Origin of the sequence: Maribacter antarcticus DSM 21422 (assembly GCF_000621125.1) — a bacterium.
Taxonomy (GTDB): Bacteria; Bacteroidota; Bacteroidia; order Flavobacteriales; family Flavobacteriaceae; genus Maribacter; species Maribacter antarcticus.
In genome coordinates, this window is the sequence record NZ_KK211214.1 from 498145 (window position 1) to 555815 (window position 57671).

46 protein-coding genes, 2 tRNA genes and 1 pseudogene (2 of these 49 only partly in view) are annotated in these 57671 nt (G+C 37.8%); 27 read left to right on the forward strand and 22 right to left on the reverse strand.

What is annotated here, in order from left to right:
- Both Q360_RS23915 and Q360_RS0118690 read left to right on the forward strand, forming a co-directional pair.
- Positions 1-1047, forward strand: the 3' portion of a protein-coding gene (locus tag Q360_RS23915) for an OmpA family protein (protein ID WP_245603295.1). 75 nt of this gene lie to the left of the window's left edge; only the last 1047 of its 1122 coding nucleotides appear in the window; its start codon lies beyond the left edge, outside the window; its stop codon occupies positions 1045-1047.
- A gap of 79 nt (positions 1048-1126) precedes the next feature.
- A complete protein-coding gene (locus tag Q360_RS0118690; protein ID WP_027078438.1) occupies positions 1127-2431 on the forward strand; it encodes an MFS transporter in 1305 nt (434 codons plus the stop codon).
- 60 nt (positions 2432-2491) lie between these two features.
- On the opposite strand, the gene Q360_RS0118695 is transcribed toward Q360_RS0118690, so the two are convergent.
- On the reverse strand, positions 2492-3277 hold the full coding sequence (locus Q360_RS0118695; protein ID WP_027078439.1) for an NIPSNAP family protein: 786 nt from the start codon (positions 3275-3277) through the stop codon (positions 2492-2494).
- A 131-nt stretch (positions 3278-3408) separates the two neighbouring features.
- On the opposite strand from Q360_RS0118695, the gene Q360_RS0118700 reads away from it, so the two are divergent.
- Entirely contained in the window at positions 3409-4173 is a 765-nt protein-coding gene (locus Q360_RS0118700; protein ID WP_027078440.1) for an NYN domain-containing protein, read from the forward strand.
- Positions 4174-4312: 139 nt separating this feature from the next.
- Positions 4313-4738 carry a hypothetical protein gene (locus Q360_RS0118705; protein WP_027078441.1) on the forward strand — a complete coding sequence of 142 codons (426 nt, stop codon included), beginning with the start codon at positions 4313-4315 and terminating at the stop codon, positions 4736-4738.
- A 657-nt stretch (positions 4739-5395) separates the two neighbouring features.
- Here the strand turns inward: Q360_RS0118705 and Q360_RS0118710 are convergent.
- Both Q360_RS0118710 and Q360_RS0118715 read right to left on the reverse strand, forming a co-directional pair.
- Positions 5396-6814: a hypothetical protein gene (locus Q360_RS0118710; protein ID WP_027078442.1), complete on the reverse strand. Its 1419-nt coding sequence runs from the start codon at positions 6812-6814 to the stop codon at positions 5396-5398.
- Positions 6815-6828: 14 nt separating this feature from the next.
- Positions 6829-9642: a TonB-dependent receptor plug domain-containing protein gene (locus Q360_RS0118715; protein WP_169734672.1), complete on the reverse strand. Its 2814-nt coding sequence runs from the start codon at positions 9640-9642 to the stop codon at positions 6829-6831.
- Positions 9643-10078: 436 nt separating this feature from the next.
- On the opposite strand from Q360_RS0118715, the gene Q360_RS25950 reads away from it, so the two are divergent.
- Together Q360_RS25950 and Q360_RS27515 are read left to right on the forward strand one after the other, a co-directional pair.
- Positions 10079-10387, forward strand: coding sequence for an IS5 family transposase (locus Q360_RS25950; protein WP_027078444.1), 309 nt, complete (start codon positions 10079-10081; stop codon positions 10385-10387).
- Positions 10388-10426: 39 nt separating this feature from the next.
- A pseudogene (locus Q360_RS27515) lies at positions 10427-11037 on the forward strand (transposase).
- A 216-nt stretch (positions 11038-11253) separates the two neighbouring features.
- Here the strand turns inward: Q360_RS27515 and Q360_RS0118730 are convergent.
- Together Q360_RS0118730 and Q360_RS0118735 are read right to left on the reverse strand one after the other, a co-directional pair.
- Positions 11254-12447 (reverse strand): helix-turn-helix domain-containing protein, encoded by a 1194-nt coding sequence (locus Q360_RS0118730; protein WP_027078446.1) that lies wholly within the window; start codon positions 12445-12447, stop codon positions 11254-11256.
- 419 nt (positions 12448-12866) lie between these two features.
- Entirely contained in the window at positions 12867-13403 is a 537-nt protein-coding gene (locus tag Q360_RS0118735; RefSeq protein ID WP_027078447.1) for a DUF2911 domain-containing protein, read from the reverse strand.
- A gap of 246 nt (positions 13404-13649) precedes the next feature.
- Here Q360_RS0118735 and asnB point away from each other — a divergent pair, with 246 nt between their 5' ends.
- The 4 genes from asnB to Q360_RS0118755 all read left to right on the forward strand — a co-directional run bounded on the left by asnB (position 13650) and on the right by Q360_RS0118755 (position 20522).
- Positions 13650-15320 (forward strand): asparagine synthase B, encoded by a 1671-nt coding sequence (gene asnB, locus Q360_RS0118740; RefSeq protein ID WP_027078448.1) that lies wholly within the window; start codon positions 13650-13652, stop codon positions 15318-15320.
- Between the two features lie 190 nt (positions 15321-15510).
- Complete coding sequence (locus Q360_RS0118745; RefSeq protein ID WP_156950175.1) at positions 15511-17091, forward strand: sulfatase family protein; 1581 nt, start codon at positions 15511-15513, stop codon at positions 17089-17091.
- A 250-nt stretch (positions 17092-17341) separates the two neighbouring features.
- Positions 17342-19342 carry a DNA topoisomerase (ATP-hydrolyzing) subunit B gene (gene gyrB, locus Q360_RS0118750; RefSeq protein ID WP_084273503.1) on the forward strand — a complete coding sequence of 667 codons (2001 nt, stop codon included), beginning with the start codon at positions 17342-17344 and terminating at the stop codon, positions 19340-19342.
- A 163-nt stretch (positions 19343-19505) separates the two neighbouring features.
- On the forward strand, positions 19506-20522 hold the full coding sequence (locus Q360_RS0118755; RefSeq protein ID WP_027078451.1) for a DUF6588 family protein: 1017 nt from the start codon (positions 19506-19508) through the stop codon (positions 20520-20522).
- A 632-nt stretch (positions 20523-21154) separates the two neighbouring features.
- On the opposite strand, the gene Q360_RS0118760 is transcribed toward Q360_RS0118755, so the two are convergent.
- Entirely contained in the window at positions 21155-21532 is a 378-nt protein-coding gene (locus tag Q360_RS0118760) for a hypothetical protein (RefSeq protein ID WP_245603296.1), read from the reverse strand.
- 288 nt (positions 21533-21820) lie between these two features.
- On the opposite strand from Q360_RS0118760, the gene Q360_RS0118765 reads away from it, so the two are divergent.
- Together Q360_RS0118765 and secDF are read left to right on the forward strand one after the other, a co-directional pair.
- Positions 21821-22747 (forward strand): malate dehydrogenase, encoded by a 927-nt coding sequence (locus Q360_RS0118765; protein ID WP_027078453.1) that lies wholly within the window; start codon positions 21821-21823, stop codon positions 22745-22747.
- Positions 22748-22906: 159 nt separating this feature from the next.
- Entirely contained in the window at positions 22907-25882 is a 2976-nt protein-coding gene (secDF, locus tag Q360_RS0118770; RefSeq protein WP_027078454.1) for a protein translocase subunit SecDF, read from the forward strand.
- A 317-nt stretch (positions 25883-26199) separates the two neighbouring features.
- On the opposite strand, the gene Q360_RS0118775 is transcribed toward secDF, so the two are convergent.
- From Q360_RS0118775 to folE, 7 genes are all read right to left on the reverse strand, one after another.
- On the reverse strand, positions 26200-27426 hold the full coding sequence (locus Q360_RS0118775) for an ATP-binding cassette domain-containing protein (RefSeq protein ID WP_051554867.1): 1227 nt from the start codon (positions 27424-27426) through the stop codon (positions 26200-26202).
- Positions 27427-27549: 123 nt separating this feature from the next.
- Positions 27550-27831 carry a hypothetical protein gene (locus Q360_RS24920; protein WP_027078456.1) on the reverse strand — a complete coding sequence of 94 codons (282 nt, stop codon included), beginning with the start codon at positions 27829-27831 and terminating at the stop codon, positions 27550-27552.
- Positions 27832-27948: 117 nt separating this feature from the next.
- Complete coding sequence (locus Q360_RS0118785; RefSeq protein ID WP_036196308.1) at positions 27949-28434, reverse strand: DUF192 domain-containing protein; 486 nt, start codon at positions 28432-28434, stop codon at positions 27949-27951.
- Positions 28435-28448: 14 nt separating this feature from the next.
- Positions 28449-29414, reverse strand: a complete 966-nt coding sequence (lgt, locus tag Q360_RS0118790; RefSeq protein ID WP_027078458.1) for a prolipoprotein diacylglyceryl transferase — start codon at positions 29412-29414, stop codon at positions 28449-28451.
- 170 nt (positions 29415-29584) lie between these two features.
- The gene (yidD, locus tag Q360_RS0118795; protein ID WP_027078459.1) at positions 29585-29806 is read right to left on the reverse strand and encodes a membrane protein insertion efficiency factor YidD; all 222 of its coding nucleotides are present in this window, start codon (positions 29804-29806) and stop codon (positions 29585-29587) included.
- 75 nt (positions 29807-29881) lie between these two features.
- Positions 29882-31363 carry a cysteine--tRNA ligase gene (gene cysS / locus Q360_RS0118800; RefSeq protein WP_027078460.1) on the reverse strand — a complete coding sequence of 494 codons (1482 nt, stop codon included), beginning with the start codon at positions 31361-31363 and terminating at the stop codon, positions 29882-29884.
- 15 nt (positions 31364-31378) lie between these two features.
- Complete coding sequence (gene folE, locus Q360_RS0118805; protein WP_027078461.1) at positions 31379-32059, reverse strand: GTP cyclohydrolase I FolE; 681 nt, start codon at positions 32057-32059, stop codon at positions 31379-31381.
- Positions 32060-32437: 378 nt separating this feature from the next.
- Between folE and Q360_RS0118810 the strand changes: the two genes are divergently transcribed.
- Positions 32438-33904 (forward strand): T9SS type B sorting domain-containing protein, encoded by a 1467-nt coding sequence (locus Q360_RS0118810; RefSeq protein WP_027078462.1) that lies wholly within the window; start codon positions 32438-32440, stop codon positions 33902-33904.
- Between the two features lie 259 nt (positions 33905-34163).
- Here Q360_RS0118810 and Q360_RS0118820 read toward each other — a convergent pair whose 3' ends face one another.
- On the reverse strand, positions 34164-35672 hold the full coding sequence (locus Q360_RS0118820; RefSeq protein ID WP_027078464.1) for an OmpP1/FadL family transporter: 1509 nt from the start codon (positions 35670-35672) through the stop codon (positions 34164-34166).
- Positions 35673-35709: 37 nt separating this feature from the next.
- Positions 35710-37077: a hypothetical protein gene (locus Q360_RS25465; RefSeq protein ID WP_211251605.1), complete on the reverse strand. Its 1368-nt coding sequence runs from the start codon at positions 37075-37077 to the stop codon at positions 35710-35712.
- 94 nt (positions 37078-37171) lie between these two features.
- Between Q360_RS25465 and proS the strand changes: the two genes are divergently transcribed.
- From proS to rpsT, 4 genes are all read left to right on the forward strand, one after another.
- Positions 37172-38647 carry a proline--tRNA ligase gene (gene proS, locus Q360_RS0118840; RefSeq protein WP_027078467.1) on the forward strand — a complete coding sequence of 492 codons (1476 nt, stop codon included), beginning with the start codon at positions 37172-37174 and terminating at the stop codon, positions 38645-38647.
- Positions 38648-38726: 79 nt separating this feature from the next.
- A tRNA-Glu gene (locus Q360_RS0118845) sits at positions 38727-38798 on the forward strand.
- Positions 38799-38881: 83 nt separating this feature from the next.
- A tRNA-Glu gene (locus tag Q360_RS0118850) sits at positions 38882-38953 on the forward strand.
- Positions 38954-39002: 49 nt separating this feature from the next.
- Complete coding sequence (gene rpsT / locus Q360_RS0118855; protein ID WP_027078468.1) at positions 39003-39254, forward strand: 30S ribosomal protein S20; 252 nt, start codon at positions 39003-39005, stop codon at positions 39252-39254.
- Between the two features lie 852 nt (positions 39255-40106).
- Here rpsT and Q360_RS0118865 read toward each other — a convergent pair.
- The 3 genes from Q360_RS0118865 to rho form a co-directional block, all read right to left on the reverse strand.
- A complete protein-coding gene (locus Q360_RS0118865) occupies positions 40107-40646 on the reverse strand; it encodes a hypothetical protein (protein ID WP_156950176.1) in 540 nt (179 codons plus the stop codon).
- Positions 40647-40795: 149 nt separating this feature from the next.
- Positions 40796-41476 carry a hypothetical protein gene (locus tag Q360_RS0118870; protein WP_027078471.1) on the reverse strand — a complete coding sequence of 227 codons (681 nt, stop codon included), beginning with the start codon at positions 41474-41476 and terminating at the stop codon, positions 40796-40798.
- 181 nt (positions 41477-41657) lie between these two features.
- Positions 41658-43316 (reverse strand): transcription termination factor Rho, encoded by a 1659-nt coding sequence (rho, locus tag Q360_RS0118875; RefSeq protein ID WP_027078472.1) that lies wholly within the window; start codon positions 43314-43316, stop codon positions 41658-41660.
- 192 nt (positions 43317-43508) lie between these two features.
- On the opposite strand from rho, the gene Q360_RS0118885 reads away from it, so the two are divergent.
- A complete protein-coding gene (locus tag Q360_RS0118885; protein ID WP_027078474.1) occupies positions 43509-43919 on the forward strand; it encodes a DUF4293 domain-containing protein in 411 nt (136 codons plus the stop codon).
- A gap of 54 nt (positions 43920-43973) precedes the next feature.
- Here Q360_RS0118885 and Q360_RS0118890 read toward each other — a convergent pair whose 3' ends face one another.
- Positions 43974-44543 carry a PepSY-associated TM helix domain-containing protein gene (locus tag Q360_RS0118890; protein ID WP_027078475.1) on the reverse strand — a complete coding sequence of 190 codons (570 nt, stop codon included), beginning with the start codon at positions 44541-44543 and terminating at the stop codon, positions 43974-43976.
- A gap of 132 nt (positions 44544-44675) precedes the next feature.
- The gene (locus tag Q360_RS0118895; RefSeq protein ID WP_027078476.1) at positions 44676-45170 is read right to left on the reverse strand and encodes a metallophosphoesterase family protein; all 495 of its coding nucleotides are present in this window, start codon (positions 45168-45170) and stop codon (positions 44676-44678) included.
- A gap of 229 nt (positions 45171-45399) precedes the next feature.
- Between Q360_RS0118895 and truA the strand changes: the two genes are divergently transcribed.
- Together truA and Q360_RS0118905 are read left to right on the forward strand one after the other, a co-directional pair.
- On the forward strand, positions 45400-46146 hold the full coding sequence (gene truA / locus Q360_RS0118900) for a tRNA pseudouridine(38-40) synthase TruA (protein ID WP_027078477.1): 747 nt from the start codon (positions 45400-45402) through the stop codon (positions 46144-46146).
- Positions 46143-47909 (forward strand): ABC transporter ATP-binding protein, encoded by a 1767-nt coding sequence (locus Q360_RS0118905; protein ID WP_027078478.1) that lies wholly within the window; start codon positions 46143-46145, stop codon positions 47907-47909. Before truA ends, Q360_RS0118905 begins: the two co-directional genes overlap by 4 nt.
- A gap of 221 nt (positions 47910-48130) precedes the next feature.
- Here Q360_RS0118905 and cdaA read toward each other — a convergent pair whose 3' ends face one another.
- Positions 48131-48916: a diadenylate cyclase CdaA gene (gene cdaA / locus Q360_RS0118910; protein WP_027078479.1), complete on the reverse strand. Its 786-nt coding sequence runs from the start codon at positions 48914-48916 to the stop codon at positions 48131-48133.
- 57 nt (positions 48917-48973) lie between these two features.
- Entirely contained in the window at positions 48974-49798 is an 825-nt protein-coding gene (gene folP, locus Q360_RS0118915) for a dihydropteroate synthase (RefSeq protein WP_027078480.1), read from the reverse strand.
- A 101-nt stretch (positions 49799-49899) separates the two neighbouring features.
- Here folP and Q360_RS0118920 point away from each other — a divergent pair, with 101 nt between their 5' ends.
- From Q360_RS0118920 to Q360_RS0118950, 7 genes are all read left to right on the forward strand, one after another.
- The gene (locus Q360_RS0118920; protein WP_036196312.1) at positions 49900-50451 is read left to right on the forward strand and encodes a DUF1599 domain-containing protein; all 552 of its coding nucleotides are present in this window, start codon (positions 49900-49902) and stop codon (positions 50449-50451) included.
- Between the two features lie 4 nt (positions 50452-50455).
- Positions 50456-51553 (forward strand): BT_3928 family protein, encoded by a 1098-nt coding sequence (locus tag Q360_RS0118925; protein WP_027078482.1) that lies wholly within the window; start codon positions 50456-50458, stop codon positions 51551-51553.
- A 55-nt stretch (positions 51554-51608) separates the two neighbouring features.
- Entirely contained in the window at positions 51609-52358 is a 750-nt protein-coding gene (tpiA, locus tag Q360_RS0118930) for a triose-phosphate isomerase (RefSeq protein WP_027078483.1), read from the forward strand.
- Between the two features lie 164 nt (positions 52359-52522).
- On the forward strand, positions 52523-53359 hold the full coding sequence (gene prmA / locus Q360_RS0118935; protein ID WP_027078484.1) for a 50S ribosomal protein L11 methyltransferase: 837 nt from the start codon (positions 52523-52525) through the stop codon (positions 53357-53359).
- Positions 53360-53379: 20 nt separating this feature from the next.
- Positions 53380-53655 (forward strand): ATP-dependent Clp protease adaptor ClpS, encoded by a 276-nt coding sequence (locus Q360_RS0118940; protein ID WP_027078485.1) that lies wholly within the window; start codon positions 53380-53382, stop codon positions 53653-53655.
- A gap of 74 nt (positions 53656-53729) precedes the next feature.
- A complete protein-coding gene (locus Q360_RS0118945) occupies positions 53730-56531 on the forward strand; it encodes a helix-turn-helix and ligand-binding sensor domain-containing protein (RefSeq protein ID WP_036196313.1) in 2802 nt (933 codons plus the stop codon).
- A gap of 239 nt (positions 56532-56770) precedes the next feature.
- On the forward strand, positions 56771-57671 hold the start of the coding sequence (locus Q360_RS0118950) for a SusC/RagA family TonB-linked outer membrane protein (protein WP_027078487.1). 2135 nt of this gene lie beyond the right edge of the window; the window shows 901 of its 3036 coding nt (coding positions 1-901); the start codon lies at positions 56771-56773; its stop codon lies off the right edge, out of view.

A 57671-nucleotide genomic window follows, 5' to 3' on the forward strand; every position in this document is an offset into this window, starting at 1 on the left:
AATCTAGTAAAAAACCCCAGCTTTGAACGTTTCGTCAACTGCCCCCAAAAATTAGGAAATCTACACGATGATGTGGTAGATTGGGTAACGCCCACCAAAGGGTCTACAGATTATTTTAACGGTTGTAGTCAGGCAATGGGAACCCCAAAAAATTTTAACGGCGAGCAACCTGCCAATTTTGGGGTAGGGTATGTGGGGTTTTACTTTTACGCACCAGAAGATTATAGGGAGTATATACAGGCTCCGCTAAGTCAAAAGCTAATAAAGGAGGAGGTATATACGGTTTCTTTTTATGTAAGCTTAGCGGAGCGCTCGGATTTTGCTATTAAGGAATTTGGGATACAGTTCACGGAAAACCCCGTCATGGTACCCACTCGAAAAACCTTATCAAGAATGCACCTTTCCAAAATCTCTGGGGACATCTCCAATTATTTCGAGATAAAATATTCTGATTTCTATTCTGATAAAAAAGATTGGGTAAGGGTAGAAATGGAATTTGTGGCAAAAGGAACGGAGAACTATATCATTATTGGTAATTTTAAAAATAATAGAAGTACCCAAAAATTTAGAACTAAGCGTAACGTCACAAAGGGCTCGTATTACTATGTTGATATGGTATCCGTAGTGCCGCTAAACCTTAAGATTCCTCTTGGAGCAGGTAATCTTACCGATGGAAATTCTTTTCAGCGGGATAGCATCCATACATTTAAAAATTTGCTCTTTCGATTTGACACCTTCGAGTTGTTACCTAATTCGAAAACAGAGTTGGATGAAATAGAAGCCTATTTGTCTCTTCACAAAAACCTAAAGATTCAAATATCTGGCCATACGGATGTTATAGGTAATAGTGCATACAACAAACAGCTATCCGAAAACAGGGCTAAAGCCGTAGCGGGCTACTTGACGAAAAAGGGAATTGACAGTACACGGATATTCTATCACGGATTTGGTAGTGAAAAACCGGTAATGCAAAACGCTACATGTAACGGTCGCCAAGGCAATAGGCGGGTGGAATTTCGAATTACGGATAAGGTATCGCTATTCTGAAATACCATAATCACAGACTAAACCAGTATAACAAACGCTAATTCCAATCAAAGATTTACTTTTGCAGGGAAATTAAAGCATGTCTACCAAACGAAATCTCCTAAGTATTAATCCTGCTAAAAGTCCATTTTTTTATGGCTACGTTATTTTGGCTATTGCCACTGTGGGTGTTTTTTTTAGTATACCAGGGCAAACCATAGGGGTTTCTGTTTTTACGGATCCGGTAAAGGATGCCTTGGGCCTTTCTAGAAATCAGTTTAGTAACGCTTATATGATTGGAACTATTGCAAGTTCTCTTTTGATTGGGCGTGCAGGAGTTTGGTTTGATCGGTTTGGGGCTAGGAAAGTTGCTTCTTTGGCGGCATTGGGTCTAGCATTGACCTTGTTCCTTTGTTCTTGGTCAGCCTCTATGAGCAACCTAGTCAAGGAAATACTAGACCAAGATACCTGGGTTATCCCTTTTATTTTAATGACTATTTTGTTTTTTATGCTGCGTTTTTCTGGTCAGGGAATTTTGACAATGGCATCACGTAACGTAATAATGATTTGGTTCGATAAGAATCGTGGGAAAGTAAATGCTGTTAGCAGTGTGGCCGTTTCCTTGGGTTTTTCTTCTTCACCTTTGTGGGTAAGTGCATTGATTGATTCTAATGGATGGGAACATGCGTGGCGTTATTTGGGCGCTGCCGTATTTCTCTTCAGTATACTAGCATATCTCTTGTATAAAGACGCGCCAGAGGTTTACGGACTTGTTCCAGATGGCGGTAAAATTATTGAAACAGAAGGCTCACAGCCAAAAGCGGTGAAAAAGCAGTACACTTTAAAGGAAGCCAAGTCTACACGTGCCTTTTGGATGTACGGACTTGCGTTGTCCTTCAATAGTTTTTTTATTACGGGACTTACCTTTCATATCGTTTCTATTTTTGAAAATGACGGGTTTGTAAAAGCCGATGCCATCAGCATATTTTTACCGGCCTCTATTGTGGCTGTAACCATCTCAACCATTTTTAATTTTCTAAGTGATTATATTGCATTGCAGCTTTATCTATATTTGTTGCTTTTTGGTGGGGTACTTTCTTCATTAGGGTTTTTGTTACTTTCTACTTCTATAGGCGTTCCGTTTTTAATTGCTGGTTTTGGTATTATGGGTGGATTTTTTGCTGTACTAAATGCCGTGGCATGGCCACGTTTTTATGGAAGGACATACTTAGGAAGTATTACTGGAAAAGTAATGAGTTTTTTGATTTTGGCCAGTGCCTTGGCGCCGAGTATATTTAGTCTAAGTCTGTCTACTTTTGGCTCGTACCATCTGGTCGGTTATTTAGGACTGGTGTTTTTGGCGTTCCTTCTTATTGCTTCGGTAAAGGCGAAAAATCCGCAGTAAATTATCTCTAATTTATACTTGTCTTTCTTTTTTTGAGCTAAAAAGCGATTACCTATATTTTTAATAATCAGAATATTCAGTAGGATAGAGCAGCATAATGTCTGCTTTATTCATATTGTTTTTATAATAGTCATCTTCTTTTAAGGCCTTCCATTTATCAGAAGAAAAGAACCCTTTCCATAGTTCATCCCGTTTGTCCATATTGGAAAATGTTGTCATATACATGAGATTGGGCATCGCATTGCCAGAAATTACTTCGGCATAGAAAACGGCATTAAAACCTAGGCTATTAAAAAGTGCCACCTCGCCGCCTTGGTTAAACATGTGTACCTTGTTTTTGTAAGTTACCTCTGTGGGTGATTCATAACTTCTAAGTTCGTAAACCCTCATTGCCCTTGGTCCTTCTATTTTTACGGGTATCATTTTAGGCATTCCAGTAAACGCCCGCATTAGGACAGAGTTGATGCGTTCATACGGTGCTTTGTTATGTGCTGCTTGTAAATACGGTTCGCCATCGGTAAGATGCGCTTTGTCCTTTAGTAAAAAGTCTTCCAGTGCTTCAAACTGTAGTAAAGATGTAAAGGGGATGAAAACGTAGATTTTATCTGCCTTAACAAACGCGTCATTATGTAGCTTAAACACACCAACACTATTTAGTCCATATCTTTTTAAGGTAGGCAAGAAGGCTTTTTCAAGATAGGTGTCCACCAGCTGCTCTTGCATTTTATTTTTTACCGTATAGGTTTTGAGCTGATAGTACTCTTTTTTGTCTTGAGCATTTATGTATGCACATACAAGTAGTATAAGCAATAGTAACGGAGTTGTTTTAATCCAAGAAAATAACATAGTAGATTTTGTATTGCGATTTTATAGGTTTAAAGTTACTAAATACTTGTATACGAATCGATTATTATAAAACAAGAGAGGCAATTCTCTATCGAGGCACAAAACATCCTACCTTTACAAAAAGCAATTAAATGGATAAGAATTTAGCGGTGCTTATCGATGGGGACAATATACCATCGGCATATATAAAGGAAATGATGGAGGAAATTGCTAAGTATGGCAATCCTACCATTAAACGTATTTATGGCGATTGGACAAACCCGCGATTGGGTAAATGGAAGAATGTGCTACTTGAAAATGCCATTACACCCATTCAGCAATACGGTTATACGCAAGGAAAGAACGCTACGGATTCTGCCATGATTATCGATGCTATGGATGTCCTATATTCTGGTAAAGTAGATGGCTTCTGTATTGTAAGTAGTGATAGTGATTTCACTCGTTTGGCTACTCGGTTGCGAGAGGCAGGAATGCAAGTGTACGGGATAGGTGAGCGTAAAACGCCAAATCCTTTTATCGTGGCTTGTGATAAGTTTATTTATCTAGAAATCCTAAAAAGTCAAGGAGAGGAAGAACCTACGGAAACCGATAAATCCAAACCAAAAACGGAAAGTAAAGTAGATAAGATAACTCCAAAAGCGCTGCGTTTTATGGCTAATACCATAGAGGATGTGGCAGATGACGAGGGCTGGGCTTTTATGGGCGATGTAGGTAGCCTGTTACAAAAGAAACAGCCTAATTTTGATGCCAGAAACTATGGTTTTCAAAAACTGACGCCCTTGATAAATAGTATACCACATTTTGAAATAGAGCGAAGGGAAGATTCCAAGGGTCGCAAGAAGCTTATTTATGTTCGTATTAAAGAGAAAAAGAATACCCGTTCTTCAAAATCTTGATTTTGCTGTAGCAGAGGGTACTGGTAAATAAAAGGAGTGATGCTTTATCAAAATCCATCAGTTTCTATTAAATTATAAATGGCAACGGAATAATTTTACAAATTCTACGTTGTAAGTTCAGATCTAATACACATTTAAAATGATAAAACGATTTCAGTTTTTAGCCGGACTTTTAGTTTTTGTTTTAACAACAAACTACGGAGTATGTGCTGCACCAATTAATCTAATACCAATAACGGAGTCCTTGACTACGATTGTGGATAAAGGAGTTCTTGGTGTTTGGGATTATGAGGTAGAAGGAACGGAGGATGTATATAGAAAAGGAGTCTTGTTTGTTCGTATGGAAAAAGGAATAGCTGTTGTTGAGGTGCATTTAGGTAATGGAGTTTTAACAGGGCAGGATGTAAAAATAGTAGGCGACACCTTGAAATTTATAGTAAACTTAGATGGGGTGGAGCGGGTAGCTATAGTTTTGAACGCCAAAGGCGACAAGATGTTGGGTGAAGCAAGTTCCAATCAGGGAAGTTTTATCATAAAAGGTACTAGGAAACTTGCTCCGAAGTAATGAGACCTAAGTGACAACTCACCATGCATATAAATTTGTAAAAAAGCCGATTACTAAAAACTGGAGGTTTTTGTTTTTAGGTGCTATTTAGAAATGACCTGGTCTTTCAGCTTAGTTTACCACAGCTGGTTTATGCTTTATGGACTAGGTGAAAAAACTATCTTGGGCAATTTATAAACCTAAGATTTAGGGTAAACTGTAAGACTCTTTCAATAATTATATTGACTATAAAGTAAAACTTATTCACACTGCAATCCCCGTCCGGAAAAAATGTCTACGAAAAGAAATTAAAGCCGAGCGAAGGGACATAGTTAGTACAAAACTTATAATACCGACTTTATTGCTTGGAAATAAGAACAGGATTGACTGCGATTGTTCATATATGAAGCATGAAGGTTTAAGTGGTTGTTTTAACTCAGTTGCATTATTTGCAACTTTTCAATGACGATTATTAACGATATTTGTTCTTTATAATTTCTCTGACGCTGTAGCGCATTTTATGAAAATGAACTGATTTTTAATAATCAAAAAACAACTTTTCTATATGTATTTATATTGTTGACCTTAATTTATTCTTTTGCCATCCTTACAAAGAGGAATTTTGAGTATAAAAATCCCCAACTAAAACTTGGGGATTTTTATAAGATTAAAGTAGACTTATTCAAAAGGAACAACCTGATTGGAACTTTTATTTGTTATCAGGACCTCATTCAAATCTATAACCGTTGAGGCTACTGTTCCGCCTGGTTCATAAACTATGGCGTCTAAATCGTTTACTACCGAAAGAATAAAAGATGGGATAACCCCTACAGTACCTGGGTCGCCTTCATTGATATTTTCGTTCAACAATATTTCGTTTTCGTCTATGACCAACTTCACACCCATATCTACGAATCGGAGACCTTCCGCTATAAATACTTCTTGTCTTGTTCTATACAATAATGCCAAACCTGAGTCATCATCTTGCATTGTGGCTATATCCGCTAAAGTTAGTGATGTTCCTGATACTGCTGGAACACTAACTTCGCCCGACTTCCTATCTAGGACGAGTCCTTCTATACCGTTTACAACAATACCAGAGCTGTTAGGCCTAGAATTAGCAACAACCTGTGTTCTATCTTCAATGTCGTCATTAAAAGTGCGAACTGTGCGTGTAGCTATTAAATCCAATAAATTGGTTAAATTTAATCTTGCCGAATCGATATCGTTATCTGAAAGGTCTGCTTCAGCTAAAATAAGCATAGCTTCCTCAGCTTTTAGATAATGCACAGGAGCGTCCGATTCAGGACTCAAAAAAGAATACTTAGGGTCTAAAAAGTCTAAACTTGGCAGTGGCTGTAAATCGTCAAAGTTACCTCTTTCATACAAGGCCGATTCGAATGTGTTTGACGGTCCGTTAGATTGATCAAAGAGAGCAAATCTATCAAATGAGGCATCAATGGCAAGGGCATTTTTAGCGGCAGCTACGGCTTCATCCTTGTTACCCAAATAATAATTAGCCCTAGCTATGGCCAAATGATATTCTGGCTTCGTTGTTAAGGATAAAGCCTCTCCAAATGCCGTTATAGCGTTCTGATAGTGTTGTTCTGAAGTAATAGGAGCTCCAGTAGGTTCCTGTGCTAATGTAGAAAAATACATTGCCGAAAATAAATAGGACAACCCCTCAAAATACTTAAATTCCGCCTCTGTTTCTGAGGTGTAATTAGGATCCGCTGGACCTACTTCTTCAGTTCCAAAAACAGCTATTTCGCGTAGTCTATGAATTTGGCGTTGTGTATCTCTCATATCAGGGTCTGTAATTTGCATGTCTAACCTATCAAGAAATTGACTATAAAAAGTTTGGGTGTTCACATAATTGTCAGAGCCAAGTTCTGACAAAACTAAGGTTTCGTTGAACACATTAGCTAATTGCCTTTCCAGCCCTGTAAGCAGTATTGATGCAGAATTCGGTAGACCTACTACCGAAGCTTCGGATAAATTTGGATTTTCAATTTCTTGAAATGCAACCGTATCCCCAAAATCACCGGTACAACTAAACGTAAAAATAGCTGCACAACATATTATTATTTTTTTCATAATTTCTTTTTTTGTTAAAATTCAAATCTTAATGAAGCAATATATGTCCTAGGAACAGATTCTGTACCATAGGCGAAACCGCCACTCGCAAAGCCATTTTGTGCGGCTATACCAGACCCTGTTGTTTCTGGGTCAAACCTACCAGCCGTCCAGTTAAACGGATTTGTTAGCGTAACGCCTAAACGAATGTTGCTGAACAGAGGCTTTGCAATATCTCCGAAATTATAGGAAGCTCCAATATTTCTAATTTTTAAGAAATCACTATCAAAAACGAAGAAATTAACATAATTAAATGGTGAGGTAGTGCCAATTAATTCCTCTGGGATACCTGTATCATCTGTACCGCGTAGATGCCTCAACAAGAAGCTTAAATCCGTAATTTTACCTCCAAGCTGATAATCAGCCGTGGCAAATAAATTAAAATCGCCCCATGTATAGTTAAGCCCCATGGAACCAAAAGTAGGGGCAAACGTATCACCTAAGGCTGTATTGGCCTCAAAGGCATAGGTGCCGTCATCCTGAAGGACAGCTGCTGTCCCTCTTAAATAACCTAAACTCTGACCCTCCTCGACAACTGAGCCCAAAACAGTAAAGCCACCAACAACAAATGGTGGAGCGCCTCCTGAATCTGTCACTAAATTCTCAACTGTGTTATAGGAAACATTTACGCTTAAAGAATGCTTACCTGTTTGTATTGGTGTGGCTGTCAATGCAAATTCGTAACCATTATTTTCTATCGTACCAATATTTTGTATTTGATTTAACTGTCCCGTAGATGGTGCAGATTGCGGAGTAAATAGGGCATCTTCTGTAGTACCTAAATATCTTGTTCCACTTAGATACAATCTATTACTGAAAAACCCTAACTCAAGACCGAATTCAGTTGTTTTTATACGTTCAGAGAGCAATTCGTCGTTTCCGGGATTATCAAAAGTGAAAGATGGGTTTCCTAAGAAGGGGTTTTGAGCAAAAGTTCTGTCCTGTTGAAAAGGCTGGAAAAAGTTTGTCGCTTCTCCATAATTAGCTCTAAACTTAATCGTAGAAACGACATCGCTGATACCTGAGTTTATATAAAAATCATGGTCACTCAAATTATAAGTCAATCCAATTTTAGGCAACAGGAGTGGCTTAGTATTTTCACCCGATGCGGTGTTGTAATCCAATCTACCACCAAACTCCAAGAAAGCTACATCATATATTCCAATATTTTCTAAAAAGTAAAGACCATAATTGGCATTTTCTAAAAAGAAATCAGAAAACGTCTGTTCCGAAAAGTTGTTCAAAGAACGTGTGCCATCTACTCCTCCAGAGCCCTCAAGTCTATTTTGTCTATCCGTGGTTCTAAAAAATTGCCCTCCAAGAATAGAAACAAATGAAAAATTTTCTGTATTTGCTTTATGGGTGACGTTAATATCAGATGTTACCGTGAAGGCAGACCTAAGAAATCTCGTGAATACGCCTCTGTCCGTAGTGCCTTCTGGCTCATCACCCAATTCAACTAAAAGTGAATTACTTTGTAATTCTTCCTGAACGGTATTTCTGGTATCAACACCTACGGTCGCATTTATTTGTAGGTTATCCTTGACATCATAAATAAATTTATTAGAAGCCGTTAAACGATTTGTAGTGCTTGTAATATCAACAAGATCTGCTAGATTCCTAGACCTTTGGAGTTCAGTTTGAAACTCTTCTTCTGTAAATTCTGCTGTGTCACCCCGGGCAGAACCTTCAAAATTAGAAAACCTAGAAAAGCTGGTATTTGCGTTATAGTCTAAATTAGATTCAAAATTAACAAAAGAAAAAGAACCTTGATAGCGCAACCTTTCTGTAACCTTGGCAGTAAAGCCGAACGTAAAAGACCTTCTAATTTGCTCATTAATATCATTGAAACTATCATCTTGGTAAAGGCTACCTCCAAAATTATATGAGAATTTTTCCGAACCACCGCTGAGTCCTACTTTAACCTCTTGGGAAAAACCGGTTTCAAAGATTGCCTCACCTGTTCTGTCGTACTTCAAGAAATCCCTAGTACCGTCAATAACACCAGCATTAGTTTCAAAAAAAGCAGTGCTTTTGCCGTCCTTTCCTTTTTTAGTAATAATTTGAATAACACCATTTGCGGCATCGGCTCCGTATAAAGTAGTAGCAGCACCACCTTTAATGTATTCAATTCTTTCAATAGATTCTACAGGTATATCTGCCAAGGCCGACACACTTGCTCCACCGGTTGCAATACCTAATTCTGGGTTTGAATTTAAATTATCAACTCTGATACCATCAATAATAATAACTGGTGTTCCGGAGGTAGCAGCAGAGATAGGCCCCCGTGTTCTTATGATAGCTGCAGTTCCAGGCTGACCAGAACTCAACCGAACTTGGGCACTAGGCGCAGTGGACTGCAAAAGTTGATCAATCTGGTTTGCCGGAAGTTTGTCAATATCTTCAGCATCCAAAACATCAACAGTAGTAGATAGTTTCCTTCTTGCTATACCAGAACCTTGTCCTGTTACAATAACTTCTTCCAAAGCTTCTGCGTCTTCCAGCATTTCAAGGTCCATAGTATTGGAAGTACCGACTGTTAACGTAACGGTCTTTTGCCCAATGTAGCTATAGCGTAGTTGTTCACCTTCTTGGACGTTAATAGTATAATTACCGTCAAAATCTGTCTGTGTTCCTTGTGTCGTCCCTGCAATAATTACGGATACACCCGGTAAGGGTATATTACTTTGGTCTGTAACGGTTCCTTTAACCGCTTTTTCCTGTGTAAAAGACAGGTGAACAACAAACATTAATAACAGCGTAAGAATCCCTCTTGTTTTTGTTCTCATGTAATTCATTTGAGTGTTAATGTATATTTGAATTGAAGAATAAATTTAAAGAGTCGGCACATTTTTATCGATAGCTAATCCAAATTGAAAATGATAGACCAAAACCTATTATATTATTTTTAATACAGCCGACGCCCTAATTATATTGAGTTCAAAATAACGATATTAGTGGTTGAATGGAATAAATACCGACCTAGATTAATAGTAAACCGATGGAAAGTAACGTTCACTGTATTCGTAAGACTATCATTAGGAGAATGTTAGTAAGAACAGAAGTAGTTGGCTTTTTTTTGGCAAAAACAGTGAAATGATATCGTTGCACAGCATTGGATATATTCCATATCTTTTATGTACGTAATTAGTAACACATCCGACCTTAGCCGATAGCATTTGTGATATACGTTCTCGTAAGATAAAGCGTGCTTTTTTCACACAAATGAATACCCTTTTAGATTGGCATCCCATTATAACTGTTCTAAAAAAACACTACACTAAAGGAAAAAGCACCACAGGTAAAGCTGGTTATAGTGGCATACTTCTTTCAAAGATGAGTTTATTACAAACCTGGTATGGTTTAAGCGATTATGAAGTAGAAGACCGATTGAACGACAGTATCTCATTCAGTTATTTCTGTGGAATGCATATAGATGAAGTAGCACCAGACCATAGCACCTTAAGTAGATTTAGAAGCGCCCTTACCAAAGTCAAAACCTTTGAGAAGCTCTTTGGTTCTATCAATGCGTAACTAGAAACTCATAACATCATTGTTAAAACAGGAATCATAGTGGATGCTAGTGTTATAGACACCCCACTTCGACCAAAAGGAAAGACCAATCATAAGGTAACTGAAGATCGTACTGAAGAAGAGGTTGCAGTTACAAAAGAGTATGGCGAGAGTGTAGATAAAGATGGCACTTGGCTAAAAAAAAGAGGGAAATATCATTTTGGTTTTAAAAAGCATTATGTGACTGATAGCGAAGGACTTGTTTTAGGTGTTTTAACCACCACTGCTAGTAAAAATGAGATTTCCAATTTTGAAGAAGTCTTGGAAACAGTAAACGTAGCGTTACCAAAAGACATTCCCTTAAAAGCCGACAAAGGGTACCAATCAAAGAAAAATATGGTATTGTTGAAACAACGAAAACTAAAAATAATGTTCTAAATAAAACCTACAAGAATATGCCTTTAACCCGATGGGAAAAGAAGTTCAATAAATTAATAGGTAAGACAAGGTTCAAAGTAGAGCGAACATTTCGAGGGATAAAAAGATGGTTTAACGGAGGGTTAGCAAGATATAGAGGAATGGAAAAAATGCATACCCAAAACTTAATGAAAGCGATGTATTATAATTTGTATCGAAGTCCAGCAATAATTGCATCTAATTGTAAAAATTAAGATAGAAACAATAACAAAATCACCTTTAAAGGTAAAAAAATCTCAAAAATAGATTAGAGCAAATTATTCAATTTTGCAACGGTCTTAAGATGTGAGAGGTATCTGTTAAGTAACTAATTATGGTAAACGTTATCTTAGGTGGCAGTAATGTGGAAAGATGAGTGCACCGTTGTGTTCGTTTCATGAACTATATTCCCAACATAACTTGCGTCACAGTCACACAGAAAATTGTTTAATGTACTTGGCAGGTGTCATGCGTTTCCGCTTTTTAAAAGCTCTGTAGAAGGAAACCTTATTGTTGAAGCCAGATTCATATATCAAATCCCTGACGAGTCGTATATTTTTCGGATTCTGCTCTATGATTTTCACACTTTCGTTTATGCGATAGTCATTAATAAATTCGTAAAAGTTCTTATTAAATTTCTGATTTATAACCTGAGATAGGCTGTAGCGGTCAGTGTTAAGTGTTTCTGAAAGGGTCTGTAGTGTGAGTTTGTGGTCTAAAAATAGTTCGTCTTCCTCCATTGCTTTAAGCAACTCTTTTGTTAGCGAACTCAGCATATCTGATGTTAGTCCGCTATTCTTGTATTTTTTTTCAATAGATACAGCACGGTTCGTTGTTTGTTCCATGCCATGGCTAGGGTAAAGGATATTAAGGAATCCAAGAATAATGATGAATATTGAAAAACAATAGGCTCCAAGGTATTTAGTTAGGTAATCAAAGCCGCTTAGACCTTCGAATTCGGCCCTTAAAACAACAATAAGAAGCAGGAAGATAAAGAAGGATATCAAGGCCTTTGCCCAAGTTCTAGGCATTCTATCTAGGAGTTTTCTATAGTTTATATAATCTCTTACCATTAAGACGATATAGAATGAAAAATATATTGCTTTGATCCAATTATTAGTCAAATATGTAATAAAAAACCAAGTAATACTGTATTCGGTAACCTCGGAGCCTACCTTCATATTTCCGATAATGGCTAATGATAAGAGCGAAACGATAAAAATTAAATAGTGTCTTAGAATAGGTGTTTTGGAAGTAGTTTTACAGGCATCTTCTGCCATTTTTTTAAGGTATAAATATAGCGAAGGAGCCCACAAAAAAATTAAGCTATTGTAAAACGGCAAAGTTGGATTGTAACTGAGATCTTCCCACCAATAAAGTACAAGCTCTATAAGTATGAGTGCTGTGGTCAAGGTATAGGCACCTAAAAAAATATTAAAAGTTTGTTTTTTTATGTAGCTTAGAATTATGTAAAAACCCAGAAAGATACCAGCAACTCCAATACCTCCAAAAAAAACATTTTGAAGCAGAAATTCCAGTCCGACAGTACCATTACTTAAAGTATTATAAAATAAGTGTTCATAAGACAAACTCCCAAAATCGAAAAAGGATGTCAAATTATTCATAATTAGCTATCAAACATTTTATATTAAAAATATGTATAAATTTCGAATAAGTCTGTTAAAAAAAGCGATAGAAAACCGCGACCATTATGTTTTTAAGGGATAAAAACGAGTTTTTTTGTGGTCGCCTATAGTGAGGTTATATGTCTATGTTGTTTAGGGTTTGCACCTTATATTTAAAGTTCTAATCGTTGATTTTTTTAGACCGACATAAAAAATGTGCCGTATTTGAGATAGATGAATGTGTTTTGGTAGTCTTCGCTTCTATGGAACAACTGTTTTGAGAAGATTTTGGTTGCATTAGCTAAAGTTACCTGCAGTCGTTCGGACTATTTTATCTGGTTGGTTTGAAAACAAAAACCCCTATAGCGGATAGCTATGGGGTTTAATATGTTATCCTAAAAGGTTTAATGGAGAAAGATTTACCACATCACCGGCACGGCTACTCTAACAGTGTCCCAGCCCATAACCATGTGAGCTCCTCCATCTACATCCTTAAAGGCTATAGAAAATTCCTCAAGGGAATCTCCTGAACTAGTCCTTCCCATAACACGTACTATATCTGATGCTTCCTTATAAAAATAAGAACCCCATTGATTTAATTGGCTGTGGAGGATTACCGTCCACTCTTTTTCACCAGGTATGGTAAGTAATGCGTAAGTACCTGCTTTAACTTCTTTTCCTCCAAAAGTCACATCCTTGTAGAAAGTAATTTCAGGAGCTTCGTTGGCACCCGTTCTCCAAACTTCGCCTGCTGGTGCAAGATTCGTTAAAGAACGACCGTTTAGTTGAGGTCTTCCGTAAGAAATGCGTACTACTTTTTCAGAGATTTTATAGTCGCTTGGGTAGGAAGCCATATCCGACGGACTTTTATCCATTCCTGAAAATTTTTGGGCGCTGGTGTTTGTTGTAAAAACCAAGGCAAATACAAATAGCGCAAGGGTAACTAATTTTTTCATCATTACTGTTTGTTTTAAACTATTTCAAAGCTAAGTAGTTCGTAAATTAAATTTCCTTAAAAAGTCGTTAATTTTTTTCAATACTTACATATAGATTTATTATTTGTAAAATTTTAGCTTTCAAGTTTTCAATTATATTAATAAATAGAATTATTGTGTAATAATGAAATCATATAATTAGTTTTAGTTTGATAATTGAAACAATAAAATGATATTTGTATTAAAACTGATATAATAGTAAAAATTATGTGTGGAATAGTATGTGCATTTGAGGTTAAGGAAAATACTGAGGTGTTAAGGCCTAAGTTGTTGGAGATGTCAAAAAAAATCCGGCATAGAGGTCCAGATTGGAGTGGTATATATAGTAATGATAAAGCAGTTTTAGCCCATGAAAGATTGGCTATCGTAGACCCCGCCTCTGGAAAACAACCGCTACTTAGTAAGGATGGGAAATTAGTGCTAGCCGCGAACGGTGAAATTTATAATCATAGGGAATTAAGAAAGCAGTTTGAAGGTAAGTACGATTTTCAGACAGAATCTGACTGTGAAGTTATCTTAGCTCTGTACCAAGAAAAGGGAGTAGGCTTTTTGGATGAAATGAACGGTATTTTTGGTTTCACCATCTATGATGCAGAGAAAGATGAATATTTTATAGCACGAGATCACATGGGAATTATTCCCTTGTATATGGGTTGGGATCAAAACGGAACCTTTTATGTTGCTTCAGAATTAAAAGCATTGGAAGGTACCTGCACCAAAATCGAACTTTTTCCTCCAGGGCACTACTTGCATAGTTCGGACGGAGAGCTTAAAAGATGGTATTCTAGGGATTGGATGGAGTATGATGCGGTCAAGGAAAACGAGACTAGTATCCAAGAAATAAAAGAGGCGCTGGAAGCTTCCGTACACAGGCAATTGATGTCCGATGTGCCTTATGGGGTATTGCTTTCTGGTGGCTTAGATTCTTCTGTAATTTCTGCTATTGCAAAGAAATACGCACAAAAACGAATAGAATCAGACGACACTACCGATGCTTGGTGGCCACAATTACACTCTTTTTCGGTGGGTCTAGATGGTTCTCCGGATTTGGCTGCTGCCCGCAAGGTAGCCGACCACATTGGTACGGTACATCACGAGATAAAATTCACGATTCAAGAAGGCCTGGATGCTATAAAGGATGTGATTTATAACTTAGAAACCTATGATATTACGACTATTAGAGCTTCTACACCAATGTACTTAATGGCTAGGGTCATTAAATCGATGGGGATAAAAATGGTGCTTTCGGGTGAAGGTGCAGATGAGTTATTCGGTGGCTATCTATATTTTCATAAGGCACCAAGTCCAAAAGACTTTCATGAAGAAACGGTTCGCAAACTAGATAAGTTGCATATGTACGATTGCCTTAGGGCGAACAAATCATTAGCAGCTTGGGGAATAGAAGGTCGTGTGCCGTTTTTGGATAAGGAGTTTATGGATGTTGCCATGCGCATTAATCCACAGGATAAAATGATCAATGGCGAACGTATGGAAAAATGGGTAGTAAGAAAGGCTTTTGAAGACATGTTGCCACATAGCGTTGCCTGGAGGCAGAAAGAACAATTTTCCGATGGTGTTGGGTATAGTTGGATAGATACGCTTAAAGAAGTGGTAAATACTGAAGTATCGCATGAGCAATTGGCAAACGCAAAATTTAGATTTCCACTACAGACACCTACCAGTAAGGAGGAGTTTTACTACCGGTCTATATTTGAACTACATTTCCCCTCAGATGCTGCAGCACTTTGCGTACCTCAAGAACCATCTGTCGCTTGTAGCACAAGGATTGCCTTGGAATGGGACGAAGCGTTTAAAAACATGAACGATCCTTCTGGTAGGGCAGTAGCTAACGTACATGACGCTGCTTATAAAAAATAAAAGGCATGATAATTTTGTTTATTATGTTTTAGAAATAGCTCAGTTTTGTTTTTTTAATTAGCTTTTAAAGGGTGTCATGAATTTGGCACCCCTTTTTTAGTTTTAAACGAAATAGGAATGTTATCCCCTTTAAGGTTTAAAATGCTACAGTAATTGGATATATTTAGGGCGATTCTAAAAACTAAGAAAAATGAGAGGTGTAGTTGTAACGTGTATAAAGTCTTTTTTGTTTGTTTGGTTTGGTTTACTTTTATTTTCCTGTGTAGACCAGCCTGCGGCTGAGGCTGAAAAACCAAATATTCTTTTCATATTATCCGATGATCATACCTCACAGGCTTGGGGTCTTTATGGGGGTATTTTACAAGACTATGTTCAGAACCAAAATATTCAACGCCTGGCTAACGATGGTGCTGTGCTGGAAAATGCCTTTTGTACCAATAGTATTTGCACCCCTAGTAGAGGTGCTATTCTTACAGGGCAATATAGCCACGTGAATCAGGTGTATACCTTGAACGAGCCAATTCCTGCCGGACATCCTAATATAGCCAAGACCTTTAAGGAGAATGGCTACCAGACCGCTGTGATAGGGAAGTGGCATCTGGTGGAACAGCCAGAAGGGTTCGATTATTTTAACGTGCTACCAGGACAAGGAGAATACTGGAATCCTATATTAAAAACGAAGGAAAACTGGATCGATGGCCGTGATGGTTCTTCCGGAAAGCAATATGAAGGTTTCTCAACGGATGTAATTACTGAACTTACTATAAATCACCTTAAAAAGAGAGATAGTACCAAACCCTTTATGATGTTCTGTAACTTTAAGGCTACACATGAACCTTTTGATTACCCGCCACGGTTTGCTTCGCTTTATGAAAATGAGACTATTCCGGAGCCTGAATCTCTTATGGATTTTGGAAAGGAAACTACGGGGAGAACTTTTAAGGGACAAGTGTTGGAGAATTTGGGAGCTCGTTGGCAAAAAGCTACCGACACCGATAATTTTTGGACCACGTATCCTGGACTTCCCTATCCATTAGATGGTATGGATAGTATTCAAAAGCGTAAAAAAATCTATCAGAAACTCGTGAAGGATTTTATGAGATGCGGAGCTGCAATAGATGATAATATCGGAAAGCTCCTCGATTACTTACAGGATGAAGGAATTGCTGAGAATACGATTGTCATTTATACTGCAGATCAAGGCTACTTTTTGGGCGAACATGGTTTTTTTGATAAACGCTTGATTTACGAGGAGTCCCTTCGCATGCCTTTTGTTATTCGATACCCAAAGGAGATAAAAGGAGGACAGCGTATCGATGATATTATTCTGAATATTGATTTTTCCGCTTTATTAGCGGATTATGCCGGTATTGCTAAACCAGCTTATATTCAAGGAGAAAGTTTTAGGGCAAACCTAAACGGGAATACCGCAAAGGATTGGCGTAAGCAGATGTATTACAGGTATTGGTTGCATAGTCCAGATAGGCCAGCACATTTTGGTGTCCGAAACGAACGCTACAAATTGGCGTTCTTTTATGGTCAAGATTTAGGTAAAAAAGGCACGTCTCAAGAAACCACACTTCCTAGCTGGGAGTTTTATGACCTTGAGGAAGATCCAAAAGAGTTGAATAATGCAATAAATGAAGGTAAGTATGAAACTATTATTGCCGACATGAAGCTGCAGCTCAAGGAAGAACGAAAAAAGTATGTTGATGAGGACGAGGATTACCCTGTAATGCGAGATATTTTGTCTGAGGCCATGTTGGAGTAAAATCACCTTTGAAATCACGTTGGGTTTTAATTGCAGTGTAAGTGTTTTTATAAGTAGTCGATTTCTATCTTTTTTACTGGAAATAGTGGCTGTTGTTTGAAGGTGTTTTATAAGCTATATCGGCTATGGGTTTTTGCACAATTTTTGTTGATAACTTACTAATGGCCAAGGGTTATAAAAATCATATTTCATGGGGTATTGCGTATATTTGTCGGATTGCAAAATTTGAAGTATAAACAACCTTAAATTTATGAGCGAAGCAGCAAAAAACGAAGACGAAGAAAATAAGGAAGAGGCGTTGAAGAAAAAGCCGGAAGGTCCTACTAAGGATTATTCAGCGGATAGTATTCAAGCTTTGGAGGGAATGGAGCATGTTCGCATGCGTCCGTCTATGTATATCGGCGATGTGGGTACTAGGGGACTGCACCATTTAGTATACGAAGTAGTGGATAACTCCATTGATGAGGCTATGGGTGGTCATTGTGATACCATAAGTGTTATCATAAACGAAGATAATTCCGTTACTACGAGGGATAATGGTAGGGGGATTCCCGTAGGAATGCACAAAAAAGAAGGAGTATCTGCACTTCAGGTCGTAATGACTAAGATTGGAGCTGGTGGTAAGTTCGATAAGGATTCTTATAAGGTATCCGGTGGACTGCACGGTGTTGGTGTTTCTTGTGTAAACGCCTTGTCCGCCCATTTAAGGGCTACCGTTTTTAAAGACGGTAAAATTTGGGAGCAGGAATATGAGCGCGGGAAGGCTATGTATCCTGTAAAAGCAATTGGAGAGTGTGCCCCAGAAGATAGAGGTACGGAAGTTACCTTTTTGCCGGATACGACCATTTTTACTCAAACCATAGAATACAGTTACGAAACCTTATCAAGTAGAATGCGAGAGCTTTCATTTTTGAACAAAGGGGTCACGATTTCAATCACGGATAGGCGTCAAAAAGACGAAAAAGGAGAGTTTGTATCCGAAGATTTTTATTCTGATGAAGGTTTAAAGGAATTTGTTTCGTTTTTGGACAGTAACAGGGAATCGCTCATTCAGAATGTGATTTCAATGGAGGGAGAGAAAAACGATATTCCTGTTGAAGTTGCGATGATTTATAATACCAGTTACACGGAGAACCTTCATTCTTATGTGAACAATATTAACACCCATGAGGGTGGAACACACTTATCTGGCTTTAGAAGAGGATTGACCTCTACGTTAAAGAAATATGCAGATGCTTCTGGGATGTTGGATAAACTAAAATTCGAAATACAAGGAGATGATTTCCGTGAAGGACTTACAGCGATTGTTTCCGTTAAAGTTCAGGAGCCTCAGTTTGAAGGGCAGACCAAAACGAAATTAGGTAATAGAGAAGTTTCTTCTGCCGTTAGTCAGGCAGTGTCTGAGATGCTCACAAATTACTTAGAAGAACACCCGGACGATGCTAAGATTATTGTGCAGAAAGTTATATTAGCAGCCACTGCAAGACATGCTGCTACAAAGGCGCGTGAAATGGTACAGCGTAAAACGGTCATGAGTATCGGAGGCTTGCCAGGGAAATTATCGGATTGTTCCGAGCAAGATCCAGCCTTGTGCGAAGTGTTCCTTGTTGAGGGAGATTCAGCAGGTGGTACGGCTAAACAAGGAAGAGATAGGAAGTTCCAAGCAATTTTACCACTTCGTGGTAAAATTTTGAATGTGGAGAAGGCAATGCCGCACCGTGTTTTTGAAAACGAAGAAATTAAGAATATTTATACTGCCCTCGGCGTAACTATTGGAACAGAAGAGGATAGTAAGGCTTTGAATCTACAGAAACTGCGTTATCATAAAGTAGTCATTATGTGTGATGCCGATGTAGATGGTAGCCATATTGAAACCTTGATTCTTACCTTTTTTTTCCGCTATATGCGAGAATTGGTAGAAGGTGGTCACGTATATATTGCCACTCCTCCATTATATTTGGTAAAGAAAGGCCAGAAGAAGAAATATGCGTGGAGTGATAAGGAACGGGACGAGATTGCGGACAGTTACAGTGGAGGAGTCGGAATTCAAAGATATAAAGGTCTTGGAGAAATGAACGCAGAACAATTATGGGACACCACTATGAATCCTGACTTTAGGACCTTGCGTCAAATAACCATAGAAAATGCAACCGAAACAGATCGTGTTTTTTCTATGCTAATGGGAGATGAGGTACCGCCACGTAGAGAATTTATAGAGAAGAATGCCGTCTATGCGAACATTGACACATAGAAATGGTCACTTACACAACAAAAACCTGTACGTATCGTACAGGTTTTTTAGTTTTATCTAATTTAAAGTTTAGTAGTCATTGGACCATTCGGCGTGTTTTAAGGCATATGAGTAAAAATAATCGCATGTGTTTCAGTAGAATAAAGTATTAAAATTTTTTAAGATGAAACGTATAATTACAGGTTTATTAGTTTGCTGTTGTTCTTTGATGACAGCGCAAACCAGTCTCAACAATATTTTTGCTGCTGGCTTGGAAGATGCAGAGCGATTCACAAAAGATTATTTGGCTCCTTTTTCAGAAAGTAGCGTATATAGTTTTTCAACAGGATGGTATAATACTGCCGATGCCAAACCTTTGGGCGGTTTCGAAATATCTTTTGTAGGGGCGGTTACAAATCATAAAAACAAAGAGGATAAGCAAACTTTTATTTTAGACCCTAACGAGTATGAGAATTTAAATTTTGTTCAAAACCCTGGGACTGCTAGACCAGTTGCTAGTGCCTTAGGTGATATACAGGGAACACGTGTTTTTGTAGAAGGCCAATTTGCTGGAGTAAACGTCCGAGAGGAATTTGAGCTCCCATCTGGTCTTTCTGCCGAAGGTCTTGATTTTTTACCTTCAGGGTACTTACAAGCTAGTGTTGGTATTTTTAGAGGTACGGAGGTTAAAGCACGGTTCTTGCCTAAAATCGCATATGAGGGAGCTTCAGTGGGTCTTATTGGATTTGGTTTGCAACACGATTTTACGAAATTATTACCAGCAGACAAGATATTGCCAGTGGCAATATCTGGGGTAATAGGATATACAAAGCTCGATGGGGATTATGATCTTTCGGATATTAATTTGGTAGATGGAGAAAACCAGCGTATCGAGGCTGATATGAGTACTTGGTCTTTTAGTGCGGTAGTTTCAACAAAATTACCCATCATTAACTTTTATGGAGGCGTAGGTTATTTAACCGGGAAATCCCAAACCGATGTTCTTGGAGAGTATAGGGTGACCAGCGGACCATTCGCATCCGAAACGTATACAGATCCTTTCTCTATTGCTGAGAATTTTAGCGGCGTTACCGGCACCCTAGGTGCTAAATTAAAACTAGGGTTCTTTAGGTTGCATGCTGACTACACCTTAGGTGAGTTTAATACGGCGACTGTGGGGGTAAATTTTGGGTTTAGATAGTCGTAAATAGGTCAATATCTTTAATTAGAGCTTAGTGCCGATTAAATTGTTGTCAAAAACGAAATTGGGTTTTTAGAGCAAAAATACTTTGTGAGGGGTTTTTCGTTGAAGAGGATGGATTAACACTCACAAAATTAATTTTAAACGACCCTTCTCTGTTTGGGTACTTCAATAATTTTGGAAAAAATATCTTTAAAATTTACTACGTTGCTTAAAAGCATAACATTTTAATAGCTGCAATTTTGGGGTAGACGATTTAGTAAAGATTAAAATGATGTAGTTTTTTAGATTCCCAAATATCTAAATTGACCATAGCTGTAAAGAAATCGTTAAGAAATATGGGGCATTGAAACTACTTATAGATAAACTGCTGTTATCCTTCAAAGCATCATATGTGACTGCTATTTACTTAAGTGTGCATAAAAATAACAAGGATTACAAGAGCTGGATTTAACATCATGTTCGATATGGAGGTGTCGGTAATTATGAAAATAGGTAGTTGAGTAGTTAGTCCAGATGTTTTGTTGAATTGTAAAGGGTATTTAAATGGTACACTAGTATTTCCTAAAACATAAAAAGGCCTACCCAGATTACTCCAGATAGGCCCTTTCCCATGGCTCTGTTAAGATTGTTTACTCTTTTATAGCAAGAATGTTCCCATCGTTTTGTTGAAGCAAGATGCCATCTGATACGGTATTGATGGTTACGATATCGATAGATTTGTTTTTTAGCTCTCCATATTCAATAGTATAGATGCCATCTTCTTGAGACCATCTAAAGTCAGTTTGCTCAATTATTTTTCCTGCATTAAACTCGTGGTACCTTCCTAGGTATACGTCGTTAAAAATCCATTCTTTACGTGTGGTGTTTTTGGCTGTGCTACCTTCCTGAAAGGATGCAGCTTCAATCCATATCCCAATGATGGGATCGTTGTTCTGTTCAATTCTAGAGCAATTACTAGAAAAAATAATGGCAAATATCGCCATTAACGAAAGTAATTTTTTCATCATTAAAGTAGGTTTTCGGATTTGGGTATCCACTTATCATAACGAGCATGTAGATTGCCTTATTACTAAAATTCGTTGTATGGTAACGATTTTACGATATCTTCGTTGAACCACCCTTTTTTTTAACGTAACTGTCCGTTCATCGATATTTTGTGTGTGGGTTTATCATACATTATTAAAGTAGTCCATCCTGTTTTTTATCAATAAATACTTATTTTTGAAGGATAGGCTATAACCATAGTTAAGGATAGTTGTGGTCTTACAGTGATAACCATATAAATTAATCAATAGATGAAAGTTACAGTAGTAGGAGCAGGAGCAGTAGGTGCAAGTTGTGCGGAGTATATAGCAATCAAGGATTTTGCATCAGAGGTTGTCCTTTTAGATATAAAAGAGGGGTATGCAGAGGGTAAGGCAATGGATTTGATGCAGACGGCCTCATTAAACGGGTTTGACACTAAAATTTCAGGAAGCACCAATGACTATGCTAAAACGGCTAATAGTGATATTGCGGTAATTACTTCTGGAATCCCAAGAAAGCCGGGGATGACAAGAGAGGAGCTGATAGGTATTAATGCAGGGATTGTAAAAACAGTTTCCAGTAATTTAATAGCACATTCGCCAAATGTGATTCTTATCGTAGTGAGTAATCCTATGGATACCATGACCTATTTAGTACATAAAACTACGGATCTTCCAAAGCATAGGATTATTGGTATGGGAGGTGCTTTAGATAGTGCTCGTTTTAAATACAGACTAGCAGAGGCGATGGAAGCTCCGATTTCTGATATAGATGGTATGGTAATCGGTGGTCATAGTGATACTGGGATGGTACCTTTGACCTCGCATGCTACACGTAACAGTATTAGGGTATCTGAGTTTTTATCCGAGGATAGATTGGAACAAGTAGCCGCTGATACCAAAGTAGGTGGGGCTACCTTAACAAAACTATTGGGAACAAGTGCTTGGTACGCTCCTGGAGCGGCAGTTTCTGCATTGGTGCAGGCTATCGCCTGTGATCAAAAGAAAATGTTTCCATGCTCTACTTTTTTAGAAGGGGAGTATGGATTAAACGATATCTGTATTGGAGTGCCGGTAATTTTAGGTAGAAACGGTATTGAGCAAATCGTTGATATTCCTTTGAGTGATACAGAAAAGAACAAAATGCAGGAAAGTGCAGCAGGAGTTACCAAGACAAACAGTCTTTTATCCCTGTAAGTTTTAATATAAACCAAGATTAAAAGCCTTCCTATGTTGATAACAGTCAAGTAGGATGGCTTCCTTTTTACAATTACTTCTAAATATATTGTCAATTCCTAAGGTAAATCATATATTTACGCGCTATTGTAAAAAGCACTCACAAAATTCACACAACCAATGCAAAATAAAGGACTTATAAAGCTTTTCGCTTTATTATTCGGGTTAGTAAGTATCTACCAGCTATCCTATACTTTTATCACAAGTAAAGTAGAAGGCGAAGCGGAAGTATTTGCTACAAGCCGTGTTTCGGACTCGGAAGACGATTATGTTTCCAAGAGGGAAGCTATGGAAGCCAATTACTTGGACTCTATAAGTGAGAATACCATTCTTGGTTATACCAACTATGGTGAAGCCAAGAAAAAAGAACTTAACAAGGGACTAGACCTTAAGGGTGGTATCAATGTTACCCTACAGATTTCGGTAAAAGATATCTTAAAAGGCTTGGCAAATAACACCAAAAACCCTGTTTTCAATAAGGCCTTGGCCGATGCAGATCTTGCATCGAAAGAGAGCGATGACACCTATTTGGACTTGTTTTTTGATGCTTTTGATAATATAAAAGGAGAGACTAAATTAGCCTCACCAGAGATATTCTCGAACAAGGGACTTAGCGATGAGGTCAATTTCCAAATGTCCGATGACCAGGTAGAACCAATTATAAGAACAAAAATAGACGAGTCTATCATTTCGGCCTTTGAAGTGTTACGCGAACGTATTGATGGTTTTGGGGTAACGCAGCCGAATATCCAAAGAGAAGGAAATTCTGGTCGTATTTTGGTAGAATTACCAGGGGCAAGGGATATCGCACGTGCGCAAGATTTGCTATCCAGTACGGCTCAATTGGAGTTTTGGGAAACTTATTCTCAAAGCAACACGAGTTTTAGCACTTTTTTAATTCAAGCAAATGAAAAATTAAAAGGTATTGTAAGCGTTGATGAACCTGAACAAATCAAGGAAGAGACCGAATTGGACTCTTTATTGTCAGATGTGGCAGCCGATTCTTTAGATTTGGCAACTCAGGTAAACCCACTTTACGAATTGTTAATTCCTGCAAACCCGGGAAGTAATGCTATGTTTCAAGCAGCTATTAAAGATACTGCTACAATTGGAGGGTATTTGAGATTGCCGGAGATAAAAAGACTTTTGCCAGCTGATATTCAATTTACAAAATTTGTTTGGGAACGTCCAGCAACCGAGGATACTGAAATTATCAATCTTTACGCCTTAAAGTCTAATCGTGAAGGTGCACCAAGAATTAGTGGTGATGTGGTGAGTGATGCGCGTGGTGAGTTTGACCAGTTTAGTAAGCCTGTAGTGACTATGGGAATGAATTCCAAAGGCTCCAAACTTTGGCAAAAACTGACTAGTGATGCTAATATAAACCAAACAGGGATTGCAGTAGTATTAGACAATAAGGTGTATACAGCGCCAGGTTGTTCTGTTGTAGGTGGTATTTCTGGTGGTAGAACTGAAATTTCTGGAGACTTTACCGTAAACGAAACAAAAGATATTTCGAACGTATTAAGGGCTGGTAAATTACCTGCCTCTGCTGAAATTATACAATCGGAAATTGTAGGTCCGTCTTTAGGTCAGGAAGCTATTGATAGTGGCTTTATGTCCTTCTTGATAGCTATGGCAATTGTATTGTTATGGATGATTTTCTATTACGGTAAAGCAGGTATTTTTGCAGATATAGCACTGTTATTGAACATTCTATTGATTTTTGGGGTGTTAACAAGCTTAAATGCGGTGTTGACCTTACCAGGTATCGCAGGTATCGTATTAACTATTGGTATGTCAGTGGATGCGAACGTCCTTATATTTGAGCGTATAAAAGAAGAACTAGCGAAAGGCAAAGGTAGAAGCTTAGCGGTTTCCGATGGTTTTAGTAATGCACTTTCTTCTATTTTAGATGCCAATATTACAACCGGACTTACGGCAATTATACTCTTTGTGTTCGGCTCTGGACCCATCAAAGGTTTTGCAACAACTTTATTAATAGGTATTCTAACATCGTTGTTTACGGCTATTTTCATTACACGATTACTGGTAGACTGGTACATTGGTGGTAAAGGAAGAACATTGAATTTTTCTACAGCACTAACAAAAGGACTCTTTAAGAACATGGGTATAGATTTCTTAATCAAAAGAAAGATAGCGTATGTGATTTCCGGTATTTTGGTCGCTATTGGTTTGTTCTCATTGTTCGCAGGACCTGGCTTGCAACAGGGGGTTGATTTTATTGGAGGACGTTCCTATACCGTTCGTTTTGAGCAGCAGGTTAATCCGTCTGAAATTGCATCTGAACTTAACGATGTTTTTGGAAGCGGTACGCAAGTGAAAACATTTGGAGAGTCGAATCAAATTAAGATTACTACACCATATAAGGTGGATGTAGAGGGAATAGAGGTTGATAACGAGATACAGGATAAACTGTATACTTCGTTGCAAAAATACTTGCCAGATGGTATTACAAAACAAGATTTTATGGTAGGTAGTTCAGACAAAGCTCTAGGTATTATGCAGTCTGTTAAGGTTGGGCCTACGATTGCGGATGATATAAAGAATAATGCCTTCTTAGCGATTCTAGGGTCATTGGCTGTCGTCTTTTTATATATTTTATTACGTTTCCGTAGGTGGCAGTTCTCCCTGGGAGCGGTTGCAGCTGTTTTTCATGATGTTTTGATTGTGTTGGGTGTGTTCTCTATTTTGGGTAAAATAATGCCTTTCAACATGGAAATAGACCAAGCCTTTATTGCAGCTATACTTACGGTAATCGGATATTCTTTGAACGATACTGTGGTTGTGTTTGACCGTATACGTGAAATCATCTCGGAACGCGGCTGGAAAGGCGGAGAAAATATCAATTCCGCTATTAATAGCACCTTGAGCAGAACATTAAATACTTCTTTAACCACTATAGTGGTGTTACTTACCATATTTATTTTTGGTGGGGAATCGCTAAGAGGTTTTATGTTCGCCATGATTATAGGTGTGATTGTAGGAACCTATTCTTCTGTATTCATTGCAACACCAATCATGTATGATGCATTGGGTAAGAAATTAAGTTCTGGTTTAGAGGATAAAGAATAAAGTAGACTAACTCAAATTAAAGAGCCGCTATTCCTTAGGGAGTAGCGGTTTTTTTGTGGTTTAACACTATTTTAAATCAAGATATTTCGGGGGCTTTCCAACAACTATAAAACAGCTAATTGAAGTATTTTAGATTTTTTAGTATTAGTAGAAGATATCTAAGATTTAATAGCAAGAAGCTGTCTTAGATGATTCAAGAGCTTTCTTAAATAGGGATATAAAAGAGGTGGCAAACTATTGAGTATAGGTAGTAGCACTTAAAGAGTTTTCTTTACTTGCTAAATGTAATATCTAGGTCAGCTTAAACCTTCTTTTGCTTAGTCAATAACTCCTTCTGAACCGCTAGGTGTCATAGCCAGTTTAAAAATAGAGGTAGGTGATAACCCTGGCTCGTTACGGTGAGAAACAAAAACTATTGTAGTGTCCGTTTCATTGGCTATTTTGTTTACGAGTGTTATTAATAGCGTTGCGGATGTGTCATCCATTCCTGCTGTAGGTTCGTCTAATATTAACAAAGGTGGATGCTTAACCATAGCTCTGGCTGTCATTAGTAAGCGTTGTTGACCTAGAGAAAGGTCTTTAAATAGTGTATGTCTCTGATTCCAGAAATTGAGCAGTTGTAACCATTCCTTGCTTTTTTGTTTTTGCGTTTCGGTAGGTTTAATATAAAGGCCAATCGAATCCCTAAATCCGGAAATAAGCATATGTTCGACGCTGTGCGTTCCTCTGAATTTATCTGTTATATTGGATGAGAAATAACCGATTTTTTCTTTGATTTCCCAAACGCTTTCCCCGCTTCCCTTCTTTTGTCCGAATATATAGATGTCTTGCCCAAAGGCTTTTGGGTTGTCTCCAACAATCATGGATAGGATTGTGGTTTTTCCTGACCCGTTTTTTCCCTTAAGTTGCCAGAAATCCCCTTTGTGTATTTTCCAGGTGATGTTGTTCAGTATCGGTTTTTTTGCGTAGGATATGGATACGTTTTTGAATTCGATTAAGGTGTCTGCGTTACCGTCAATACGTCGTATGGGTCTTGGAATATATCCTTTAAAATGGGTTTTTGAATTAAACTCTTTATCTAATTCTTCAGATTTAAGTTGGGTAAATTCTTGCTTTTTTAATATCCCAAAATTAGCTGTAAAAGGTAATATATCAGATTTTCTACTGACAAGCTGTATAAAACTTGTCTCCTGTGTCTTTTGCGTAAGTAACTGCTTTAATTCAACTTGAAAATCAGCATCCAAATTATCAAACGGATTATCTAGAATAATATAATCAGGTTGCGAGGCTACTATGTGTTGCAGAAGGGCTTTCTTTTGTTCGCCGCTGGACATAGTTTTTAAAGGCTGTTGTGCATTTATTAATGCAGTATCGCCATGACGTTCTTCTTGATTTACAAAGTTTGTAATGGCTATAGGAGAGAACAATGCACCTTTTTGATTTTTAAAAGCCTTGAAGTTCGGATGGGTTTGATTTAAAATTGCCTCAATGAATGTTGATTTATTTGAAGCGTTATTTACGAGGATGGCCCAATGTTGTATCATGCTAGCTGTTTGTCCTATAGATGTGTACAGGGGTGTTCTTATAAGTTGTTTTTTGATAGTGTTCCATTTCATTGTCAACCGAAACCCGTAGTGAAGGTAAACTACCTACATGTATAAAAGAGATTAGGTGTGTGGCTCATTCATTGTTAAAAGCGATTTCTTTGCATTTTTGCGCAGCCGCTGTTGCTTACCCACTACCCCAAAATTCTGGTAGAATGGAGTAGCCATTTCTAGTGCTACCGTTACTTCTATGGTTTGGACTAGGAGCCAGAAAAGCCCTATTCGTCTATTTGTTTCTTTGCAGATTAGGGCATTCATGCCACCTAAGCCATTCACATAGCGTTCAAAGATAGCATCAAATTGTTGCTGGCAAGCAGCATAGGGTCCTAAGGTAATCCGTTCCAATATTGGGGGCTTAGTGGTTCTTTATGAAAAGGAATCCAAGTTTCATAATCCGATGATACTGCTACTCTAATCAATAGTCTATCGCCTTGTTTGCTTGTTAAGAGATACTGCATACTGTTATTCTCTTTTGAACACGATGCGGTCTCCAATTTCTAAGAACCAGTCTTCTGTAAGTCCAGCATTAACTTCCAAAACATATTTTACGGGTACTTGCGAAGAAAGTCCATTTTGGTTAAATGGTTCTGCATTTTCTTGGAGGCTGGCAATTTTCTGGTTTTCATCAATAAAAATAATATCTAAAGGAAACGCCGTATTCTTCATATAGAAGGAATGGATGGCAACTTCTGGAAAGATAAATAGCATAGCTTGATTTCTTTCCATTCCATTGCGGTACATAAGTCCTGTTTGTGTTTCATAGTCAGACTCAGCAATTTCAATATTTAAATTGATTAGTAATGTGTCCGTCTCTTTTTTAAATATTTGTAGTGTTCCTTCCTTACTGAAGATTACTTCCTCGGTTTTAATAGTTTTATTATTTTCCTCTTTGCAGGAAAAGAGAAAAACAAGGACCAAAAAAAAAGAAAAACTATGTTTTATGCTCATTGTGTAGAGTTAAACTAGGCTTTTGTGCCCGTTGGTCTGAACATTAGATAAAGCCCCAGAGCGATAAAAGGAATACTAAGCCACTGTCCTGTAGAAAGTAGTCCCCAGGATTCCTCAAAACCACCTTGGCTCTTCTTCACAAACTCCACAAAGAAGCGAACCGTCCATAACAACACTAGGAATAATCCTAAAAGATAACCTGATTTATTTTTCTTTTCGGTTTTCCAATAGAGGTAATATATCAATACAAATACAAAGATATAACAGATGCCTTCATATAGCTGAGCGGGGTGTCGATAAGGTATTTCTGCTAAATATTGAGAAAATTTCGGGTTGTTCTCAATGGCATCGTAAGCGGCATTTAGCGTTTTTTCTTTGGTAATAGCTAGCGCTTTTGATGGATGCAAGTCATTGGAGTCACGAATGAATCTCGTTGCGAAAACAAAAGATTTATCCACTATTTTTCCATTAATTTCAGAATTGAAAAAATTCCCCAAGCGCACGCAGAAAGCACCAATTGAGAATGGTACTACCATACGATCTAAAATCCATAAGAGCTTAAATTCAGGGTTTTTTCTGGTATAAATATACATTCCAATAATAACACCAATAGTAGCACCATGACTTGCTAAACCTGTAAATCCGGTAAACTGATAGCCGTCTATTAAGCCAAAGAGCAAGCTGCCGGTACTACTTTCTCTAATGGGCAATAGAATTTCTACTAGATGGTCTTTATAATATGCCCAATCATAAAAGATAACATGTCCCAAACGTGCGCCTAGCATAGTACCTAAAACGGTATGGATAAAAAGGGAATCTAACTGCTCTACAGATTTTTTTTCATTATCAAAAATACGCTTCATGATATACCAGCCCAAAGCGAAAGCAATAATCCATAGAAGATTGTAATATTTGATTTGAACAAAACCGATATTAAAAAGGGTTTCGTTGGGATTCCATGTAATACCTAAAAAATACATATATGATTATTTGGAAAGGCTAAGATAACAAAATAGAAAGCCCTTAGGTACGGTTATTAGCGAAAATCAGCACGTAACATAAGTATCTATATTACCGAAGCTTATCATAACTATGATACGCTTTAAAATCTTTCAGTGAAGGGCTATAGGGAAATAGACTATCCTTGTTTTTATGGAACAGGGTCATAACCTTTACCACCCCAAGGATTACAACCAAAAATACGTTTTATGGCTAACCAACCGCCCTTAAAAAGTCCATGCTTCTTTAAAGCTTCTAGCGTATACTGGGAGCACGTAGGTGAGTAGCGGCATGTAGCCGGTGTATAGGGAGATATGGCCAATTGATAAAAACGAACCAATAAAACAAATGGGGCTATTAGAATTTTTTTCATTGTGGTCCCAATTAAAGTTTAGCTGTTTGCTGTGCAATAGCACTATTCTAATTGAATATAGTTATAGGTTCAGTTTTAAGAAATGCTAAAACTGGTGCCCTCTTTACCATCCTTGAGTTGAATTCCCAAAGCTACCAATTGATCACGAATACTGTCCGAAGTCGCAAAGTCTTTGTTTTCCCTTGCTGCTTTTCTTAGCTGAATCAGCAATGCTACGGTACCGTTAAGTTTTTCGGTATCGGCTGCCGAGCTTTTTTTGTTTTCTAAACCCAACACCTCAAAAACAAAATTGTGAATCGTTTCCTTTAATAAGGCTTTATCAGAAACGTTTATGAATTCTTTCCCTTCTTTTATTAGATTGATGTGTTTTACAGCATCAAATAATTTAGCTATGAGGATAGGCGTATTAAAATCGTCGTTCATGGCGTCGTAACAGGATTGCTTCCATGTTAAGACGTTAAATTTGGTTTCTTTTGCCGTACTAAGGCCATCTAATGTGTTGATGGCCTCCATTAATTTATTGAATCCTTTTTCCGAAGCTAGTAGTGCAACATTACTTATATCTAGAATACTGGTGTAATGTGCTTGCATCATAAAAAAACGCACCATAGGAGGTGAAAAAGCTTTGCTTAAAACTTCGTTGTTTCCAGAAAATATCTCATCGGGTAAAATGCTGTTTCCCGTAGATTTCGCCATTTTTTTCCCGTTTAGGGTCAGCATATTAGTATGTAGCCAATACTGTACTGGGGACTTTCCATTACTGGCTTCTGCTTGCGCAATTTCACATTCGTGATGTGGGAATTTTAAATCCATTCCACCGCCATGTATATCAAATGTTTCTCCTAAGTACTTTGTACTCATTGCAGTACACTCTAAATGCCAACCTGGAAAGCCATCGCCCCAAGGGGACGGCCAACGCATGATATGCTGTGGTTCGGCTTTCTTCCAAAGCGCAAAATCCTGTGGACTTCGTTTATCGTTCTGTGCGGTAAGCTCGCGGGTATTCGCAATCATATCTTCTAGCTTCCGACCGCTCAGTTGCCCGTAATCGTTGGTTTCGTTAAATTTTACGACATCAAAATAAACAGACCCATTAATTTCATATGCATATCCTTTTTCAATGATTACTTTTATGATTTCAATCTGCTCAATAATGTGACCCGTAGCCGTTGGTTCTATACTTGGGGGCAGGAAATTGAATTTCTCAAGGATATTATGAAAATCTACGGTGTAGCGCTGAACCACCTCCATGGGCTCCAATTGTTCCAAACGCGCCTTTTTTGCTATTTTATCTTCTCCGTCTTCAGCATCATCCACTAAATGCCCAGCATCCGTGATATTTCGCACATAACGTACCTTATATCCTAGATGTTTAAAGTATCTAAATATCATGTCGAAAGACATAAAGGTTCGGCAATTTCCAAGATGAACATTGCTATAAACTGTAGGTCCACAGACATACATCCCAATATGGCCTGAATTTAAAGAAGTGAATAGTTCTTTTTTGCCTGTTAGGGAGTTGTGTACTTTAAGTTTTTGTTGTTCGTATAGTTGCATCTTTTTTTGAAAGAATTAGAACGTTGTATCTAGATTAATAAAGTTCAAAAATTCTCTGCGTACGGCTTCCTCTTTAAATTTTCCGCCATACTCTGCTGTTACAGTGCTACTTTCTATATCCCTGATGCCTCTAGAGTTTACACAAAGGTGCTTTGCGTCTATAACGCATGCCACATCATCTGTACCTAAAACTTTTTGCAGCTCCCTTACAATTTGGATGTTAAGTCTTTCTTGCACCTGAGGTCTTTTGGCAAAGTAATCCACAATTCTATTCATTTTAGAAAGACCTACAACTGTTCCTTTAGAAATATAGGCAACATGAGCTCTACCTACAATCGGAAGCAGGTGGTGCTCGCAAGTGGAGTAGAGTGTTATGTTTTTTTCAACCAACATCTCTCCATACTTGTATTTGTTATCAAAAGTAGAGGATTTAGGTTTTCTGTCTGGATGTAGGCCACCAAAAATCTCTTTAACGAACATCTTGGCAACACGGTTTGGGGTTCCTTTTAGACTATCATCATCTAGGTTTAGTCCTAATGTGAGCATAATCTCCTTCACATTAGTGTTTATTCGCTCTATCTTTTCTTCATCACTTAGAACAAAAGCGTCTTTGCGAAGTGGTGTTTCTTCGGAGGAAGAAATATGGTCTTCACCAATCTGTTCAAAATGGTCTTCCAATGTACCTTCAGTTTTCATTTAGACAATGCTTTTACAGGGTGCAAAGATATACATTATATAGCACTTTATGCAACAGAGCACGGTGTGTAGACTATAAATTAGTGTTAAGTAAAACCGTTTAGCGCTTTTATTTTTCCATAGCAAATTGATGACTTGCTGTATATCTATAATTCTATGGGTACAGGGATAAGTGGTGTACATATATCGACTTTGATAACAGGTAAAAAGATGCCAATATGATTGAAAATGAGCCTGTTGTAGGATTGTAGCAGGAGTAAGCATCCAACTAAGATTGTATTTCATCGATTAAGTGCTTAAAAAACCGACGTATAATACTAAAAGCGGATACTGCCAGTTATCATATATGTTGTAGTATACTAATAGCCTCATTGTTTTATGCGAACGCTACCTATATTGATTTGCTGTTTGTTCCTTTATATTGGGGATTTACAAGCACAAAATTCTCCTGATTGTAGAACCGCCATACCTGTTTGTGCAGATATGCCTATTATGGGCTTGGCAGACGGTGGTGGAGATATAGAAGATTTTGACCCTGAAGTAATTACCCAAACCGGATGTTTGGAGAAAGGCAGTGTGAGCTCTGCCAATATCGAAAATAATACCTCTTGGTATGTGTTTAGAGCAGGAACTGCAGGACAAGTTGGTTTTGATATTGAAGCCATGCCTACTAACGGAGGCATGGGTGCACCTACTGCAGAATGGGATTTCGCCGTTTATGGCCCTTATGATGAAACTGATGGACAAACGTACTGCACTATTATTGGAGATGGTACTTCAGAACCTATCCGTTGTAATTACGAAGTAAATAACACCACGTTTACTGGTATAGGAATAAACCCGGAAAACGCACAAGAAGGGGCTCCTTTTTTAATAGGGAGTCAGAATACCTACGATGAATGGTTAGATGTCCAGTCTGGAGAACTATACTTTATTTTTATAAATAATTTCAATACTAATTTTGATGATGATTCTGAACCGTTTGTGCTATCGTTTACGGGAAGCTCTGTACAGGAAGACCAAAATACGGCTTTGGATTGTACGCTTAGGGATGAATTTTTAGGTTTGGATGTTGTTGCCTGTGAAGGTGACCCTGACATCGTGCTTAGTGCATTGCGTTCTCCGGCAGGACCAGATATAGGGAATGTCACTTGGTCAGTAGATTATGACGATGATGGCACTCCTGACCAGCAATTAGCATCTGGACCTACGGAAACTGAATTGGTTGTTTCGAGCCCAAATTCTGGCCGATATTTTGTAACTATAACCAGAGCATCTAACCCATTAAGCACCGTAGTAGATTCAGGCGGTGTTCTTATCACGTTTTATGGTGACCCAATTTTAGATCGTATAGAGATTTTGGATACCAATCTTTCAATAGATCCTAATCAGAATGACGTAGAATTTATAATGGATGGAGATAGTTCTTATGAATTTGCCATCAATGGTGGTGCATTTCAAGACAGTTCTGTTTTCTTGAATATCCCACCAGGAGAGAACACCGTAATTATCAATGATAAAAATGGATGCGGTATCACCGAACCTATTCCATTTATCGTGTTCGCATACCCAAAATTTTTCACTCCAAATGGGGATGGTATCAATGACGATTGGAATATACAGGGAATAGATGCTACGAGTATATCCAATGTAGTGGTCTTTATTTTTGACCGTTATGGTAAACTATTAAAGCAGTTAGGCGTAGCCGATACCTGGGACGGCACCTTTAATGGAAGTGCAATGCCATCTACAGATTATTGGTTTAAGTTTGAATATTCAGAAAATGATAATGTAGTTCCCATTGTAGCTAAAAACAGAAGAACGCACTTTACCTTAAAGCGATAATTGGTCATTGGTCAAATATTTTGAACTAAGTTTTCTGCTATTTCTATTCTTTTTTCATTTTCCCATCTGGCAAACACTCATATATAACCCCAAACCAAAAACTTTCCATTCGGTTTTTAAACCTAGTGGAAAGCATTAGAAAAATATTGATTTTTAGGTTCGAAATTTGTACCGCTAAATTTCTTGAAGTTAAAGCTCTGGCGTTTCTATTTACTAGTAAGAGTGCTGTCTCCATCCTATAAAGGCGAAGATAAAGGCTCTAAAAATTTATCGTATAACTTAGGGTTGCGTTGGTGCGTATACGGTTTATGGTGGCAGGAGTAATTAATCCTGTATCCAGCAACTGCTCATTTATCTGTTGGTCTATCCTATTGAGTGAAAAGTCCAATCGGTTTCCGCCAAAATTATAGCCTATACCTCCAGAAATACTGTTGAGGTCTCCAATTGTTTCTGTGTTTGCATATGGACTCTGTTCAAAACGGTAGCCCGCTCTTAAACTTACCTGAGCTATACGGTATTCGCCACCGAATCTAAAAGTAGAAACGGCACCCAGTTGATTTGCAATGTCGGAATTTACGGTTTGGAAACTTGGGTCGCTTGATGGGCGTAGTTTCGCATTTGAAAAATCTTGGTAACCATAATCAAAACTTAGAAGTCCATTTTTCCCAAAAATAAGGGCCAGACTACCTGTTAATTTACTGGGAGTTTGAATCGTGTAGGTTTCAAACAGATTAACGATATTAAAATCTATAAAAGTGATATCCTCTGGCGCTAAATTTGAGTTTATTCGTTGTGAAAGATTATCGTTTAACCTGTACCATGTCGGAGACTGATAACTACCTCCCAAACGTACAAATTCGTTTAACTTCGCGATAGCTCCTAAGGTGAAAGAAAAACCGTTTCCCTCGGTAACCAAGAGATTATCGAATGTGGTGCGCTGTATCTCAGAATCCGCATCGTAACCGGTTTCCGTAAGTCGGTCAACACGCTCATTGAAAACACTATGAAAATTTAAGGAGGTTCCTAGATAAAGTTTGTCTTTGTATTCAGAAGCTATGTTCGCGGTAAATTTGGAATTATAGCCTATACTGCTTCGTTGTAAGCGTTGGTCCACATCGATATAACTTGCATTACTTACGTATTGTGTGTTTTGCGGATCATCTGCGACTACTGGGTCTATTAGGAATGCCTGAAAACCTAAAAATGCCTGTTGATTACCAAACCCTTGATTGGCGCCAATATCTAAATAAGCATTCTCGATTAATTCCCCATCCAGCGTTTGTATGTCGCCAACCGGCACTCCGTCTGCAAAATTCAGAAAATAGGAGTCGACCCCTTGGTTGCTTCTACCTGAAATCAAATAATTATTTTCGAAATTTCTAGTTAGGTCGTAGTTGAATGCTAATGAGAATTTCTTCCAATCAGAATTTGAGTTTGTATTGTTGAACACAAAAACACCTCCTATTTGATTGATTTTGGTGTCGTTTATATTGCTATTGGTTTGCGTGCCAAAATAGTTGACTTCATTGTCAGTATTAACGTAAGTTCCAGAAAATGTGATCAGCGTGTTGTTGAACACCGCAGCACCTGCAGGGTTAATATTCAATGCGGATAAGTCCCCTCCAAGGGCTCCAAAAGCACCGCCCATACTTTGAAAGCGAGCCGTTCCTTGGATATTTTCGGTACCGTATCGTAATACATCATTTATGTTTTGTGCACTCAAGGAAGCGCATAAAAACACTAAGATGAAAGTTAAATGCCTTTTCATTGCGATATTTTTTTAAGATTTATGAGATAAAAATTGATTAATTACGTCTTCCTCCACCAGATCTCCCTCCACCAGATCGTCCGCCTCCAGAAGATCTAGAGCTTCCGCCACCAGAACTTCTGACGCTTCCACTACTACGTGAACTGCTTCTTGAACTTCTCGCACTGCCGCTACTTCTAGAGCTTCCGCTACGCGAACTTCTCGTGGTTCCGCTGCTTCTAGAACTGCTATTGCGCGAACTTCTGTAAGTTCCACTACTTCTAGAGCTGCTACTACGCCCAGAGTTATAACTCCTTCCGCTGCTAGCGCCTCCTCTCGAATTACGATAGGTAGATGTTCTTGGCGTTGTTGCCCTGGAAGATGACCCAGATCTGTAATTTCTTGATCTTGGTGTTGCGCGATTGTATGCAGAATTACTTCTTGAGGAACTATACGTTCTTGGAGCTGTCCTGGTGCTTCTACTCGTTCTGTAGGCACGGTTTTGATCGACGCCTACCGTTCTTCGGTTCGCTATATTATCCCTATAGGACCTAGCGGTGCCCACGCTCCTGTTGCTTCTTGAGGAAGTGGAACTACTTCTTGCTGGAGTAGTTCTATTGTTCGAAGAGCGCGCATTGTTACTTCTATATCTAGATGATGACCCTCTCGTGTTTATGTTAGACCTTCCTCTTGAAGAGATGGCTCTCACATTGTTAGCAACATTATTTCTACCATAAAATCCGCGTCTAGAATTGTTTACTGCGAACCGGTTGTTACGGCCCCATTGGTTAAAGCCTCCGCCCCAACCCCAGTTGTTGCCCCAGCCCCAATTATTAAAGCCTCCGCCCCATCCGAAGCGACCGCCCCAGCCAAAATTGTTGAAGCGACCGCCCCAACCAAAATTGTTGAAGCCACCGCCCCAACCGAAGTTGTTGAAGCCACCGCCCCAACCGAAGTTGTTGAAGCCACCGCCCCAACCAAAGTTGTTGAAACCTCCACCCCAACCATTATTGTGAAAATTGATATTTACGTTGGATGCATTGTCTCCCCAACCACCAAAACCTTGGTAATCGTTAGGATTGCTATAGTAATCAGTTAATCGCTCTTCGTTTATTTGAGCATCTATTGGGTTGCTTGTATAAGTATCTACATCGGTGAAAATTTCACCGTCCAATATTTCGTTATATTGATTGGCTTTTTGGCCAAAGTAATCGGAATAGGTGTTGGATTCGGGCTCTGTACGATATTGTTGACGTGGGAGTTGTTCCGGTCTACGTTCCACGGTACGTGGTGCTTCATCAGAATATATGCCGTCATTATCCCAATAAGATGCCTGTTGAAAGGAACCACAAGAGCTGCCAACTAAAGCGATAATGGAAAGAATTCCAATCCTACGTAGGTTATTGAGGGGTGCTGAATATATCATCGTTCTAAATTTTATTGTTGAACATATTAAAAATAACTAGTTTTACCGTATTATTTTGTTAATTAATCACAACTTTTGTGCCAAACTATCTGTAATGAGTAAAAAATTAACCAAGAGAAGCGAGGATTATTCCAAATGGTACAACGAGCTGGTAGTAAAAGCTGATTTAGCCGAAAACTCCGGAGTACGTGGCTGCATGGTCATAAAGCCCTACGGGTTTGCTATATGGGAAAAGATGCAAGCAGAGCTGGATAAAATGTTTAAGGAAACAGGGCATGAGAACGCTTATTTTCCTTTATTTATACCTAAATCATACCTAAGCAAGGAGGCGAGCCATGTAGAAGGCTTTGCAAAAGAATGTGCGGTAGTTACACATTACCGACTTAAAAATGCCGAGGATGGGAGTGGAATTATTGTTGATCCTGATGCTAAGTTAGAGGAGGAGCTGATTGTGCGTCCAACATCGGAGACCATTATTTGGGATACCTATAGAAAATGGATACAGTCGTATCGTGATTTGCCTTTATTGATAAATCAATGGGCCAATGTAGTGCGATGGGAAATGCGTACTCGTCTTTTTTTACGAACGGCCGAGTTCCTGTGGCAAGAAGGGCATACGGCACATGCTACTGAGAAAGAGGCAGTCGAAGAAGCTGAACAGATGATGAATGTATATGCCGATTTTGCTGAGAATCATATGGCAATGCCTGTTGTAAAAGGGTTAAAGACAGAGAGCGAACGTTTTGCAGGTGCTGTAGAAACCTATTGTATAGAGGCCTTAATGCAAGATGGAAAAGCGCTACAAGCAGGAACTTCACACTTTTTAGGTCAAAATTTCGCAAAGGCTTTTGATGTAAAGTTTGCAACTAAGGAAGGTAGTAAAGAATATGTTTGGGCTACCTCTTGGGGGGTTTCGACTAGGCTTATGGGGGCTTTAGTAATGACACATAGTGATGATAATGGTTTGGTGCTTCCTCCAAAATTGGCGCCAATACAAGTGGTTATTATCCCTATTTACAAAGGTTTGGAGCAGTTGGATGTGATTTCTGAAAGGGTAAAACCTTTAGTTGCCGAGCTAAAATCTAAAGGAATATCTGTGAAATACGATGATAGGGACACGTACAAACCAGGATTTAAATTTAACGCGTATGAGCTCAAGGGAGTTCCCGTACGTTTGGCTATAGGCCAGCGAGATATGGATAACGGAACTTATGAGGTCGCAAGACGGGATACCTTAGAGAAAATCACTGTTCCTATGGATGAGGTTGTAGTTAAGATAGAATTTCTAATGGAAGACATTCAAAAGAATATTTATCAAAAGGCTTTCGATTATAGAAAAGAACATATCACCTTGGTAGATACTTACGCCGAATTCAAGAAAGTCCTTAAAGAGAAAGGAGGATTTATTTCTGCTCACTGGGATGGGACAACCGAAACAGAGGACAGGATAAAGGAAGAGACCAAAGCCACAATTAGGTGTATACCTATTGATGTGGAAAAGCAAAACGGTGTGTGCATTATCAGTGGCAAACCTTCTCAAAAAAGGGTGCTATTCGCAAAGGCATATTAAAAGATTAAAAAAATAATATCTTGGGGTTGCGATAGTAAAAAATAATTGTATTTTTGCATCCGCAATTGTGCAAAGATATGGTCCGTTCGTCTAGGGGTTAGGACGCCAGGTTTTCATCCTGGTAACAGGGGTTCGATTCCCCTACGGACTACAAGGTTTAATGAAGGGTTAAAAGTGGATAATTAAGTATTGTATTCATTTACAACGCTTAGATTAAGTTCTTAATTGTTTATTGGTCCGTTCGTCTAGGGGTTAGGACGCCAGGTTTTCATCCTGGTAACAGGGGTTCGATTCCCCTACGGACTACTTAAGGTAATGGATATTAATATCCATAAAAACATAATTTAGTTAGAAAATGGCAAATCACAAGTCGGCATTAAAGAGAATTAGAAGAAACGAAGCGGTACGTTTACGTAACAGATATCAGCACAAAACTACGCGTAATGCAATTAAAAAATTACGTAGCGAGGAAAGCAAGAAAGATGCTCAGGCTCTTTTGCCTAGTGTTATTAGTATGATAGACCGTTTGGCTAAACGTAATATCATTCATTCTAATAAGGCTGCTAATATTAAAGGCAAGTTAGCAAAACATGTAGCTGCGCTTTAAATAGTACTGTTTACAATCTACAGGAGTCTTCTAATTTAATTAGAAGGCTTTTTTTGTTTCCATAACTGAAAGCACATTGCCTAAGCGTAAAAGGCCAATTATAAAGCACCCATGTACCACTACAATCAAAAGAAAAAGTAATTTGTGTGAGTGAAGGCTATTGTAAAGGGCTTCCTTTAGTTGGTCAACGCCTAAAATAAACGGATAAAAGCATAATAGCCTTATACTTATCCATCGTAATAATCTATGGTAATTGGAAAATGCTGAAGGTAAATTCCTGTACTCTTTTAAATACAGGTAAGCAAATGTTACAAGTGCTACTGAGCCTGTAAATATGGCTAGGAGCTGTGGTTGCAAAATAAAACTTTTGAAAAATGGATTAATTAAACAAACCACACAAAATAAGAGGGTAGCCCATTTTACGTACTTTTTAAGTTTTGGATTGGTTGTGCTTGCCCTGTAGAAATAGAAGAAATATAAAAAAGAGGATGTAAAGTATGTTATAAATGAGGTGGTTATAATTTTTATACTCTCCTCGAACACAATTTTAATCTCATCAATACTACTTATAAATAGCCCAAAAATTTCGGTCAAAAGAATGCATGCAAGTAAAATTGGGAATGCTTTTAGTTTGGATTCGAAATAGTACAATGTATTTAATGAGGTAGAGTACCAATACAATTGCATACACAAGTATAAAGGCGTTCTCTTGTAATAATTGTACTAGTTCCTTTCTCCTTACGTATTAAGATGCGTTTAGTATCGAATGTCTTTTGCTAATGGTATCGTGCAGTGGGTGAACCTTTGCTTTAGTGCTCTACAATATTATTTATTATACAATTCGTATTCGATTTACCCAAAACTTCTTTTTCTGCTCTTTATGAATCCAATACAGAATAGGATGTACATCGATAGTATTGAAAATCTTAAAACAGTATGCAGCTCATAGGCATCCCAAATATCTTGCTGTAAAAACCCGATTAAAAAAAGTACTGGAAAAATAGAATGAAAAAATACAAGACCAAAAGAGACCCAACATACAAGATTATACTTTTCCTTTTTCCATTGCCAATTAGAACCTTTGTCCATAAGATATAAAATACATATGACAGCCAATATTAATGAGGCTAAGGAAGTGGCGTAGTACAGACTTATTAGCATTGGGTTTTGAAAAAAGCATGAAAGTACGTAGCTCCCTAAAGCTATAAAGGATAATCGTTTAACCCATAGTTTAAATTGTTGTTGTGAAATTAATTTCCAATAAACGATATAAAAAAAGCCATAATAGAAAATATCGTAAATATTATAAATGATATCGTTGGCGAATGTTTTGTCTAGAAGGAAGGCAAAATTTTCTGAGTATTTTATAAGGTGTCCTAATAGTTCATTCAAAAATGTGTACGCAATTATTATCGGAAAATATTTTAGTACCGTGTCAAAATATTTCCTGTACGAAAATATTGAAATCAGAAGTGCTATAAAATAAACACCGATTATAAAATTAGTTTTTAAAAATAATAGAAGATCCGAGGACATACTTATTAAAATTCTGTTCTAGGTGGTGGGCCCGAGCCGCTGCGATTTAAAATTAGACTTTGACCACTGTATAAGCCTGTATTTGAGAAGAAGTTTGCTGCCATACTGGCTCGTGCTGTTCGTTCTTTCTTCAGAATGGAGCCTGTGCCTTTTTCCAATGGATTATCTTTCCAATCAATAATTAATTTTGCTTTCCCGTCGTCACCGATATAAAATCCATAATTACCACCATTTTTCTCTAAAGTCGGTAAAAGAAAAAGAGAGTTTTGTCTGGGGTGAACAATTTCTTTACCATCTTTAAATTTCTTTTCATTGGGATAATTTGCGAAGTACATACGTAATTTTGTCACCTTTTTCACACCTGCTTTTTTGGCTTCTTGATCTACATATGCGATGTAATCCTTTATCATTTTATAATCAAAATCTACAAAACGAGCCGGTTCAAACTTTTCTTCGGGAACTCTTTGTTGGGTTTCGTAGGGCTCAATAAGGTTTATCCTATGTTTTGTGTAATTGTCGTAAGTACGCTTTGCTTGTTCGAGTGAAATAATATTGGAAGGCGGTAAAACAGCTATTGGAGCTATAGTTTCATTTAATTTTTTTTTATTCTCAGTATTGCAGCTTAAAATACTGAGTAGCATAAAAGTGTATAGTGCAAAGGCACCTAGGTCGAATTGGTTGTTCATTTGTAGTGTTTTTATAGGTGGTTATAAGAAAATACAATCAAAGACTAGGGGAAGATTCTTTAATAACTTAAAGGTATTCATTTTGATTAACTATCAGGTTTGTAACTTGTTTCTTTTATTTTAAACAAAAAAAATCCCGATTTCATAATGAAAGCAGGATTTTTGATAGTTTAAGAAAAGCTTACTTGTTCATAGTCATCAAGAACTCTTCGTTATTTTTTGTCTGTTTAAAACGTTGCTCTATAAATTCCATAGCTTCAACCGGGTTCATATCCGCAAGATATTTACGCATAATCCACATGCGTTGTAAGGTGCTTTCGTCAAGTAAAATATCATCTCTACGTGTGCTTGAAGAAGTAAGGTCAATCGCAGGGAATATTCTTCTATTGGCAATCTTACGATCCAATTGCAATTCCATATTACCAGTTCCTTTAAATTCCTCAAAGATAACTTCATCCATTTTAGATCCTGTTTCTGTTAAGGCCGTAGCAATTATGGTTAATGATCCACCACCTTCAATATTACGGGCAGCACCAAAGAAGCGTTTTGGTTTGTGTAACGCATTCGCATCAACACCACCACTTAATACTTTGCCAGATGCTGGTTGTACGGTATTGTATGCTCTTGCAAGCCTTGTGATAGAATCCAATAGAATAACTACATCATGGCCGCATTCAACAAGTCGTTTTGCTTTTTCTAAAACGATATTTGCAACCCTTACATGTTCAGTTGGTTCCTTGTCAAAAGTGGAAGCCACCACTTCACCTCTTACATTGCGCTGCATATCGGTTACTTCCTCAGGTCGTTCATCTATTAAAAGGATAATCTGATACACCTCTGGGTGATTGGCCGCAATACCGTTGGCAATATCTTTTAATAACATGGTCTTACCAGACTTAGGCTGTGATACAATCATACCCCTTTGTCCTTTTCCTATAGGGGAGAACAAATCTATAATACGTGTCGATATTGTGCTCTGTCTTTCTGCTAGATTAAATTTTTCTTGCGGAAAAAGTGGTGTAAGGTGCTCAAAAGAAACCCTATCTCTTACGATTTGAGGGTCTATACCGTTAATTTTATTCACTTTGATTAAAGGGAAATATTTCTCCCCTTCTTTTGGTGGTCTCACTTGTCCTAAAACGGTATCTCCTGTTTTAAGTCCGAATAAACGAATCTGAGATTGTGATACATAAATATCATCCGGTGAGGAGAGATAATTATAGTCGGAAGACCTTAGGAAGCCATATCCGTCTTGCATAATATCTAAAACCCCTTCGCTGGCGATAATGCTGTCGAATTCAAATTCCGGTTCCTTATACCTATTTTTTAAATCCTTGTCAAAATTGCTTTTGTCATGGGTACTTCTAGGATTCGGTTTTTTGTTTTGGTTGTTTTTTTGATTTTTATTATGCGGGTTGTTTTTTTGATTTTCGTTTTTATTCTCCGTTGCAGCGGGTCTAGGCCTAGGTCTTGGCTTTCTAGTTTCCGTAACTTCTTTGGGTGCTGTAACTTCATCGGGTGCTACAACTTCTTTGGCTACTTCCTTTTCTGGGATAGCTGTCGCTGCTGTCGCTGCTGGCGCTGTTGTCGTTTCTGATGGTTCTTTTTTAATAGCTTTTTTAGCTTCTCTTGCCCTTGGTCTAGGCTTTGGTTTTGGAGCGACTTCCGTTTTTTGCGGAATAATTGCTGCGGCGGCCGTAGGATTAGCTGCTTGAAGGTCTAGAATTTGATAGACCAAATCTAATTTTTTAAGTGTCTTGAATTTTGGGACATTAAGTCCTTTGGCTATTTCCTGAAGCTCAGGTAGCTTTTTTGTTTTTAAATCTGAAATCTCAAACATTAAATGTAGAATAAATTATACGTGATTTGTATTGTAAGAAGTGTATTAGCTTTTGGATATGCTTGTGGAAATGATGGACCTATGGTAAGTATTATACTTATTAACATCACAATAATACAATTTTTTTCATTAATAGACCGATATTTTTTAAAAAGACCTGTATTTTTGTAACTCAATAGGAACGGGAATAACATGATTCAAAGAATACAGACCCTTTATTTGGTTTTGGTTGCGTTAGTATCAGGTACACTACCGTTCTTCTTAAACCTGTGGTCAGACGCCAATGGGTTGGAGATTTATGCCCAAAATGAAATTATTGTCTCCATAGCTTTCTATGCTTCTGGCGCTTTGGCTTTGTGGGTAGTTTTCTTATTCAAAAATAGAAAGAACCAGTTTGTGGTAAACAGACTGAATGTGATATTAAATCTTTTTTTACTAGGATTTTTCGTTTACCGGTCGCTAAATCTATCCGGAGGGACCTTGGTCTCTGAGAAGGGTATTGGGATGCTGATTCCTGTATTTTCTATCGTTTTTTTGGTCCTTGCAAATAGGGCTATAAAAAAGGATGAAGATCTTGTAAAATCTGTTGACCGTTTACGTTAAACCTAACATCTTAGTAGTTTTAGTGCGTTAAACCCGGGGTAGTTCCCGGGTTTTTTAATGTAGCGCGGTTCTTCTCATCCGCTTAGGGCCGTACCATAACCAAAAACCGGTAACGGTAAAAAGTAGCAAGGCAATACTCATTACGTTGGTATACATCAGTTTTATGTATCCGTTAGTATCTAAATAATTATCTAGAAGGGAAGCATCATGCATATTTTCAATATAATCTGCACGTCTCCTATCTACATGAAGTAGCGTTCCTGTAGCGCCATCTATTTGAACACCATAGTAATCATCAAAAATAAATTTTGCGACTCCTTTGTCTTGTCGAATATCAATACGGTCTAGGGATACTGATGATGCAGTAGAAATGGTGTTCTTTAAATAGCCCTCTGCCTTCGATTGCAGTTCGGTTAGTGGTAACCACTCTTTTAGTTCACTAGTTGTGCCTTTATATGTTTTCGAGCCTAAAAGGTCTCCCGAATTCTTTTTCCAACCAAGTAAGAATCCAGTGGTTGCTATTAAAAAGAAAAATATAAATAGCGTTGCACCTGTAATACGGTGCACTTTTCTAAAAATACGAATCGTTTTTGCCTGTTTTTTTCTACTGAGTTTTTTATCCATCAAAAAATATGAAATTGTATTAGTTTGTTTCTCTAGCCCATTTTTATGTGGGGCAAGCCCTCAAAATGGGGAAAATAAATGAAATTCTAAGTCTTTTTAAGCTAGTCTTAACACATAAGTAAACTTATGCTTTTATCGTTTTCCAAGTTCTATGACTTCTAGGTTCTTTATTTCCTTTCCATCTATTTGAAAACGAAGCATGGTGCGTATTTGATGAAAACCATGTTTGCCACAAGCTCCGGGATTCATGTGTAGTACGCCAAGTTTTTTATCCATCATCACTTTTAGGATATGGGAATGTCCAGAAATAAAAAGCTTCGGCGGATTACCCTGTATTTCTGGTCTAGTTCTGGAGTTGTATTTTGGTGGGTAGCCTCCAATATGGGTTATAAATACATCCACACCTTCGCACATAAATCTATTGTTTATTGGAAATTCTGTTTGAATTACATGGTTATCAATATTTCCAAAAACTGCCCGTATCGGTTTTAGTTTGGATAACTTATCGGTGACCGATATGTCACCAATGTCTCCAGCGTGCCATATTTGATCCGCTTGGACAGCATATTTTAAGATTATATCATCTAGATGGGAATGGGTATCTGAAAGGAGTAGAATCTTGGTCATTTTTATTTTAGGCTAAATTTTTCATAAATTATTAATGGGCTAGCTTGTTTGATTTATCGTCTGGCGTTTTACACTGGTACTTTTGCGGGTTGTTATGATTCTCATATTAAAAATATTAAAAAAAATAACATTAATTTCAAAATCTAGGAGCCATACCAAAACTTGGAAAGCATTTCTAATACACAGGAACTATGTATATCTTTGCACTTTGCAAAACTAAGCCATCCTTTTGAGATATTTCATTCAATTTTCATACTTTGGACAAGCCTATCACGGTTGGCAAAAACAACCCAATGCCATTACCGTACAGGAAGTTTTAGAGCATTCGCTTTCTGTTTTGATGCGGCAACAAATACACGTTGTTGGTGCAGGAAGAACAGATGCAGGTGTGCACGCTCGCGAAATGTATGCCCACTTTGATTTTATCTACATTAAAGGTGTTGAAGATTTGGTATATAGGCTTAATGCTTTTTTACCCGATGATATTGCTGTGAAGGATATTTACTTAATGCAAGATAGTGCCCATGCTCGGTTTGATGCCTTGGAACGGTCCTATGAATATTGGCTTTGTGATGACAAGAATCCTTTTTTGACGGAGGCCTCCCATTATGTAAAACACCCTTTGGATACTTTGCTCATGAACAACGCGGCGGAATTGCTTTTAGGTAAGCAAGATTTTGAGTGTTTTTCCAAATCAAAGACTGAGGTAAATAATCATTTTTGCAAGATTAAAAATGCCCACTGGAGTGCGGAAAGCGAGTATATAGTTTTTAAGATTACAGCGGATAGGTTTCTTAGGAATATGGTAAGGGCGATTGTTGGAACGCTACTGGATGTAGGGACAGGAAAATCTAGTTTGGATACTGTTAAGGCCATCATAAAAAGTAAAGATCGTACGAGGGCCGGGGTTTCAGTCCCTGCAAAAGGATTATATTTAACAGCTGTTAGCTATCCTAAAACTATTTTTAAAAAATGAGCAAAGATTCAGGAAAAGCCTTTGATACGCGACTTTTTAAGCGTTTGATAGCCCATACTAAACCTTACAGAATCACCTTTTACGGAGTTGCTTTTGCCGCAATACTGTTATCGGTATTTGCAGTGCTTACACCCATCATTCTAAAGCAAATCATAGATGATGCAGTTAAGGGTGCAGATGCACAGCGTTTGCTCTACCTTACCATAGCCATGTTGGTGGTATTATTAGGTCAAGTGTTGAGCCAATTGAGCTTTAACTATTATGCCAACTGGTTGGGTGAATCCGTGATTCGAGATGTCCGTATCAATCTATTTCAAAAAATGTTAGGGTTCAAAATGAAGTATTTTGACAATTCATCCCTCGGTGTTTTGGTAACTCGTGCGGTGGCCGATATGCAACGTATTGGAGAAATATTTAGTCAGGGCTTTTTTGTTATCGTGGCCGATTTGTTGAAGATGTTGGTAGCTGCTGGGGTTATGATATATATAAATTGGCGTTTGGCATTGATTGTTTTTGCTGTGTTACCATTGATTTTATACGCTACGCGCTTGTTTCAAAAAGCAATGAAGGTCGCTTTTACAGAGGTTAGGGCAGAAGTGTCTAACCTCAATTCCTTTGTTCAAGAACGTCTTACAGGTATGCGCATTGTACAGCTTTTTACAAGGGAAAAGATAGAGAGTGAAAATTTTAGAAAAATAAATGAAAAACATAAAAAGGCTTGGTTAAAAACGGTTTGGTACAACTCTATCTTCTTTCCCATTGCTGAAATAGTATCATCCATTACCTTAGGGCTGATTGTATGGTACGGTGGTTTGCAAAATGTAGCCAATATTACCGATGATGTTGCAGGTACGGTTTTTGCCTTTATCATGTTGATAGATCTTCTTTTTAGACCACTACGACAGATTGCGGACAAATTCAATACCCTACAGATGGGCATGGTAGCGGCTAATAGGGTTTTTAAGATTTTGGATACCGACAGTTCAATCAACGATATGGGCCAAATTGAAAAATGCAGTATTAAGGGAGATATTACATTCACCGATGTGTATTTTGGTTATTTGGAAGATGAAGAAGTGCTTCACGGTATTTCTTTTGATGTGAAAGCCGGCCAAACCATCGCTATCGTAGGGTCTACAGGAGCTGGAAAATCGACTATTATTAATCTACTGAATCGGTTTTATGAAATAAACTCTGGGGTTATTAGTGTGGATGGTACGGATGTAAAGAATTACAAACTAGCTTCTCTCCGTTCCCATATCGCTGTTGTATTGCAAGATGTTTTTCTGTTTGCCGATACTATTGCCAACAACATTTCTATGAAGAATCCCGATATTAGCATTGCTGATATAGAGGCAGCAGCAACCGCTATTGGAGTAGATGAATTTATTTCCAGTCTCCCTGGCGGTTATGAATATAATGTAAAAGAACGGGGTGCGATGCTGTCTAGTGGTCAACGGCAACTGATTGCTTTTCTGCGTGCCTACGTCAGTAATCCTAGTATTTTGGTCTTGGACGAGGCTACTTCATCTGTCGATACCTATTCTGAACAGCTCATACAAAAAGCAACAGGTAAAATTACCGAGGGTCGAACTTCCATAGTCATAGCACACCGTTTAGGTACAATTAAAAAAGCGGATAAGATTATTGTTATGGACGCTGGAAAAATCGTAGAAACGGGAACCCATAAAGAATTACTCAAAAAGGGTGGCTACTATAGCAATCTATATGAAGCGCAATTTTTAGCAGAGGAAGTGGCTTAATCGCTTTTGTGTTTTTGTAAACTCCTTCTTTCTAGCAATCAAAGATGAAGCGTATTTAATTTCAGCTCCGATGACACTCTATAAAACTATTGCGTTATTGTGAAGTTTACACTTCTGGTGATTCACTTGCAAGAGATGTGTTCAGCTTTGTCACATCGAGCGTAGTCTAGATGCCATGAGCGATAATATGCAGATGTATTTAATTAACCACTATTGTAATCCTACACTAAATCTTGTTTAAGCATAGTGTCTAATTGTGAAATAGAATCGTACAATACGAATTCTCCATTTTTTATATAGGAAATTAATCCGGTTTCTTCACTTACAACTATGCTCAGTGCATCTGTTTTTTCGGTTATCCCAACAGCAGCTCTATGTCTCAATCCGAAGCGTAAAGGAATATTACGTTCGTTGGATATGGGTAAAATGACCCTTGTAGCAACGATATAATTATCAACGATTACAGCGGCGCCATCGTGTAAGGGACTGTTTTTGTAAAAAATACTTTCGATGATGGGCTGGGTTATTTCTATGTTCATGCGGTCCCCAGAACTTTTTATAAAATCCAAGGAGTTGTTCCGTTCCAATACCAAAATAGCCCCGGTTTTGGAACTAGACATTTTCTCACAGGCGTTTAAGATGGCATCTACGTCAACAGTAGTAGTAATACCCTCTTGTCTCAAAAATTTAAAATGTTTAATAAAGTTACGTTTGTTGGCGAAGTTGGTAGAGCCAATCATTAAAAGGAACTTTCGAATTTCCTGTTGAAAAACAATAATTAAGGCAATAAGGCCTACCTGCATAAAGGCACCTACGATGCTGCTGATCATTTCCATTCCTAAAAGCTCTGTCAACTTCCAAAAGGCCCAAACGATAACAATACCGATAAAAATATTGATAGCTACCGAGCCACGGACTAGTTTGTAAATATAATAGAGGAGTACTGCCACGAGGACAATATCCAAGATATCCGTAATCTTAAAATCGATAAAATTCAAAAAATCCAAGGAATGCAGTTTTTGTAAAATTAACAAAATTTAAGGTATGAAAAGGGAAGTGAGCTTTTAAGATGTAAGTTGCTTATGGAGTCTTACACATTCTACAGCCTCTTTAACGTCGTGCACTCGTAATATATTGGCTCCTTTGGTCAAGGCCACAATATGTAATGCGGTGGTTCCGTTAAGGGCATTTTCCGGTTCGCTATTTAAGAGTTTGTAAATCATAGATTTCCTGCTAATCCCAGCAAGTACAGGTAGGTCAGTAACTTTTAGGGCTTCCAGTTGTTGTAATAGTTGATAGTTCTGTTCCAAGGTTTTTGCAAAACCAAAACCTGGATCAATAATTATATCGTGTATGCCTTTCTCCCTAGCCATAGCAAGTCTTTGCGAAAAAAAAAGCAAGATATCCTGCATAAGGTGCTGGTAAACTGTCTGTTTTTGCATCGTTTTTGGTGTGCCGCGCATATGCATCATAATGTAGGGCACCTGTAAATTAGCTATGGTATCTAATAAGGTTTCATCTCTAAGGCCTGCGGAAATATCATTTACGATTGCCGCTCCGCGTTCAACACACTCTCTTGCAACAGTTCCCCTAAAGGTGTCAATAGACAAGAGTACATCTGGAAAATATTTCAGTACCAGTTCAACGATGGGTATAATTCGCTTTAATTCTAATGCTTCAGAGACTTCATCAGCCCCCGGTTTTGAGCTGTATGCGCCGATGTCTATAAAACTGGCACCTTCTAGCATCATTTTTTCAACCTGTTTTAGCGCATTTTTCTCGTCCTTAAATCTGCCACCATCGAAAAATGAATCTGGTGTAACGTTTAGAATTCCCATTACTCTAGGTAATTTTAAATCAATGAGTTCTCCTTTGCAGTTAATCGTCATGTATATACTGAATTTTAGCTATGGGTGTAACCGAAGTTTAAACCGAGGGTTTTGATAGTTACAAAATTTTAAGCGAAATTTACACAAATTACAAGAAGTACATGCAAACAACAGCGGAACAATACGATGCGGTCATCAAAATTTGTCGCGATTTATATGAAAAGAAAATGTTAGATTATGGCTGTGCATGGCGTATTCTTCGCTTACCGTCGTTAACAGACCAAATTTTCATAAAGGCCCAACGTATTAGAGGGTTGCAAGAAAACGAGGTTCATAAAATTGATGAAGATGAAAAAGCAGAATTTATAGGAATCGTAAATTATTCTATAATGGCCTTGATTCAGTTGGAACTTGGTATGGTAGACCAGCCCGATTTAGAACCTAAAAGAGCCATTGCGCTCTATGAAAAGCATAGTACAGGAACAAAAGAGTTGATGCTAAATAAAAATCATGATTATGGAGAAGCTTGGCGCGATATGCGCGTGAGTTCTTTAACAGATTTAATTCTGCAAAAACTATTAAGGGTAAAGACCATGGAGGATAATAAGGGCAAGACCTTAGTGAGCGAGGGTATTGACGCAAATTATCAAGATATTATCAATTATGCGGTATTCGCTTTGATACATTTGGGGTTAGCAAACAAAATTACATAAGGCTATGAGGTACAGTATAGGATTGGTTAGGGTTTTTGTTGGGTTGCTTTTTATTGTTAGTGGATTTATTAAATTAAATGACCCCGTTGGTTTCTCCTTTAAGCTAGAAGAATATTTTAGTCCTAGCGTTTTAGATTTGTCTATTTTTATTCCGTACGCCTTGGCGATATCTATATTGGTAGTTATTTTAGAAGTAATTCTTGGGGTAATGTTACTTATTGGATACAAGGTGAAATTTACACTCTGGAGCTTATTGGGGATGATTGTTTTCTTTACATTCTTAACCTTTTATTCTGCCTATTTTAACAAAGTAACGGATTGTGGATGTTTCGGGGATGCGATAAAACTAACGCCATGGGAATCTTTCGCGAAGGATATTGTATTATTGGTGCTTATATTAATCTTATTTTTTGGCAGCAAGTATGTCACCCCACTTTTCGCGCCATCAGTTAAAAAGGTTATTATGGCTTTGTCCTTGGTCGCTTGCGCGGTATATGCTTATCATGTGCTAAACCATTTACCAGTTATTGATTTCAGGCCTTACGAAATTGGGAAAAATATTGAGGACGGTATGGGAGTACCAGAAGGTGCACCTAAGGCCATTTACGATTATGCGTGGGAGTTTAAGGTAGACGGTGTGCGAAAGATTATAGTAACCAAGGGTGATTATCCAACTGTTGATGGAGAATTTATTGGTGTAGAAACCACCGAGATTCAAAAGGGCTACGAACCTCCTGTGCATGATTTTACTGTAGAGCAGGATGGAGAGGATTTTGCAGCTTCCTTATTGCAAGAGCCTAAATTGGTCATGGTCGTTGCTTACGATTTGAGAAAATCAAATACAGCGATATTTAATGAAATAAAAAAAGTAACGGACAACGCTTTAATGAATGGTTACAGGGTGATAGGAATGTCGGCCTCTGGAGCTGATCAGACTGATGACTTAGTCTCTGAGTTTAGACTTGATTTCAGCTTTTATTTCACAGACGAAACTACGCTAAAAACTATAGTAAGATCGAATCCTGGAGTGCTAATATTGGATAAAGGAACTATAATACAAAAAGTACATTACAACGATTTGGACGAATTAATATTCGAATAGTTCGATATGGTATAAAACGGAACACAGTTATAAATCACAAAAAAAATAGTAGATGATGAGAAGTAAAATAGTCGCAGGAAACTGGAAAATGAATAAAACATTAGAGCAAACGGAAACACTTTTAGCGGAACTTTCCGCAAAACTTCCAGATACGGATGCCGAGGTAATGGTGTCGCCAACTTATGTTAACCTAACCGGAGCGGTTCGTAGTTTGGAATCTTCCAAGATAGAGGTCATTGCTCAGAATATGCATTTTGCAGAGAGCGGCGCTTACACAGGAGAAATATCAGCCGAGATGCTTTTAAATATAGGTGTGGATACAGCTATAATAGGACATTCAGAGAGAAGGGCTTATTTTGGTGAAACCGATGAAATTTTGGCCAAAAAAGTAGTTGCTGCTTTGGCTAAAGGAATCCGTGTGATGTTCTGTTTTGGCGAGGAATTAGAAGACCGTCAATCCGGAAAGCATTTTAAATTAGTGGAGAGTCAACTTAGAAACGCATTATTTTCTTTAGATGCATCTGCATGGTCAAAAATTATATTGGCTTATGAACCTGTTTGGGCTATAGGAACGGGTGAGACTGCTTCTCCGGAGCAAGCTCAAGAAATGCATGCATTTATTAGAAAGACGATAGGCGAAGCGTACAATACTGCTTTAGCTAATGGTGTATCTATATTGTACGGTGGGAGTGTAAAGCCAGCTAATGCGGAAGAGATTTTTTCTAAACCCGATGTAGATGGCGGACTTATTGGAGGAGCTTCTTTAGTTGCAGACGATTTTGTGGCCATTATAAAAGCTATTTAAGCGTTTATAAATTCAAGGGAGTTATCACTGCTTATTTTACGGCCATATCGAACGTGGTCGAGACGTATTGGAGCCATAGTGCAGCTGTTCTGTACCTTGCTCGAATCTATGTCAGATGATGCAGTTGACCGCAGCATGTTCTTTTTATCTTTTAATTGAACCAAATGAGTAATACAGTTTACGTAGAATACAATTTCACCGTAAATCCACCCCAACCAGCTTCTGATATTCTAATTGCTGAATTGGGAGCTGCGGGTTTTGAAAGTTTTGTGGAAGAAGAACATGGTGTTTTAGCGTACATACAAAAGATTGATTGGAGTGACTCTATTTTGGAAGCTATAGGGATATTCGGTAATCCTAATTTTGAAATATCCTTTGTTCGAAAAGAAATAGAGCAAGAGAACTGGAATGCTACTTGGGAGCAAAATTTTCAACCCATAGTAGTAGATGATATTTGTATGATACGCGCCCCTTTTCACGAAAAGAAGGGCGTTGCCTATGATATTGTGATAGAACCAAAAATGAGTTTTGGAACTGGCCATCACGAAACCACACACATGATGCTTCAGCATCTTTTGGAATTGCAGTTAGATGGTAAGTCCGTATTGGATATGGGAAGTGGCACGGGAGTATTAGCGATTTTGGCGGCCATGCGCGGGGCTAAACCAGTAGATGCTATAGACGTAGATAACTGGTGCTATCTTAATGCAAAAGAAAATGTGGAGCGCAATAGTGTCGATTTTATTAACGTTTATGAGGGCGACGCTAGTCTCCTAGATGCACAACGATACGACGTTATCATTGCGAATATCAACAGAAACATACTCTTGGAAGATATTGGAAAATATGTAGGTTGTTTGAATCCAAATGGGGTTCTGTTGCTAAGTGGATATTACAAAGAGGACTTAGAATTGATTACTCAAAAATGCAGAATCGAAGGGTTAAGGTTAGAAAAAAATATCGAAAAAAATAATTGGGTTGCAGCAAAATACGTATTTTAGTTAATAGTAAAATTATACTGATGAGCACTAAAGAACAAATTTCCGAGGAGCTCCTAATAGAAGAGGAGACCGTAAGACAAAATGAAATCGTTGTTTTTAATGATGATGTGAATACGTTTGACCATGTTATTGAAACATTGATTTCCGTTTGTGATCATACACCCGAACAAGCCGAGCAATGTAGTCTTATCGTACACTACAAAGGAAAGTGCACGGTAAAAACTGGAGAATACAAAGATTTGGAGCCACGTTGTACAGGCCTTTTGAGTGCAGGGTTAAGTGCTGAGATTATTTGAGATACTAATGTTATAAGCTGCCTTAAGGTCGTTTACTTTTACTATATTTAAGCAACAGGATTATTAAGTCATTTATGTTGCGAAAATCAATCCTTCTTCTATTCGTACTTTCTCTTGGCATTTCCGCACAAGAGCTACCTCCTATTCAGAATTTTTCTCCGCTAGATTATAAGGGTGAGAATCAAAACTGGTCCATAACACAAGGAGAGGATAAACATATCTTCATTGCAAATAATCATTCCCTTTTGGAATACGATGGTCTAAGTTGGCGTAGATATAATTCACCCAATAATAGTATCATCAGGTCCGTACATTCCGAACGTAACTTGATTTTGACTGGGCAATACATGGAGTTTGGTTTTTGGCAAAGGAATGGTTTTGGAGAATTGGCTTATACGTCTATTTCTAGCCAATTGGAATTCCCAATGGTGGAGGATGAAGAATTTTGGAATATAGTCACTTTAGGAAATTGGGTTCTTTTTCAATCTTTAGATAGAATATATAGCTACAATATTAAATCTAAGCAGTTTAAGTGGATAGAAGCTAAATCAATAAAGGCGCATATTTTTAAAGTTAATGATGCCGTTTATTACCAAAATCAGAATAAGGACATTTATCGAATTGAGAATGGGGAGCCGATATTTACTATAGATTCAGCTTCCTTGCAGGATAGAAAGGTGGTGGGGATGTATGAAGAGCTAGGCAATCTTGTACTGATTCTTGATAACGCCAAATTTTTACAAGTAGTCGATACTAAACTTATAACTAGAGAAGTTGGGTTGTTAAAACCATTTGGCGATATTGTTGTATACGCTACTAAAAAGTTAAAAGATGGTACGTATATCTTAGGGACTATTTCTGATGGTGCATATCAAATAGATTTCAACGGGGAATTAATACGAACTATTAGTAGAAGAAATGGGCTTAATAATAATACGATTTTATCAGTTTTTGAAGATACTGACGAAAACCTATGGTTAGGGCTTGATAATGGAATTAGTGTTATTAATATGAATTCTCCTTTTAATGAATATAATGACAATAGTGGGCAACTTGGTTCTGTATATACTTCTAAATTTTTTCAGAATAAGTTGTATTTGGGAACAAATCAAGGTTTGTTTGTAAGGAAGTTTGGTTCAAAACAGGGGTTTGAATTAGTAGGAGGTACCGAAGGGCAGGTTTGGAGTTTGGATGCTTTTGATGGTTATTTACTTTGCGGACATAACAATGGAACGTACCTTATAAAGGATGATAATGCAGAATTAATTTCTTCGTTTCCAGGTACATGGGGCATAAAAAGAATTGAAGGGCAATCGAATTTATTTCTTCAAGGTAATTATAATGGTATTTCAATTCTAGAAAAAAAAGGAGGGGATTGGTCCTATAGGAATAAACTTGAGGGTTTTGATATTTCAACCCGTTTTTTTGAAATTATAGGCAACAACAAGGTGCTTGTAAATCATGAAATCAAAGGACTTTATAGTTTATCGATTGATGAAGGTTTCAAGAAAGTGGAGGATATTCAAACGCATTCTCAAATGGGTTATGGTTCTAGTTTGGTGAAGTATAACAATCAAATTATTTATTCAAGTGTCAATGGAGCTTTTGCTAAAGAAAGTGGTAGTCTTAGCTTTAAGCCTGATTCTATTTTAAATCGTCTTCTAATAAACGAAGCTGGTGGTATAACCAGTATAGCACTTCCTGATAAAGGAGCAAATAGGCTTTGGTATTTTACTAAGAATGGCTTGTCCATGATTTCACCAGAAGTTTTTTCTAAAGCTCTATCAATTACTACGATTCCTATTCCATCTTTCTTCCGGGGAAGTTTGGGCGTGGCGGGTTTTGAAAACATCAATAGGATTACAGATGATAAATATTTAATTGGTATTTCTAATGGCCTTGTTACGCTAGACTTGGAAAAAAGGAAAAATTTAAGTTACACCATAGCAATTTCAGCCGTTAAAAGTAATTTAGAACTTAAAGATGGGTTATTGCTGCCACTTTCTGGTGATTCTGAATTAGATTTTGAAGCTAACTCTATATCTTTTTCTTATACAGTGCCCCAATATGAAAAGTATTCTGAGGTATCTTATCAATATCGGCTGCAAGGTTTATTTGAAAACTGGAGTAATTGGGGTTTTGAGCCTACTGCAAGCTTTAATAATATTACGTACGGGGATTATATGTTTGAGGTAAGAGCAAAAGTTGGTAATACTATTACTACGAATACAGCTAACTATGGTTTTAGGGTTAATAGACCTTGGTATCTGTCCTACGCTGCTTTGGTCTTTTATAATCTCACTGTTATTGTGTTTTTTTTAGGACTGCACAGGGTATATAAAAAGTACTATACAGCAAAACAACAAAGGGTGTTAGCAGATGAAAAAAGAAAGTTAAAACGTAAGAAGCTAAAAACCGAAAAGCAATTGGCGCAACTTAAAAATGAAAAACTAAGTGTAGAAATAGAAGGTAAAAATAGGGAGTTGGCAGTTTCGACAATGAGTATCATTAAGAGGAACGAGTTTTTAAACACGATAAAACAGCAGTTAATTAGGGCTGATAATCCAACTCAGATAAAATCGGTCATTAAAACTATAGACCGAAACCTTACCAATGAGGATGATTGGAAGTTTTTTGAAGAAGCTTTCAATAATGCTGATAAAGATTTTCTTAAAAAGATTAAGGAGGCGCATCCAAAACTTACGCCAAACGACCTGCGCCTATGTGCATACTTAAGGTTGAATTTAGCCTCTAAAGAGATTGCACCGTTACTTAATATTTCTGTGCGTAGCGTGGAGGTAAAACGATATCGTTTACGAAAGAAAATGGACCTTCCTCACGAAAGTAGTCTTACAACCTATATTATAGAGCTGTAGATAACTACAACAGTTTCTATAATTACTACAACATTACCCATACAATTGCTTTTTTTGTTTTACATCGGGCCTATTTTTATGGTATCTTAAAAAGTAAATAATACTATTATTTACTGGGTGCATTTAAAGAATTGACAAAAAAATGGCTATTTTTTTACGAATGTATGTTTTTTGTTGCGGTATCTTTTTGGGATTTGTATTACGAAGTGCCTATTTTGCTATCTCAAAAATTACAACAAATGAAGTGCGTCTTTACTATTTTATTATTGGTATGTTTTAATTCTGTTCTTTCAGCTCAAAGCGTAACTATTTCTGGTACTGTTAAAGACCAAACACTTAATGAACCACTTCCAGGTGTTAATGTGTTTGTGAAAAATTCGTCTAATGGTGCCTCCACTGATTTTGATGGAAATTACACGATAAGTAATGTGCAAAAAGGTGATATCCTTGTTTTTTCTTACATCAGCTTTGTGTCAAAGGAAATTATTGTCGGTGATGAAACCAACATTCAGGTGTTGCTACAAGAAGATGTAAGCGCATTGGACGAGGTCATTGTTATAGGGTACGGGTCCCAAAGAAAAAAGGAAGTAACTGGCGCTGTCTCTATAGTAGGTTCGGAAACCATAGAAGCGTTAAATCCTACAAGAGTTGAACAAGCCTTACAAGGTCAAGTAGCGGGAGTAAATATAACTTCCAATTCAGGTTCTCCAGGGGGCGGCTCTAACATTCGTATTAGGGGTATATCTACCAATGGAGATAATAGACCTTTAATTTTAGTGGATGGGAATGTTATTGAAGACCTGAGTGTCTTAAACCCAGGTGATATAGAAAGCATTAATGTTCTTAAGGATGCAACAGCAGGTATTTACGGGGTAAGAGCAGCGAACGGTGTTATTTTGGTAACGACCAAAACTGGCCGAAAAAATTCTGAATTAAAATTCACCTATGATGCTTTTGGTGGTTTCCAAGAAACCTCAAGAAGAATTCCAGTATTAAACGCTACAGAATATGCGTTGATTGCCAATGAAGCATTTGCCGCTGGTGGTCAAGCGAATCCATTTCCAGATGTTTCGCGTTTAGGTTCTGGTACGAACTGGCAAAATGAAGTTTTTCAAAGGGCACCCATTATAAATCAAAACT

What these genes read in the sequence shown, in the direction of transcription:
- Q360_RS0118690 (WP_027078438.1), top strand. Translation starts at nt 1,127, where the DNA reads ATGTCTACCAAACGAAATCTCCTAAGTATTAATCCTGCTAAAAGTCCA.
- Q360_RS0118695 (WP_027078439.1), bottom strand. Translation starts at nt 3,277, where the DNA reads ATGTTATTTTCTTGGATTAAAACAACTCCGTTACTATTGCTTATACTA.
- Q360_RS0118700 (WP_027078440.1), top strand. Translation starts at nt 3,409, where the DNA reads ATGGATAAGAATTTAGCGGTGCTTATCGATGGGGACAATATACCATCG.
- Q360_RS0118705 (WP_027078441.1), top strand. Translation starts at nt 4,313, where the DNA reads ATGATAAAACGATTTCAGTTTTTAGCCGGACTTTTAGTTTTTGTTTTA.
- Q360_RS0118710 (WP_027078442.1), bottom strand. Translation starts at nt 6,814, where the DNA reads ATGAAAAAAATAATAATATGTTGTGCAGCTATTTTTACGTTTAGTTGT.
- Q360_RS0118715 (WP_169734672.1), bottom strand. Translation starts at nt 9,642, where the DNA reads ATGAGAACAAAAACAAGAGGGATTCTTACGCTGTTATTAATGTTTGTT.
- Q360_RS25950 (WP_027078444.1), top strand. Translation starts at nt 10,079, where the DNA reads ATGAATACCCTTTTAGATTGGCATCCCATTATAACTGTTCTAAAAAAA.
- Q360_RS0118730 (WP_027078446.1), bottom strand. Translation starts at nt 12,447, where the DNA reads ATGAATAATTTGACATCCTTTTTCGATTTTGGGAGTTTGTCTTATGAA.
- Q360_RS0118735 (WP_027078447.1), bottom strand. Translation starts at nt 13,403, where the DNA reads ATGAAAAAATTAGTTACCCTTGCGCTATTTGTATTTGCCTTGGTTTTT.
- asnB (WP_027078448.1), top strand. Translation starts at nt 13,650, where the DNA reads ATGTGTGGAATAGTATGTGCATTTGAGGTTAAGGAAAATACTGAGGTG.
- Q360_RS0118745 (WP_156950175.1), top strand. Translation starts at nt 15,511, where the DNA reads ATGAGAGGTGTAGTTGTAACGTGTATAAAGTCTTTTTTGTTTGTTTGG.
- gyrB (WP_084273503.1), top strand. Translation starts at nt 17,342, where the DNA reads ATGAGCGAAGCAGCAAAAAACGAAGACGAAGAAAATAAGGAAGAGGCG.
- Q360_RS0118755 (WP_027078451.1), top strand. Translation starts at nt 19,506, where the DNA reads ATGAAACGTATAATTACAGGTTTATTAGTTTGCTGTTGTTCTTTGATG.
- Q360_RS0118760 (WP_245603296.1), bottom strand. Translation starts at nt 21,532, where the DNA reads ATGATGAAAAAATTACTTTCGTTAATGGCGATATTTGCCATTATTTTT.
- Q360_RS0118765 (WP_027078453.1), top strand. Translation starts at nt 21,821, where the DNA reads ATGAAAGTTACAGTAGTAGGAGCAGGAGCAGTAGGTGCAAGTTGTGCG.
- secDF (WP_027078454.1), top strand. Translation starts at nt 22,907, where the DNA reads ATGCAAAATAAAGGACTTATAAAGCTTTTCGCTTTATTATTCGGGTTA.
- Q360_RS0118775 (WP_051554867.1), bottom strand. Translation starts at nt 27,426, where the DNA reads ATGATACAACATTGGGCCATCCTCGTAAATAACGCTTCAAATAAATCA.
- Q360_RS0118785 (WP_036196308.1), bottom strand. Translation starts at nt 28,434, where the DNA reads ATGAGCATAAAACATAGTTTTTCTTTTTTTTTGGTCCTTGTTTTTCTC.
- lgt (WP_027078458.1), bottom strand. Translation starts at nt 29,414, where the DNA reads ATGTATTTTTTAGGTATTACATGGAATCCCAACGAAACCCTTTTTAAT.
- yidD (WP_027078459.1), bottom strand. Translation starts at nt 29,806, where the DNA reads ATGAAAAAAATTCTAATAGCCCCATTTGTTTTATTGGTTCGTTTTTAT.
- cysS (WP_027078460.1), bottom strand. Translation starts at nt 31,363, where the DNA reads ATGCAACTATACGAACAACAAAAACTTAAAGTACACAACTCCCTAACA.
- folE (WP_027078461.1), bottom strand. Translation starts at nt 32,059, where the DNA reads ATGAAAACTGAAGGTACATTGGAAGACCATTTTGAACAGATTGGTGAA.
- Q360_RS0118810 (WP_027078462.1), top strand. Translation starts at nt 32,438, where the DNA reads ATGCGAACGCTACCTATATTGATTTGCTGTTTGTTCCTTTATATTGGG.
- Q360_RS0118820 (WP_027078464.1), bottom strand. Translation starts at nt 35,672, where the DNA reads ATGAAAAGGCATTTAACTTTCATCTTAGTGTTTTTATGCGCTTCCTTG.
- Q360_RS25465 (WP_211251605.1), bottom strand. Translation starts at nt 37,077, where the DNA reads ATGATATATTCAGCACCCCTCAATAACCTACGTAGGATTGGAATTCTT.
- proS (WP_027078467.1), top strand. Translation starts at nt 37,172, where the DNA reads ATGAGTAAAAAATTAACCAAGAGAAGCGAGGATTATTCCAAATGGTAC.
- rpsT (WP_027078468.1), top strand. Translation starts at nt 39,003, where the DNA reads ATGGCAAATCACAAGTCGGCATTAAAGAGAATTAGAAGAAACGAAGCG.
- Q360_RS0118870 (WP_027078471.1), bottom strand. Translation starts at nt 41,476, where the DNA reads ATGAACAACCAATTCGACCTAGGTGCCTTTGCACTATACACTTTTATG.
- rho (WP_027078472.1), bottom strand. Translation starts at nt 43,316, where the DNA reads ATGTTTGAGATTTCAGATTTAAAAACAAAAAAGCTACCTGAGCTTCAG.
- Q360_RS0118885 (WP_027078474.1), top strand. Translation starts at nt 43,509, where the DNA reads ATGATTCAAAGAATACAGACCCTTTATTTGGTTTTGGTTGCGTTAGTA.
- Q360_RS0118890 (WP_027078475.1), bottom strand. Translation starts at nt 44,543, where the DNA reads ATGGATAAAAAACTCAGTAGAAAAAAACAGGCAAAAACGATTCGTATT.
- Q360_RS0118895 (WP_027078476.1), bottom strand. Translation starts at nt 45,170, where the DNA reads ATGACCAAGATTCTACTCCTTTCAGATACCCATTCCCATCTAGATGAT.
- Q360_RS0118905 (WP_027078478.1), top strand. Translation starts at nt 46,143, where the DNA reads ATGAGCAAAGATTCAGGAAAAGCCTTTGATACGCGACTTTTTAAGCGT.
- folP (WP_027078480.1), bottom strand. Translation starts at nt 49,798, where the DNA reads ATGACGATTAACTGCAAAGGAGAACTCATTGATTTAAAATTACCTAGA.
- Q360_RS0118920 (WP_036196312.1), top strand. Translation starts at nt 49,900, where the DNA reads ATGCAAACAACAGCGGAACAATACGATGCGGTCATCAAAATTTGTCGC.
- Q360_RS0118925 (WP_027078482.1), top strand. Translation starts at nt 50,456, where the DNA reads ATGAGGTACAGTATAGGATTGGTTAGGGTTTTTGTTGGGTTGCTTTTT.
- tpiA (WP_027078483.1), top strand. Translation starts at nt 51,609, where the DNA reads ATGAGAAGTAAAATAGTCGCAGGAAACTGGAAAATGAATAAAACATTA.
- prmA (WP_027078484.1), top strand. Translation starts at nt 52,523, where the DNA reads ATGAGTAATACAGTTTACGTAGAATACAATTTCACCGTAAATCCACCC.
- Q360_RS0118940 (WP_027078485.1), top strand. Translation starts at nt 53,380, where the DNA reads ATGAGCACTAAAGAACAAATTTCCGAGGAGCTCCTAATAGAAGAGGAG.
- Q360_RS0118945 (WP_036196313.1), top strand. Translation starts at nt 53,730, where the DNA reads ATGTTGCGAAAATCAATCCTTCTTCTATTCGTACTTTCTCTTGGCATT.